53 protein-coding genes (1 of these 53 only partly in view) are annotated in these 57,012 nt (G+C 71.3%); 37 read left to right on the top strand and 16 right to left on the bottom strand.

Going from position 1 to position 57,012, the window contains the following annotated elements; genetic code table 11:
- The 3 genes from CF165_RS37635 to CF165_RS37625 form a co-directional block, all read left to right on the top strand.
- Positions 1–406 carry the 3' portion of an ArsR/SmtB family transcription factor gene (locus CF165_RS37635; protein WP_093952368.1) on the top strand. The gene continues 98 nt to the left of window position 1, outside the view, so 406 of the gene's 504 nt are visible here — the last part of the coding sequence; the start codon falls outside the window, past its left edge; its stop codon occupies positions 404–406.
- 43 nt (positions 407–449) lie between these two features.
- A complete protein-coding gene (gene hflX / locus CF165_RS37630) occupies positions 450–1,898 on the top strand; it encodes a GTPase HflX (RefSeq protein ID WP_093952367.1) in 1,449 nt (482 codons plus the stop codon).
- A gap of 72 nt (positions 1,899–1,970) precedes the next feature.
- Positions 1,971–2,987, top strand: a complete 1,017-nt coding sequence (locus tag CF165_RS37625) for an SdiA-regulated/phytase-like domain-containing protein (RefSeq protein ID WP_093952366.1) — start codon at positions 1,971–1,973, stop codon at positions 2,985–2,987.
- Positions 2,988–3,215: 228 nt separating this feature from the next.
- Here CF165_RS37625 and lexA read toward each other — a convergent pair whose 3' ends face one another.
- Positions 3,216–3,875, bottom strand: coding sequence for a transcriptional repressor LexA (gene lexA / locus CF165_RS37620; RefSeq protein ID WP_167441692.1), 660 nt, complete (start codon positions 3,873–3,875; stop codon positions 3,216–3,218).
- 360 nt (positions 3,876–4,235) lie between these two features.
- Between lexA and CF165_RS37615 the strand changes: the two genes are divergently transcribed.
- The 3 genes from CF165_RS37615 to CF165_RS37605 all read left to right on the top strand — a co-directional run bounded on the left by CF165_RS37615 (position 4,236) and on the right by CF165_RS37605 (position 9,532).
- Positions 4,236–4,709, top strand: a complete 474-nt coding sequence (locus tag CF165_RS37615) for a LysM peptidoglycan-binding domain-containing protein (protein ID WP_093952364.1) — start codon at positions 4,236–4,238, stop codon at positions 4,707–4,709.
- 291 nt (positions 4,710–5,000) lie between these two features.
- A complete protein-coding gene (gene nrdR, locus CF165_RS37610; RefSeq protein WP_093952363.1) occupies positions 5,001–5,495 on the top strand; it encodes a transcriptional regulator NrdR in 495 nt (164 codons plus the stop codon).
- Positions 5,496–5,527: 32 nt separating this feature from the next.
- Positions 5,528–9,532 carry a vitamin B12-dependent ribonucleotide reductase gene (locus CF165_RS37605; RefSeq protein ID WP_093952362.1) on the top strand — a complete coding sequence of 1,335 codons (4,005 nt, stop codon included), beginning with the start codon at positions 5,528–5,530 and terminating at the stop codon, positions 9,530–9,532.
- Positions 9,533–9,591: 59 nt separating this feature from the next.
- On the opposite strand, the gene CF165_RS37600 is transcribed toward CF165_RS37605, so the two are convergent.
- Positions 9,592–11,601: a prolyl oligopeptidase family serine peptidase gene (locus CF165_RS37600; protein WP_093952361.1), complete on the bottom strand. Its 2,010-nt coding sequence runs from the start codon at positions 11,599–11,601 to the stop codon at positions 9,592–9,594.
- Positions 11,602–11,715: 114 nt separating this feature from the next.
- Between CF165_RS37600 and CF165_RS37595 the strand changes: the two genes are divergently transcribed.
- Entirely contained in the window at positions 11,716–12,699 is a 984-nt protein-coding gene (locus CF165_RS37595; RefSeq protein WP_093952446.1) for a neutral zinc metallopeptidase, read from the top strand.
- Here CF165_RS37595 and CF165_RS37590 read toward each other — a convergent pair.
- A complete protein-coding gene (locus CF165_RS37590; protein WP_205661075.1) occupies positions 12,692–13,264 on the bottom strand; it encodes a TIGR03086 family metal-binding protein in 573 nt (190 codons plus the stop codon). The two genes, CF165_RS37595 and CF165_RS37590, sit on opposite strands and share 8 nt — an antisense overlap.
- Positions 13,265–13,346: 82 nt before the next feature.
- On the opposite strand from CF165_RS37590, the gene pdxR reads away from it, so the two are divergent.
- The 3 genes from pdxR to CF165_RS37575 all read left to right on the top strand — a co-directional run bounded on the left by pdxR (position 13,347) and on the right by CF165_RS37575 (position 15,739).
- The gene (pdxR, locus tag CF165_RS37585; RefSeq protein WP_093952359.1) at positions 13,347–14,762 is read left to right on the top strand and encodes a MocR-like pyridoxine biosynthesis transcription factor PdxR; all 1,416 of its coding nucleotides are present in this window, start codon (positions 13,347–13,349) and stop codon (positions 14,760–14,762) included.
- The gene (locus tag CF165_RS37580) at positions 14,759–15,205 is read left to right on the top strand and encodes a hypothetical protein (RefSeq protein ID WP_093952358.1); all 447 of its coding nucleotides are present in this window, start codon (positions 14,759–14,761) and stop codon (positions 15,203–15,205) included. The genes pdxR and CF165_RS37580 overlap by 4 nt, the downstream gene beginning before the upstream one ends.
- Positions 15,206–15,307: 102 nt before the next feature.
- Complete coding sequence (locus CF165_RS37575) at positions 15,308–15,739, top strand: CBS domain-containing protein (RefSeq protein ID WP_020644884.1); 432 nt, start codon at positions 15,308–15,310, stop codon at positions 15,737–15,739.
- 41 nt (positions 15,740–15,780) lie between these two features.
- Here the strand turns inward: CF165_RS37575 and CF165_RS37570 are convergent, their stop codons facing one another.
- A complete protein-coding gene (locus CF165_RS37570) occupies positions 15,781–17,349 on the bottom strand; it encodes a DUF4139 domain-containing protein (RefSeq protein ID WP_093952357.1) in 1,569 nt (522 codons plus the stop codon).
- A gap of 84 nt (positions 17,350–17,433) precedes the next feature.
- On the opposite strand from CF165_RS37570, the gene CF165_RS37565 reads away from it, so the two are divergent.
- Positions 17,434–19,239: a Xaa-Pro dipeptidyl-peptidase gene (locus tag CF165_RS37565; protein ID WP_093952356.1), complete on the top strand. Its 1,806-nt coding sequence runs from the start codon at positions 17,434–17,436 to the stop codon at positions 19,237–19,239.
- 47 nt (positions 19,240–19,286) lie between these two features.
- Positions 19,287–19,436, top strand: coding sequence for a BBE domain-containing protein (locus CF165_RS51825; protein WP_205661074.1), 150 nt, complete (start codon positions 19,287–19,289; stop codon positions 19,434–19,436).
- Between the two features lie 4 nt (positions 19,437–19,440).
- Here the strand turns inward: CF165_RS51825 and CF165_RS37555 are convergent, their stop codons facing one another.
- Both CF165_RS37555 and CF165_RS37550 read right to left on the bottom strand, forming a co-directional pair.
- The gene (locus tag CF165_RS37555) at positions 19,441–20,082 is read right to left on the bottom strand and encodes a response regulator (RefSeq protein ID WP_093952355.1); all 642 of its coding nucleotides are present in this window, start codon (positions 20,080–20,082) and stop codon (positions 19,441–19,443) included.
- Positions 20,079–21,191, bottom strand: a complete 1,113-nt coding sequence (locus CF165_RS37550) for a sensor histidine kinase (RefSeq protein ID WP_093952354.1) — start codon at positions 21,189–21,191, stop codon at positions 20,079–20,081. Before CF165_RS37550 ends, CF165_RS37555 begins: the two co-directional genes overlap by 4 nt.
- Positions 21,192–21,285: 94 nt before the next feature.
- Between CF165_RS37550 and CF165_RS37545 the strand changes: the two genes are divergently transcribed.
- Positions 21,286–22,140: a M23 family metallopeptidase gene (locus CF165_RS37545; RefSeq protein WP_093952353.1), complete on the top strand. Its 855-nt coding sequence runs from the start codon at positions 21,286–21,288 to the stop codon at positions 22,138–22,140.
- A gap of 158 nt (positions 22,141–22,298) precedes the next feature.
- Positions 22,299–23,372: a DUF4192 domain-containing protein gene (locus tag CF165_RS37540; RefSeq protein WP_093952352.1), complete on the top strand. Its 1,074-nt coding sequence runs from the start codon at positions 22,299–22,301 to the stop codon at positions 23,370–23,372.
- 114 nt (positions 23,373–23,486) lie between these two features.
- On the opposite strand, the gene galE is transcribed toward CF165_RS37540, so the two are convergent.
- From galE to CF165_RS37525, 3 genes are all read right to left on the bottom strand, one after another.
- On the bottom strand, positions 23,487–24,476 hold the full coding sequence (gene galE / locus CF165_RS37535) for a UDP-glucose 4-epimerase GalE (RefSeq protein WP_093952351.1): 990 nt from the start codon (positions 24,474–24,476) through the stop codon (positions 23,487–23,489).
- A gap of 99 nt (positions 24,477–24,575) precedes the next feature.
- Positions 24,576–25,760: a galactokinase gene (gene galK / locus CF165_RS37530; RefSeq protein WP_093952350.1), complete on the bottom strand. Its 1,185-nt coding sequence runs from the start codon at positions 25,758–25,760 to the stop codon at positions 24,576–24,578.
- On the bottom strand, positions 25,757–26,473 hold the full coding sequence (locus CF165_RS37525) for an iron-dependent transcriptional repressor DtxR (RefSeq protein WP_020644897.1): 717 nt from the start codon (positions 26,471–26,473) through the stop codon (positions 25,757–25,759). The genes galK and CF165_RS37525 overlap by 4 nt, the downstream gene beginning before the upstream one ends.
- Positions 26,474–26,687: 214 nt before the next feature.
- Here CF165_RS37525 and CF165_RS37520 point away from each other — a divergent pair, with 214 nt between their 5' ends.
- The 4 genes from CF165_RS37520 to CF165_RS37505 all read left to right on the top strand — a co-directional run bounded on the left by CF165_RS37520 (position 26,688) and on the right by CF165_RS37505 (position 32,995).
- Entirely contained in the window at positions 26,688–27,533 is an 846-nt protein-coding gene (locus CF165_RS37520) for a sulfurtransferase (protein WP_093952349.1), read from the top strand.
- Positions 27,534–28,002: 469 nt separating this feature from the next.
- Complete coding sequence (locus CF165_RS37515; protein WP_093952348.1) at positions 28,003–29,172, top strand: acetoin utilization protein AcuC; 1,170 nt, start codon at positions 28,003–28,005, stop codon at positions 29,170–29,172.
- A 2-nt stretch (positions 29,173–29,174) separates the two neighbouring features.
- The gene (locus CF165_RS37510) at positions 29,175–31,856 is read left to right on the top strand and encodes a bifunctional acetate--CoA ligase family protein/GNAT family N-acetyltransferase (RefSeq protein WP_093952347.1); all 2,682 of its coding nucleotides are present in this window, start codon (positions 29,175–29,177) and stop codon (positions 31,854–31,856) included.
- A gap of 2 nt (positions 31,857–31,858) precedes the next feature.
- A complete protein-coding gene (locus CF165_RS37505; RefSeq protein WP_093952346.1) occupies positions 31,859–32,995 on the top strand; it encodes a serine hydrolase domain-containing protein in 1,137 nt (378 codons plus the stop codon).
- Between the two features lie 48 nt (positions 32,996–33,043).
- Here CF165_RS37505 and CF165_RS37500 read toward each other — a convergent pair whose 3' ends face one another.
- The gene (locus tag CF165_RS37500; protein WP_093952345.1) at positions 33,044–34,186 is read right to left on the bottom strand and encodes an epoxide hydrolase family protein; all 1,143 of its coding nucleotides are present in this window, start codon (positions 34,184–34,186) and stop codon (positions 33,044–33,046) included.
- A gap of 64 nt (positions 34,187–34,250) precedes the next feature.
- On the opposite strand from CF165_RS37500, the gene CF165_RS37495 reads away from it, so the two are divergent.
- Positions 34,251–35,276 carry a helix-turn-helix transcriptional regulator gene (locus tag CF165_RS37495; protein WP_093952344.1) on the top strand — a complete coding sequence of 342 codons (1,026 nt, stop codon included), beginning with the start codon at positions 34,251–34,253 and terminating at the stop codon, positions 35,274–35,276.
- On the opposite strand, the gene CF165_RS37490 is transcribed toward CF165_RS37495, so the two are convergent.
- Entirely contained in the window at positions 35,182–36,210 is a 1,029-nt protein-coding gene (locus tag CF165_RS37490; RefSeq protein ID WP_093952343.1) for an acyl-CoA dehydrogenase family protein, read from the bottom strand. The two genes, CF165_RS37495 and CF165_RS37490, sit on opposite strands and share 95 nt — an antisense overlap.
- Before the next feature lie 8 nt (positions 36,211–36,218).
- A complete protein-coding gene (locus CF165_RS37485) occupies positions 36,219–37,382 on the bottom strand; it encodes an acyl-CoA dehydrogenase family protein (protein ID WP_093952342.1) in 1,164 nt (387 codons plus the stop codon).
- A gap of 70 nt (positions 37,383–37,452) precedes the next feature.
- Here CF165_RS37485 and CF165_RS37480 point away from each other — a divergent pair, with 70 nt between their 5' ends.
- From CF165_RS37480 to CF165_RS37420, 13 genes are all read left to right on the top strand, one after another.
- Positions 37,453–37,644: a ferredoxin gene (locus CF165_RS37480; protein WP_093952341.1), complete on the top strand. Its 192-nt coding sequence runs from the start codon at positions 37,453–37,455 to the stop codon at positions 37,642–37,644.
- 82 nt (positions 37,645–37,726) lie between these two features.
- The gene (locus CF165_RS37475; RefSeq protein WP_093952340.1) at positions 37,727–38,593 is read left to right on the top strand and encodes a 3-oxoacyl-ACP reductase; all 867 of its coding nucleotides are present in this window, start codon (positions 37,727–37,729) and stop codon (positions 38,591–38,593) included.
- Positions 38,590–39,351, top strand: a complete 762-nt coding sequence (locus CF165_RS37470) for a glucose 1-dehydrogenase (RefSeq protein ID WP_093952339.1) — start codon at positions 38,590–38,592, stop codon at positions 39,349–39,351. Before CF165_RS37475 ends, CF165_RS37470 begins: the two co-directional genes overlap by 4 nt.
- Before the next feature lie 86 nt (positions 39,352–39,437).
- Positions 39,438–40,226 (top strand): MlaE family ABC transporter permease, encoded by a 789-nt coding sequence (locus CF165_RS37465; RefSeq protein ID WP_093952444.1) that lies wholly within the window; start codon positions 39,438–39,440, stop codon positions 40,224–40,226.
- Positions 40,226–41,074, top strand: coding sequence for an MlaE family ABC transporter permease (locus CF165_RS37460; protein ID WP_167441687.1), 849 nt, complete (start codon positions 40,226–40,228; stop codon positions 41,072–41,074). The genes CF165_RS37465 and CF165_RS37460 overlap by 1 nt, the downstream gene beginning before the upstream one ends.
- On the top strand, positions 41,071–42,405 hold the full coding sequence (locus CF165_RS37455) for an MCE family protein (protein WP_093952337.1): 1,335 nt from the start codon (positions 41,071–41,073) through the stop codon (positions 42,403–42,405). Before CF165_RS37460 ends, CF165_RS37455 begins: the two co-directional genes overlap by 4 nt.
- Positions 42,402–43,439, top strand: coding sequence for an MCE family protein (locus tag CF165_RS37450; protein ID WP_093952336.1), 1,038 nt, complete (start codon positions 42,402–42,404; stop codon positions 43,437–43,439). Before CF165_RS37455 ends, CF165_RS37450 begins: the two co-directional genes overlap by 4 nt.
- Positions 43,436–44,467 (top strand): MlaD family protein, encoded by a 1,032-nt coding sequence (locus CF165_RS37445; protein ID WP_167441686.1) that lies wholly within the window; start codon positions 43,436–43,438, stop codon positions 44,465–44,467. Before CF165_RS37450 ends, CF165_RS37445 begins: the two co-directional genes overlap by 4 nt.
- Positions 44,464–45,657 carry an MCE family protein gene (locus CF165_RS37440; RefSeq protein WP_093952334.1) on the top strand — a complete coding sequence of 398 codons (1,194 nt, stop codon included), beginning with the start codon at positions 44,464–44,466 and terminating at the stop codon, positions 45,655–45,657. Before CF165_RS37445 ends, CF165_RS37440 begins: the two co-directional genes overlap by 4 nt.
- The gene (locus CF165_RS37435; RefSeq protein ID WP_093952333.1) at positions 45,654–46,817 is read left to right on the top strand and encodes an MCE family protein; all 1,164 of its coding nucleotides are present in this window, start codon (positions 45,654–45,656) and stop codon (positions 46,815–46,817) included. Before CF165_RS37440 ends, CF165_RS37435 begins: the two co-directional genes overlap by 4 nt.
- Positions 46,814–48,043 carry an MCE family protein gene (locus CF165_RS37430; RefSeq protein WP_093952332.1) on the top strand — a complete coding sequence of 410 codons (1,230 nt, stop codon included), beginning with the start codon at positions 46,814–46,816 and terminating at the stop codon, positions 48,041–48,043. The genes CF165_RS37435 and CF165_RS37430 overlap by 4 nt, the downstream gene beginning before the upstream one ends.
- Entirely contained in the window at positions 48,040–48,528 is a 489-nt protein-coding gene (locus CF165_RS37425) for an Rv1363c family protein (RefSeq protein WP_093952331.1), read from the top strand. The genes CF165_RS37430 and CF165_RS37425 overlap by 4 nt, the downstream gene beginning before the upstream one ends.
- A complete protein-coding gene (locus CF165_RS37420) occupies positions 48,525–49,007 on the top strand; it encodes a hypothetical protein (protein ID WP_093952330.1) in 483 nt (160 codons plus the stop codon). The genes CF165_RS37425 and CF165_RS37420 overlap by 4 nt, the downstream gene beginning before the upstream one ends.
- 25 nt (positions 49,008–49,032) lie before the next feature.
- Here CF165_RS37420 and CF165_RS37415 read toward each other — a convergent pair whose 3' ends face one another.
- The 3 genes from CF165_RS37415 to CF165_RS37405 are packed head-to-tail and all read right to left on the bottom strand — an operon-like array spanning position 49,033 to position 51,003.
- A complete protein-coding gene (locus CF165_RS37415; protein WP_093952329.1) occupies positions 49,033–50,127 on the bottom strand; it encodes an MAB_1171c family putative transporter in 1,095 nt (364 codons plus the stop codon).
- On the bottom strand, positions 50,120–50,590 hold the full coding sequence (locus tag CF165_RS37410) for a hypothetical protein (RefSeq protein ID WP_093952328.1): 471 nt from the start codon (positions 50,588–50,590) through the stop codon (positions 50,120–50,122). The genes CF165_RS37415 and CF165_RS37410 overlap by 8 nt, the downstream gene beginning before the upstream one ends.
- On the bottom strand, positions 50,587–51,003 hold the full coding sequence (locus CF165_RS37405; protein ID WP_093952327.1) for a helix-turn-helix domain-containing protein: 417 nt from the start codon (positions 51,001–51,003) through the stop codon (positions 50,587–50,589). The genes CF165_RS37410 and CF165_RS37405 overlap by 4 nt, the downstream gene beginning before the upstream one ends.
- Before the next feature lie 370 nt (positions 51,004–51,373).
- Here CF165_RS37405 and CF165_RS37400 point away from each other — a divergent pair, with 370 nt between their 5' ends.
- Together CF165_RS37400 and CF165_RS37395 are read left to right on the top strand one after the other, a co-directional pair.
- Positions 51,374–51,784 carry a peptidase inhibitor family I36 protein gene (locus tag CF165_RS37400; protein WP_093952326.1) on the top strand — a complete coding sequence of 137 codons (411 nt, stop codon included), beginning with the start codon at positions 51,374–51,376 and terminating at the stop codon, positions 51,782–51,784.
- A 22-nt stretch (positions 51,785–51,806) separates the two neighbouring features.
- Positions 51,807–52,679 (top strand): hypothetical protein, encoded by an 873-nt coding sequence (locus CF165_RS37395; RefSeq protein WP_093952325.1) that lies wholly within the window; start codon positions 51,807–51,809, stop codon positions 52,677–52,679.
- Positions 52,680–52,707: 28 nt separating this feature from the next.
- On the opposite strand, the gene CF165_RS37390 is transcribed toward CF165_RS37395, so the two are convergent.
- Positions 52,708–53,187: a hypothetical protein gene (locus CF165_RS37390; RefSeq protein WP_093952324.1), complete on the bottom strand. Its 480-nt coding sequence runs from the start codon at positions 53,185–53,187 to the stop codon at positions 52,708–52,710.
- Positions 53,188–53,250: 63 nt separating this feature from the next.
- Here CF165_RS37390 and CF165_RS37385 point away from each other — a divergent pair, with 63 nt between their 5' ends.
- The 3 genes from CF165_RS37385 (at position 53,251) to CF165_RS37375 (ending at position 56,759) form a co-directional block, all read left to right on the top strand.
- Positions 53,251–54,492 carry an aspartate aminotransferase type Ic gene (locus CF165_RS37385; RefSeq protein WP_093952323.1) on the top strand — a complete coding sequence of 414 codons (1,242 nt, stop codon included), beginning with the start codon at positions 53,251–53,253 and terminating at the stop codon, positions 54,490–54,492.
- A gap of 116 nt (positions 54,493–54,608) precedes the next feature.
- On the top strand, positions 54,609–55,586 hold the full coding sequence (locus CF165_RS37380) for a ferritin-like domain-containing protein (RefSeq protein WP_093952322.1): 978 nt from the start codon (positions 54,609–54,611) through the stop codon (positions 55,584–55,586).
- 66 nt (positions 55,587–55,652) lie between these two features.
- Positions 55,653–56,759 (top strand): FAD-dependent monooxygenase, encoded by a 1,107-nt coding sequence (locus tag CF165_RS37375; protein WP_093952321.1) that lies wholly within the window; start codon positions 55,653–55,655, stop codon positions 56,757–56,759.
- The last annotated feature ends 253 nt before the right edge of the window (positions 56,760–57,012 follow it).

The raw sequence follows: 57,012 nt of genomic DNA, 5'->3' as shown, positions 1-57,012 counted from the left end.
GCTCACGAACAAGGAACTCGCGCAGCGGCTGGGCCGGGACCCGGCGACCACGCTGCACCACGTGCGCAGGCTGGTCGACACGGGCTTCCTCGCCGCGCAGCCGCCACGCCGCGGCGCCCGGGGGGCCAAGGAAATCCCGTATCTTTCGACGGGGCTTTCGTGGACACTCGACTCATGCGGTGACAAGGGCGTGGAACAGGCGGTTCTCGAGGCCTATCTGGCCGAGATCGCCGAGACCGGATTCGACGGCGTGCACCAGTCACGCCTGGTCGTCCAGGTGGCCCCCGAGGAGCGGGCGGAGCTGGAAACCCGGCTGAACGCCCTGCTCGAGGAGTTCCGCGCGCGCCCGCGCCGTCCCGGCGCCGAACGCACCGCGGTCTACCTCGCCACCTATCCCAGCAGCTAATGAGTTCGGTTCCCGCGGCGAATCGTGGGACCATGGAGGCACGATGACAGAACTGACACACACCGAAGACCACGACGACGACCTGTACGACGGCGACCCGTCGACAGGCGAAATGGAGCTCGAGGACCGGGCGTCGCTGCGCCGGGTCAGGGGACTGTCCACGGAGCTGGACGACGTCACCGAGGTCGAGTACCGGCAACTGCGGCTCGAGCGCGTCGTGCTGGTCGGCGTGTGGACCGAGGGCACGGCCCTGCAGTCCGAGGCGTCGCTGGCCGAGCTGGCGCGCCTGGCCGAGACGGCGGGCTCGGAGGTCCTCGAAGGCCTCATCCAGCGGCGGACCAAGCCGGACCCGGCCACCTACATCGGCTCGGGCAAGGTGCGGGAGCTGCGCGACATCGTCGGTTCCACCGGCGCCGACACCGTGATCTGCGACGGCGAGCTCTCGCCGGGCCAGCTGCGGCAGCTCGAGGAGAAGGTCAAGGTCAAGGTCATCGACCGGACCGCCCTGATCCTCGACATCTTCGCCCAGCACGCCCGGTCGAAGGAGGGCAAGGCCCAGGTCGAGCTGGCCCAGCTGCAGTATCTGATCCCGCGCCTGCGCGGGTGGGGTACGTCGCTGTCCCGGCAGGCCGGTGGCCGCGCCGGCGGCGCGAACGGCGGCGTCGGCCTGCGCGGTCCCGGTGAGACCAAGCTCGAGACCGACCGGCGGCGGATCAACAAGCGCGTGGCGAAGCTGCGTCGCGAGATCGCCGCCATGGACACCATCCGCGAGACCAAGCGCGGGCGGCGGCTGGCCAACGAGGTGCCCAGCGTGGCGATCGTCGGCTACACCAACGCCGGCAAGTCGAGCCTGCTCAACGCGCTGACCGGGGCCGGGGTGCTGGTGGAGGACGCGCTGTTCGCCACCCTCGACCCGACCACGCGGCGCGCGCAGACCGCGGACGGGCGCGGCTACACGCTGACCGACACCGTCGGGTTCGTGCGGCACCTGCCGCACCAGCTGGTGGACGCGTTCCGCTCGACGCTGGAGGAGGCCGCCGACGCGGACCTGCTGCTGCACGTGGTGGACGGGGCCGACCCGGCGCCGGAGGAGCAGGTCAGCGCCGTGCGCGAGGTGCTCGGCGAGATCACGCGCAAGCGCAAGGAGCCGCTCCCGCCGGAGCTGCTGGTGATCAACAAGGTCGACGCGTCCGACGACGTCAGCCTCGCCCGGCTGCGGCACGCGCTGGCCGGCTCGGTCCAGGTCTCGGCCCGGACCGGAGCGGGCATCGCGGAGCTCGTCGAGGTGATCGCCGACCGCCTGCCGCGGCCGGAGGTCACGGTCGACGTCCTCGTGCCCTACGCGCGCGGCGAGCTGGTCGCGCGGGCGCACGCGGACGGCGAAGTCGTCGAAGAGGAGCACGTCGAGGACGGCACGCGCCTGCTGGTCCGGGTCCGCCCGGACCTCGCGGCGGCTTTGCGCGAGTACGAGACCAACTCGACCAGGGCCTGACACGTCTCCGAGTAAGTTTCCGGCGTGCGGTGCACGGGCATCGCACGCTGGGACTTACTCGGAGGTGGCTGGGTGCGCTGGGTGGTCGCTTTCGCGGCGGTGGTTCTCGCGGTTCTGACCGGGCCGGCGTCGGCATCGGCGGCTCCGGCGGTCGAGACGCTGTGCACGGTGAAGGATTCGCGGATCGGCGAGTTGTCCGGCCTGGTGTCCGACGGCGAGCACCTCTACGCGATGAACGACGGCGGCACCAAGATCCAGGTGTTCGTGCTGGGCCGGGACTGCAAGGTGCAGAAGGTCATCACCGACCGCACGGACCCGTTCGATCCCGAGGACCTGGCCCGGACCCCGGACGGAAGGCTCTGGCTGTCCGACACCGGTGACAACAACAAGGCCCGGCTGACGGTGGCGTTGGAGGAGCTGAGTCCCGACGGCAAGGTCACGATGCACCGGCTCACCTACCCCGACGGCCAGCACGACACCGAAGCGCTGATCATGGACAAGTCGGGGACGCCGTACCTGATCACCAAGGACATCCTCGGCGAGGCGAAGGTCTACCGGCCTTCGGGGCCGTTGGCGAGTCCCGGGCCGACCAACCTGGAGAAGGTCGGCTCGCTGAAGATCTCCGCCACGGACACCCAGGGCGGCCCGGTCGGGTCGATCGGCTCGGTGCTGGTCACCGGCGGCGCCTCGACGGCCGACGGCAGCGTCGTCGCGCTGCGCACCTACACCGACGCTTACCTCTACGCCGTGCCCGACGGCGATGTCATGGCCGCGCTGCAGCGCACCCCGGTCCGGATCCCGTTGCCGGGGGAGAAGCAGGGCGAGGCGATCGCGTTCGATCCCGACGGGACGCTGCTCTCCGGCAGCGAAGGGACGGGCCAGCCGCTCCGCGTGGTGCGGGGCGCGGCCGCGTTGGCCGCGCAGTCCGGCGCACCGGCGGAGGGCAAGTCCTCGGCAGGCACCGGCGCGTCGTCCGGTTCGGCGGGGGACGGGGCCGGGCTCCCCGTCCTCCCCGCCGCCGGGATCACGCTGGCGCTGGTCGGAATCGGCTGGTTCGGCTTCAGAAGGCTGCGCCGCCGAACCCACTAGCGGGTCATGGCTCCCCACAGCCAAGACCACCCGATCCAGTGAACTCAAACCAAACTCAAACACCCAACCTCAGCCGTGCGAACCCGGGCGTTCACGCCCAAGGTGACCGAGGCGGGGGTCCGGGGGCTTGCCCCCGGCGGGTTCTGGGGGTTGCACCCCCAGAAGACACTTGGAGCGAGCGGCCGTGGTCCACGCTTTCTGTGGACACACCTCGCCCCATCCGACTCGCTACAACCGCCTGAGGACTGCGACAACTTTGCCGAGCACCGTCGCGTCGTCGCCGGGGATCGGCTCGTACGCCTCGTTGTGCGGCATCAGCCAGATGTGGCCGCCCTTGCGCTTGAAGGTCTTGACCGTGGCCTCGCCGTCGATCATCGCCGCGACGATCTCGCCGTTGTCGGCGTCCGGCTGCTGCCGGACCACGACCCAGTCGCCGTCGGTGATGGCCGCGTCGATCATCGAGTCGCCGGTGACCTTCAGCAGGAACAGCTCGCCCTCGCCGACGATCTCCCGCGGCAGCGGGAAGACGTCCTCGATGGACTGCTCGGCCAGCACCGGGCCGCCGGCGGCGATCCGGCCGACCAGCGGCACGTACGCCGCCTTCGGCATGACCGGCTGCTGGTCCATCTCGATGCCCATGGGGTTGTCGTCGGTCGCCGAGAGCACGCCGACCGCGCGCGGCCGGTTCGCGTCGCGGCGCAGGTACCCCTTGCGCTGCAGGGCGCGCAGCTGGTGCGAGACGGACGACGTCGACGTCAGCCCGACCGCTTCGCCGATTTCCCGGACGCTGGGCGGGTAGCCGAACCGGCTGACCCAGGAGCGGATCACGTCGAGCACCTGCTGCTGGCGGACGGTGAGCGTCTCGTCCACGTCGTACACCTCGGGCATGGCGTGCACCTTGCCCGAGCCGCCGGGGGACCCACTGGTCCTGCCCGCCTTGTTCTCCTTCGCCACTGCGTCGCCTCCCAGACGTTCGCTGCACGTATCTGCGCGCCGGCCGCCGCCCGCGGGGTGCGGGCAGGCTCGCCGGCGGCATCTGCCCGGCAGATGCCCTGGTCACCGACGTTAGCCCCCGGGCACGGCGATTTCAAACATCTGTTCGATCGACACGCCGTGTCCGCTCGATTTTGTCGGTGGTAGGTGGTAGACCTTCGCACGGGCGTTCGATAGAACGCCTGTTCGACCTTGATCCACGGGCCGCCCCGGTCCGGGGAATCGGGCGGACACCAGGGTTTCGAGGAGGTTCGGATGTCCATTCTGGCCGAACGCGGGCAAGCCCGCCCGGCGACCCCGGTCCCGGCGCAACCCCGTCCCGTGCGCGTGCTGCGCGGGCGCCGCGGCGAGGTGCACCGCCCGCCGACGCGCGCGCGGGTCGTGGCGGGCCGCCGCCCGGCCGGCGCGCCGTGCGTGGCGCCCCGGCGCGTGCCGGTGCGGTGGCCGTGGCTCGCCGGGCTCGCCGTCGCGAGCTGCCTGGTGATCACCGGATTGGGTCTTTTCGGCGGCGGTTCCGCGAGTGCTCCGGTGCCGGAACGGACGGCCGCGGTGTCGGTCGAGCAGGGTGACACGCTCGGCTCCCTGGCCGCGCGATTCGCGCCAGGCAGTGACCCTGGCGCGGTTGTCGCCCGGATCAAGGAGCTGAATCGCCTGGACCAGGCCGTCCTGGTGCCCGGGCTGTCGCTCACGGTCCCGGTCGCCGACCCCGCCGTCGTCCCCGGGTCCTGACCCGTCGCGGACCGTCGGGGCAACCTTCTTCCGGGATGCGCGCCGGCTTGCGCGCGCCCTCCCCGAGTTCTACGCTCGCCCGCTATATGTAGTAGTTACACCGCTGTAGTTGGTCCACAGGTTGGGGTAGACTGGGCAGCAGTTGTCCACAGCTGGCCGGCCTTTACCCACCGGATGTCCACAAGTCGATCACCAGGTGCAGGGGTACCGGGTGGTCAGAACCCCGGCCACGCGTGGTGGCCGCGGGGACGTCGACCGGGGCGGCCGGCGCGGAGGGAAGGTGATCGGCGGATGAGGTGCCCGTTCTGCCGGCATGCGGACTCTCGGGTCGTCGACTCCCGAGAGGTGGATGAAGGCCAGGCGATCCGCAGGCGGCGCTCGTGCGCGTCGTGCGGACGGCGGTTCACGACGTCGGAGACGATGGTGCTCGCCGTCGTCAAGCGGTCCGGGGTCACCGAACAGTTCAGCCGGGACAAGGTGGTGAGCGGCGTCCGCCGCGCCTGCCAGGGCAGGCCGGTCGACGACGACGCGCTGCAGCAGCTCGCGCAGCGCGTGGAGGAGTCGATCCGCTCCGCCGGGCTGGCGGAGATCCCCAGTCATGAAGTCGGCCTGGCGATCCTGGGCCCGCTGCGTGAGCTCGACGGGGTCGCCTACCTCCGGTTCGCCAGTGTCTACCGGTCCTTCTCGTCGGTCGAAGACTTCGAGAAGGAGATCGCCGACCTTCGTGAGGCCATGGCGGGTTCTGCTGCCCCCCAGGAGAGCGATCAGCGCGAAGGCGGCGATTGAGCCGTCCCGCTGCGGGAGTGAGGGTTCGACCGATGACCGAAACCGTGGGTACGGGAACCGGCGCGGCCGCCGGCAAGAAAAGCAAGACAGCCGGCGGGCTCAGCGTGAAGCGCGTCTTCACGACCGAAGGGCAGCACCCGTACGACCAGGTGACCTGGGAGCAGCGGGACGTCGTGATGACGAACTGGCGCGACGGCACGGTCAACTTCGAGCAGCGCGGCGTGGAGTTCCCGGACTTCTGGTCGGTCAACGCCACCAACATCGTCACCAGCAAGTACTTCCGCGGCGCCGTCGGCAGCCCGCAGCGCGAGCGCAGCCTCAAGCAGCTGATCGACCGCGTCGTGAAGACCTACGTCCGGGCCGCGGGTGACCACGGCTACTTCGCCACGCCGCAGGACCTGGAGATCTTCGAGCACGAGCTCACCTGGATGCTGCTGCACCAGGTCTTCAGCTTCAACTCCCCGGTCTGGTTCAACGTCGGCACGCCGTCGAAACAGCAGGTCTCGGCGTGTTTCATCCTCGCGGTCGACGACACGATGGAGTCGATCCTCAACTGGTACCGCGAAGAGGGCCTCATCTTCAAGGGCGGCTCCGGCGCCGGGCTGAACCTCTCCCGCATCCGCTCCTCGAAGGAGCTGCTCACCTCCGGCGGCACCGCGTCCGGACCGGTCTCGTTCATGCGCGGCGCCGACGCGTCGGCCGGCACCATCAAGTCCGGCGGCGCGACGCGGCGCGCGGCGAAGATGGTCGTGCTCGACGTCGACCACCCGGACGTCGAGGAGTTCATCCAGACCAAGGCGCGCGAAGAGGAGAAGATCAAGGTCCTCCGCGACGCCGGGTTCGACATGGACCTCTCCGGCGCGGACATCTCCTCGGTGCAGTACCAGAACGCGAACAACTCGGTCCGCGTCTCCGACGAGTTCATGCAGGCGGTGGAAAACGGCACCGACTTCGGCCTGCGCGCCCGGCTCACCGGCGAGGTGATCGAGCGGACCGACGCGAAGAAGCTCTTCCGCAGCATGGCCCAGGCCGCGTGGGAGTGCGCCGACCCCGGCATCCAGTACGACGGCACGATCAACGACTGGCACACGTGTCCGGAGTCCGGGCGGATCACCGCGTCCAACCCTTGTTTCCCCGGTGATCAACGAGTGGTGACCGATGCCGGGCTCGTGCGGATCGGTGATTTGGTGCGCCGGGCGGCGCTCGGTGAGACCTTCGCCGTCTACACCAACGATGTGACCAACGCGGACGATCCGCGGCCGCGGATCCTCGCCACCTCGCCGACGCGGTACATGGTCACCGGCACCAACGAGATAGTCGAACTCAGGTTCAGTGACGGATCGCGGCTGCGGTGCACACCCAACCACCGCGTGTGGACGGCGAACCAGGGCTGGGTGCACGCCGACCGGCTGACCGAGGCCGATCAGGTCGTTCGATCCGTGGAGCACGCGCCGAGGCCATATGCTTCGGCCGCCTTGCCGCCGTTGGCTCTCCAGGTCGCGAACCAAGCGCGAGGCAAGGCGTTGCGGGCTGTGCCGGAGAAGTGGGATGCCGAGTTCGCGCATTACGTGGGCTGGCTCGTGGGTGACGGCTGCCTGACCGGCGCTGGGGCGGTCACCGTTTACGGGACGGAATGGGAACGCGAGACACTCCTGCCGAGGCACCGCGCACTGCTCGCCGCGATCACCGGATTCGAGAGCAAGCCCAGCGCGCAGGCGAACGGAACCGTCCAGCTCCGCGCCATGCGAAACCGGTTCGCGTACCTGCTGAGGGCGTTGGGTGTCTCGGACGGCCGTTCTTCGGAGAAGGTCGTGCCCGAGCCGATCTACGCGGCGCCGGAGGACATCGTCACGGCGTTCCTCCGCGGTCTTTTCGATGCCGACGGCTGTGTGGTGAACCAGCTGGCGAAGGGCACTCGCTACGTCGGGCTGGGGAGCCGTTCCGAGGAGCTGCTCATCGGTGTCCAGGAGCTGCTGGCCAGCCTCGGCATCCGTGGGCGCATTCACCGGGCCGGGACGAAGACCGCGTCGTTCCGGTACACGACGAAGGACGGCGACGATCGCACCTACGGCAACGATGGTTCGAGCTTCGACCTCCGGATCACCGGGCGGCACATGGCTGCCTTCGCCGAACTCGTCGGGTTCGACCACGCCGACAAGTCCGCGAAGCTGACCGAGGTCTTGGCGAACCACAAGAGCTACGACGTCGACGAGACCGTTCGCCTGGTTTCCCGGGTCTCCCAAGGTTACGAGACCACGTTCAACCTGACGGAACCGCGAAACCATTCCTACGTCGTCGGCGGCACCGTCGTCGCGAACTGCAGCGAATACATGCACCTGGACAATTCCAGCTGCAACCTCGCGTCGCTGAACCTGCTCAAGTTCATCACGCCCGAAGGCACGTTCGACGCGCCGCTGTTCGCCCGCGCCGTCGAATTCGTCATCACGGCGATGGACGTTTCCATCTGCTTCGCGGACTTCCCGACCGAGCCGATCGCCGACACCACGCGGAAGTTCCGCCAGCTCGGCATCGGATACGCGAACCTGGGCGCGCTGTTGATGGCGCTGGGCCACGCGTACGACTCCGACGGCGGCCGCGCGCTCGCGGCGGCGATCACGTCGCTGATGACGGGCGTGTCGTACCGGCGCTCGGCCGAGCTGGCCCGCGCTGTCGGCGCGTACGAGGGCTACGCCCGCAACGACGAGGCGCACCAGCGAGTCATGCGCAAGCACGCGGCGGCGAACGAGCTGGTCCGCACCTACCACTCGAACGACGCCGCCGTGCGCGCGCTGGCGACGGAGGAGTGGAAGAAGGGCATCGACATCGGGACGAAGCACGGCTGGCGCAACGCGCAGGCGTCGGTGCTCGCGCCCACGGGGACCATCGGCTTCATGATGGACTGCGACACCACCGGGATCGAGCCGGACTTCTCGCTGGTCAAGTTCAAGAAGCTGGTCGGCGGCGGTTCGATGCAGATCGTCAACCAGACGGTGCCGCGTGCGCTGACCGCGCTCGGCTACCAGGACGAGCAGGTCGAGGCGATCGTCGAGTACGTGGCGCAGCACGGCCACGTCGTCGACGCGCCGGGGCTGCGGCCGGAGCACTACGAGGTGTTCGACTGCGCGGTCGGTGCCCGCTCGATCGCGCCGATGGGGCACGTCCGGATGATGGCCGCGGTGCAGCCGTTCCTCTCCGGCGCGATCTCCAAGACCGTCAACATGCCGGAGACGGCGACGGTCGAAGAGGTCGAGGAGATCTACTTCCAGGGCTGGAAGCTCGGCCTCAAGGCGCTGGCCATCTATCGCGACAACTGCAAGGTCGGCCAGCCGCTGTCGACGGCGAAGAAGGATACGGCGGCCGCCGAGCCGGAGAAGGTCGTCGAGTACCGGCCGGTGCGCAAGCGGCTGCCGAAGAAGCGCCCGAGCCAGACGGTGTCGTTCACCGTCGGCGGCGCGGAGGGGTACCTGACCGCGGGCTCGTACCCCGACGACGGCCTCGGCGAGATCTTCGTCAAGCTGGGCAAGCAGGGCTCGACGCTGGCCGGCGTGATGGACGCGTTCTCGATGTCGATCTCGGTGGGCCTGCAACACGGCATCCCGCTCGAGTTCTACGTCTCGAAGTTCTGCAACCTGCGCTTCGAGCCGGCGGGCATGACCGACGACCCGGACATCCGCATCGCGACGAGCGTGATGGACTACCTGTTCCGCCGCCTGGCGCTGGACTACCTGCCCTACGACAAGCGTTCGCAGCTGGGCATCCTGTCCGCGGACGAGCGGTCGGCGGAGGTCGAGGCGACCTACGGCAACCCGGGCGTCGACCTCGAAGCCTTGCAGTCCACAGTGGATTCTTCGCCGGAGCCGCACGCCGAGGAAACCGAGCACCCGCACCGCGAAGCCCAGACGACGACGGAGCTGATGGAGCTCCGCCTCGGCAAGGCGGCGGACGCCCCGCTCTGCATGACGTGCGGCACGAAGATGCGACCGGCCGGCTCGTGCTACGCCTGCGAAGGCTGCGGAGCGACGTCGGGCTGTAGCTGACGAAGAGGGGATGGGGTGCCGGCCGGCACCCCATCCCCCTCTCGCGAAATGCCCCGTCGCTACCCGAGCTGCTCCCACAGGAACTCGAACACCAGCGCCCACTTGAACGCCAGCTGCTCGTTGTCCGCGGCAGCGCCGTGGCCGCCTTCGATGTTCTCGTGGTAGCGGACGTCGTGGCCCTGCTCGCGCATCCGCGCCACCATCTTGCGGGCGTGCGCCGGGTGCACGCGGTCGTCCCGCGTCGACGTCACGAACAGCGACGGCGGGTAGTTTCGTCCACTGTGGACGTTCTGGTACGGCGAATACGCCCCGATGTACGCCCACTCCGCGGCGTCGTCCGGGTCGCCGTACTCCGCCATCCACGACGCGCCGGCCAGCAGCAGGTGGTAGCGGCGCATGTCCAGCAGCGGGACCTGGCTGACGATCGCCCCGAACCGGTCCGGGTAGCGCGTCAGCATCACGCCCATCAGCAGCCCGCCGTTGCTGCCGCCCTGGATTCCCAGCTTCGCCGGCGTCGTGATGCCCCGCGAAACCAGGTCCGCGGCCACCGCGGCGAAGTCCTCGTACACGCGGTGCCGCTCGGCCTTGATGGCCTGCGTGTGCCAGCCGGGCCCGTACTCGCCGCCGCCGCGGATGTTCGCCACGACGTACGTGCCGCCGCGCGCGAGCCAGCCGCGGCCGATCATCCCGCTGTACGACGGCGTCAGCGAAACCTCGAAACCGCCGTAACCGGTGAGCAGCGTCGGGCCGCCCTCGGCGCCGGACGGCCGGACGACGAAGTACGGGATCTTCGTGCCGTCCTCCGACGTCGCGAAGTACTGCGCGACGCTCATGTCCGAAGCGTCGAAGAACGCCGGAGCCTGCTTCAGCACTTCGACCTCTTCGCCGACGTGGCCGTAGCTCAGCGTCGACGGCTGGAGGAAGCCGCTGGAGTCGATCAGGTACTCGTCGCTGACGTCGGGGTCGGTGTCGAAGATGTCCGCGCTGCCGAACTCCGGCCCGCCCGCCAAGGGCTCGTCGGTCCAGCCGTCCGGGCCCGGCGTCAGGGTCCGCAGCTCGCTGCGGACGTCGCGCAGCGTGCCGAGGAGCAGGTGGTTGCGCGTCCAGGCCCAGTATTCGAGCGAGGTGTGCTCGTCGGGCGTGAAAAGCGTGGTGAAGGACCGGTCGCCGGCCATGAAGGCGTCGAAGCGGATGGCGATGAGCGAGCCCGCCGGGTGTTCCGTGCCGCCGACGGTCCACGCCGTCCGCGGCCGCACCAGCAGCCACTCGCGGCGCACGGACGCGCTCGCGTCGTCCGGGACGTCGATCTTGACCAGCCCGCCGGACGTCCGCAGGTGCAGCTCCGAGCGGTAGAAGTCGATCGCGCGGCTGACGAAGTCGCGTTCGAAGCCCTCGGTCGGGTCGTGGGAGGCGCCGATCGAGACGTCGTCCGGCTTGCCCTCGAAGACCGTGACGGCTTCGGCGAGCGGGGTGCCGCGCCGCCACTCCTTCGCCAGCCTCGGGTAGCCGGAGCTGGTCAGCGAGCCCGGGCCGAAGTCGGTGCCGATGTAGACGCGGTCGGCGTCGATCCAGCCGATCCGCGTCTTCGCCTCCGGCACCGTGAACCCGTCTTCGACGAACTCGTGCGCGTCGAGGTCGAACTCGCGGACCACCGTGGCGTCCGCGCCGCCGCGGGACAGCTCGACCAGGCCGCGCCGGTAGCCCGGCCGCAGCACGGTGGCGCCCTGCCAGACCCAGTTCTCGCCCTCGGCCTCGGCCAGCGCGTCGACGTCGAGCAGCAGCTCCCACTCGGGCTCGGCCTGCCGGTAGGACTCCAGCGTCGTCCGCCGCCACAGGCCGCGCGGGTGGCTCGCGTCCTGCCAGAAGTTGTAGAGGAACTCGCCGCGGCGGCGCACGTACGGGATCCGGTCGTCGGCGTCGAGCACCTCGCGCAGCTCGTCACGCAGCTCGGCGAACCGCGCGCCGGTGGTCAGCTCGGCCAGCGTCTCGTCGTTGCGGGTGCGTACCCAGTCCAGCGCTTCTTCGCCGGTCACTTCTTCGAGCCACAGGTGGGGATCCTCGACACTCATGACAGACAGTCTCGCCTGGTCCGAGGCCCGGTGGCCACCCGGTGGCGTTTTCGTTTCGTGATCCCTGCCTCCCGGGGTGTCCGTATGCTGGTGCGACAGCAGCAGGGGGAGAACGTGAACGACGCCGAACCGCCATGGCCGGGGACGGCCAGGCCGCCGGAGCCCGCGTGGGTGCCGGAGCCGAACCCGTGGGCTCCGAACTGGGCCGCCGCCCCGCCCGTCCCGATCGCCCCGCCGCGCAGCCGGCTCTGGGGCGCCGTCGGCGGAGTGATGATCGTCGTGGTCGCCTTTTCCCTGATCGCCGCGACCATCCCGCGCCGGGTCGACGGGCACGCCGTCGTCGCGCAGGGTGCCGACACCGGCCGCGCCTACGGTGGCGGCTCGGACAAGAAGCCCCCGAAGGCCGTGCCGGAGCTGGCCCGCAACCCGCTGCTCGGCGACGGCATCACCCCCGGGCCCGCCACCTGCTCCCTGCCCGACCTCGGCCGGGCGCCCGAGCAGCTCAAGGCCTACTACGGCGCGCTCGCCGACTGCCTGGAGCAGTCGTGGCGCCCGGCGCTGGAGAAGGCGAACGAGCCGACGCTGGCGGTGACCGTCTCGGTGACGCTGCCCGGCCACAGCGCCTGTGGCGAAGCGCCGACGGAGAACGAAGCCGTCGCCTACTACTGCGGCGGTGACACCACGATCTACGCCCCGACCGAGTGGATGCTGTCGGACGCCGGGCTCAACAAGGCGCGGCATATCGCGACGATCGCCCACGAGTTCGGCCACCACGTGCAGCGGGAGAGCGGCATCCTGTCCGCGGCGGCGGACAAGATGACGTCGCCGGACGAGCACAGCCCGGCCGACAAGGAGGTCGTCCGCCGGATCGAGCTGCAGGCGAACTGCTTCGGCGCGCTGTTCCTGGCGGCCGTCGCCGGCTCGGGCTCGATCAGCCGGTCGCTGGCGAACGCCGCCGTCGCCGACTACGGCCGCGCGAACGACAGTGACACGCACGGTTCCCGCGAGCACCAGCTGTCCTGGGCGAAGGCGGGCTACGACGGCAAGGCCACGAAGGCGTGCGACACGTGGAGCGCCGAGGCCGGCGAGATCAGCTGACGCTCCAGGCCGGGTCGCGGCCGAGAAGGGCGAGGAACCGGTCGAGCTCGCTCGCGCCCGCCGGCACCTCGACACTGGGCGCGAAGGAGCCGTTGACCTCGCGGCCCTCGTCCGGGATGCGCTCGGCCAGCTTCAAGGCGACGCGGACGGCTTCGGCGTCCGGCTCGTAGGACAGGCCCAGCGTGCGGGCCAGGTCCCAGCCGTGCGCGACGGTGTCGACCAGGTGCATGTGCGCCGCGAACGTGCCGGGGAACGTGCCGAAGTGGTTGACGGCCAGCTGCCGGCCGAGCACGGCGTCGTCGGCGAAGGCGTCGAGGAAGTCGTCGACGGACGCCTGGTACGCGGCGTAGGCGTCGTCACCGAGGTCGCCGGCGTCCCAGTCCGGAGCCGTGCCTTCGCGGGCGGCGGTCGCGAAGGCGTGGTTCTCGCTGACCTGGTGGCGGAGCAGGTCGGCCAGGGTCCAGCCGGCGCACGGCGTGGGACGGCCGAGGTCGGCGGGGGTCGCGGCGGCGACGAGCTTGTCGAGGACGAGCAGGGTGCGGCGGTCGAGTTCGCGGAGATCCATGCTTCGCACGCTAGGCAGGCGAGCGGACCACGAGAAGTGCCAACTCCCGCCCAACCTTCGTGGGCCAATCTAGAGTGGAGCGGTGGAGATCCACATCGACCTGACCGGGACGCGCGGCCACCGCGACGCGATCTACCGGCAGCTCCGTACCGCGATCCTGGACGGCCGCGTCCGGCCCGGCGAGGCACTGCCGCCGACCCGTGAGCTCGCGCAGCGGCTGGCGGTCTCGCGGACGACGGTCAGCGCGGCCTACGACCGGCTCACCGCCGAGGGCTTCCTGGCCGGGCGCGTCGGCGCGGGCACGTTCGTCACGGCGTCCCCGGCCGGGCGCCCCGAGCCGTCGCCCGTCTCCGGCCTCCGGCCGCTCCCGGAATGGGACGCCGTCCCGCCGCCACCCGCGCCCTTCGCCCCGGCACCGGAGTTCGACTTCCGGCCCGGCGTCCCCGATCTCGCGCTGTTCCCCTTCGACACCTGGCGCCGCCTCGTCACGCAGCGGCTGCGGGCAGGCCAGGCCGGCCTGATGACCTACGGCGACCCGCAGGGCCACGCGCCGCTGCGGGCGGAGATCGCCCGGCACGCCGGGGTGTCGCGCGACGTGCGGGCGAGCGCGGCGCAGGTCGTCGTCACCGCCGGCGCCCAGCAGACGACCGACCTGGTGGCGCGGGTGCTGCTGCGAGCCGGTGACCTGGCCGCCGTCGAGAACCCGGGGTACCCGCCACCGCGGCTGGTGCTCGGCGCGCGTGGCGTCCGCGTCGCGCCGGTGCCGGTGGACGCCGAAGGGATCGTCGTCGGCGCCATCCCGGCGGGGACGCGGCTGGTCTACGTCACGCCGTCGCATCAGTACCCGCTGGGCTTGCCGATGTCGCTGGAGCGCCGGCTGGAGCTGCTCGACTGGGCGGAGCGGAACGACGCGGTGCTCGTCGAGGACGACTACGACAGCGAGTTCCGCTACACCGGCAGGCCGCTGGAACCGTTGCACAGCTTGGATTCCCGGGGCCGCGTGGTGTACGTCGGCTCGTTCTCGAAGGTGCTCTCGCCCGCGTTGCGGCTCGGGTTTCTCGTCGCGCCGCTCTCGCTGGTGCCCGCGTTGGTCAAAGCCCGCTACCTGACCGACTGGCACGCGCCGAACGTCGAGCAGGCGGCCCTGGCGGCGTTCATGGCCGAAGGCGGCTTCGCGCGGCACGTCCGGCGGATGCGGAAGATCTACCGCGAGCGGCACGAAATCCTGTCCGCGGCGCTCGCCCGGGACTTCGCGGACTTCCTGACGCCGCTGCCGTCGACCGCGGGCCTGCACCTGAGCGCGGTCTCGCCGGCCGACTGCGGCGGCCTGGTCCGCGCCGCGCGACGTCGCGGCGTGCGGCTGTACTCGCTGGGCGACTTCGGGGTGGGGGAGCAGCGGCGGCACGGGCTCGTCTTCGGCTACGGTTCGGTCACGGCCGAGCGGATCGAGCCGGGGCTGGCCCGGCTGCGCGCGCTGGCGGACGAAGGAGCGGCATGACCGACGACGTGATGGTGGCGATCGACGCCGGTCTGCGGCAGCACATCGGCGGCGACCGGGCGGGCGCGTACGCGACCTTCGCGACGTTGTGGGCCTCGATCGGCCCGGACGGCGACCCGCTGCACCGCGTCGCGCTGGCGCACCACATGGCCGACGTCTGCGACGACCCGGCCGAGGAACTCGAGTGGGACCTGCGGGCCTTGGCGGCGGCCGACTCGCTGACCGACTCGCGGGCGCAGGAGTACCACTCGTCGCTGGCGGTGCGCGGGTTCTACCCGTCGCTGCACCTCAACCTGGGCGAGGACTACCGCAAGCTCGGCGACCTGGCCGCGGCCCGCGACCAGCTCGCGCTGGCGCGTGCCCGCCTCGACGCCCTGGGCGACGACGACTACGCCGCCGGGATCCGGCTCGCGGTCGAGGACCTGGCCGGCCGCCTCGCCTGAATCGGTTTGAATACCACGAAGACGCCCCGTTTGCCGGACTTTCGCACTGGCCCGGGTGGCCCTAACCTGTGGTGATCCAGCTCACCGACGGGAAGGATCGCCATGCGGATTGCGGATCTGCTGCGCAAGAAGGGGTCGGCGGTCGCGACGGTCACCCCGGAGACCACGGTGACCACGCTGCTGGCCGGACTGGCCGAACACAACGTCGGCGCGATGGTGGTCGTCGCCCCGGACGGTTCGATCGCGGGAATCGTCTCGGAACGCGACGTGGTCCGCCGGCTGAACGAGCACGGCCCCGGCCTGCTCGACGGGCCGGTGTCGGAGATCATGACGAAACTGGTGGCCAGCTGCGGCCCGGACGACTCGGTGGACCAGCTGTCGGTCCTGATGACGGAACGCCGCATCCGCCACGTCCCCGTCCTCGTCGACGGCCGGCTGGCCGGGATCATCTCCATCGGGGACGTCGTGAAGAACCGGATGGAACAGCTGGAGCAGAGCCAGGAACAGCTCCAGGCTTACATCTCGCAGGGTTAGTGGTCCGGCCGGCTCGCCCATCTCCGGGCGAGCCGGCTCGCCTACTCCCGCCAGCCGGACAGTTCCACGCCTTTCGCGACATCCACCCGGTACGAAAGTGTCACCACGCCCGTCTCGCCCGGCCCCAGCGTCAGCTTCCACGTCAACTCGCCCAGCTCCGAAGTCTCGACCGGGTCAGGTGACGATCGAACGTCCTTCACCGTGATCGTGTCGTCGCGGGACACCGGCGCCTGGTCCAGCACCGTCACTTCAGCGGGACGCGGCCCGTGGTTCCCCACCGAGATCCGGTACTCCGCCTCCCGCCGCTTCTGCCCGGACAGCGTCGCCTTCGAAGCCGTGCGCCGGACCAGCCCCCGCTCGACCCGGATCCTGTCGTCGACGCCCAGCGCCAGTTCCAGATCCTCACCGGGTGCCCACGGCTCCAGCACAGTCGTCCCGACGAACTCCGCGTCGTGGAACACCGAAGCGCGTCCGGGGCGCAAGGCGTGCTCCGAGGTGTTCACGACCGTCGCCCGCAGGTAAGCCTCTTCGGCCAGCACCGGCGCCGTGACGTGCCCCAGCGACGCCGTGAGATCCAGCTGCGCCAACGTCGTCCGGTGTCCCTGCGCCCCCGAAGGAACCGCCACCGGGCGCGACGGCCGGTACGTGACCGCAGTCGTTCCTTGCTCGACCGCCGCGAACTTCGGTGCCATGGCCGGAGCCGACGCCAACGCCGCGAAACGCCCCCGCGCGCCTTCGGGAATGCCGCCGCCCGATCCGCCGTACGCCGCCGCGGGGGCCGCGGGCGCCACTGGGACCGGGCGCACGCGGTCGAGATACCACGGCTGAAGTTCCGGGACCACCACGGACACCGCCGGCCGGGCTGTCGAGAGGGCCAGTTCGCATTCCGGCCAGTCCTCGCCCGTGTGCTGGCTGACCAGCCCGTACGACATCACCGTGACGTCAGTTCCGCGAACCCGGACGTCGTATCCCGGCTCCCAGCTCGCCCCGGGGACCACGTAGGACAGTTCCAGCTCGGCCGTTCCCGAGGGATCCGAGATCTCCAGCTCCACGACGACGGACGTACTGTCCTGTTCGGACCGTGCGCTGTGCGCCTCGATCCGGCGGTCGAGCGCCGCAAGGTCCTCCTGCAGCCGGGCGATCCGCTCGCTCAAGACGCGACGGGCCTTCAACGCCGCGGCCAGCCGCTCGCTCAGCGCGTCGGTCACCTCGGCCACTCGTGACGGCTCAGCGGTCCCGGCGGCCAGCGCCTTCGCGAAGCTGCCGCCACTGCGCTTCGCGAGTGAAGTCAGCAGATCCACCTTCATCGCTTCGGCCGCTTCGTCGTCCACGACGCCGTCAAGCGTGGCTTGGTCCGAACGCCGTTGCTCGACGAGCGCCCGCAACGCCGCGTCGGCCGGTGCGGCGTGCCGCTCGGTGCGGACGTCGACGCCGGTGATCAGCGCCGCCCCGGTGCCCGTGACGCGCACCGAGCCCGGGTCGAGCGCCAGGGGCAGCCCGGTGAACGTCTGGCGCGATCCACCGTCGAGCGGCACGCGGCCCCGGCGGGTGATCCGGGCCTGCTGCGGGTAGACGGTCACGGCGGCGATCGGCGCTTCCACGGTCGGCATGCCTCCGACGTTAGTCTCTTGACACTCCCGAGGCCGGGACGGAAGTCTCGAAATCCGTCCGCTTCGCCCGGCTTGGGGGTTTGAGTGAAAGCCGCACGAACCGCAGTCCTGCTCCTCGCACTGGCGACCCTGCCGCTGACCGCGGCGACCGCCGAAGCCGCGCCGCCCGCCCCGGTGTTCACCGGCGGCCAGGCGCAGCCGGTGTTCGACCCGGCCGACGTCGTGCGCGAGGACGTCTGGGTCACCGCGCCGGTCGACAGCGACCACGACGGCGCCGACGACCTCGTGCACGCCCAGGTCGTGCGCCCGCGCGCGACCCAGCAGGGCCTCAAGGTGCCGGTCGTCTACCAGGCCAGCCCGTACTACGCCGGCGGCAACGACATCGCCAACCACGATGTCGACGTCGAGCTTTACGCGCCCGGCCACGCCCGCGGCCCGGACGGCCCGCGCGTCGCCGCGCACGGCGTCGGCCCGGCCACCCCGATCACCTGGCGGTACCAGGACTACTTCACCGCGCGCGGGTTCGCCGTCGTCTACGGCGAATCGCTCGGCACCGGCCTTTCGACCGGCTGCCCGACCACCGGTGACGTCAACGAGACGATCGGCGCCCGTTCGGTCGTCGACTGGCTCAACGGCCGCACGACGGCGCGGGACGCCGCGGGTGCGGCGGCGAAGGCGGACTGGAGCACCGGCAAGACCGGCATGATGGGCGTGTCCTACAACGGGACGCTGCCCAACGCTGTCGCGAGCACCGGCGTCGAAGGGCTCGAGACGATCGTGCCGATCGCCGCCATCTCCAGCTGGTACCAGTACTACCGCAACGACGGCGCGGTCGTCGCGGCCGGCGGGTTCCAGGGTGAGGACGCCGACGTGCTCGCCGAGTACGTCTACACCCGCGCCGACCGGCAGGTCTGCCGCCCGGTGATCGACGGGCTGACGCGCGACCAGGACCGGGTGACCGGCGACTACACGCCGTTCTGGGACGTCCGGAACTATCGCAACGACGTCGCGAAGGTGCACGCCTCGGTGCTCGCGGTGCACGGCCTCAACGACTGGAACGTCAAGACCGACCAGGTCGCCGAGTGGTACGAAGCGCTGAAGGCCCACGGCGTCGAGCACAAGATCTGGCTGCACCAGGCAGCCCACGCCGACCCGTACAACCTGCGGCGCGACGTCTGGCTCGCGACGCTGAACAAGTGGATGTCGCATTACCTCTACGGCATCGACAACGGCATCCAGAACGAGCCGAAGGCGACGATCCAGCGCGAGGACAAGTCGTGGACCGACGAGGCCGACTGGCCGGCGCCGGGCACCTCCGACGTCCGCGTGTACCCGTGGCCGGGCGGCCGGTCGAAGGGCACCCTCGACACCCGCAACCCGGTTCCGGGCACGGCGGCCGTCGAAACCCTCGCCGACGACTCCTCGAAGACGATCGAGCAGCTGGCCGGGCTCGCGTCGTCCGGCAACCGCATGCTCTACGCGACGCCGCCGGCGAAGCAGCCCGTCCGCCTCTCCGGCACGGCCCGTGCCGACCTGGCGCTGGCGTTCGACCGGCCCGCGGCGAACGTCTCGGCGATCCTGCTCGACCGCGCGCCCGACGGCACGTCCCACGTGATCAGCCGCGGCTGGACCGACCCGCAGAACCGCACCTCGCCGGCGCGCACGGAACCGATCACGCCGGGGCAGACCTACCGGATCGGCGTCGAACTGATGCCGAAGGACTACGTCCTCGCAGCCGGGCACCGGCTGGAGTTCCTGCTCGCGTCCAGCGACCACGACTACACGCTGCGGCCGAAGCCGGGCGCCGGGCTGGCCCTCGACCTCACGAAGACGTCGGTGACGCTCCCGGTCACGGGCGGCAAGCCGGCCCTGCGAGCCGCCTTCGGCTGACGGCGGCGGCCGAACCGACCCTGGAGAGCGCCCGGCTGTCCGGCACGGTGCTCACCGACGGTAGCCCCGGCTACGACGTCGCCCGGGCGGTCTGGAACGGGGAGATCGACCGCCACCCCGCGCTCGCCCGGATCAAGGCCGCGTACGACCCGCGGAACGTCTTCCACCACAACGCGAACATCCCGCCCGCGCCGTGAGGGGTCAGCCGGCGAGGCCCGCCCGGTAGGCGAACGCGACCGCTTGCGCGCGATCGCGCAGCCCGGCCTTGGTGAACAGGTGGTTCACGTGGGTCTTCACGGTCGCTTCGCTGACCACCAGGGTGCGGGCGATCTCGGTGTTGGACAGCCCGGCCGCGATCAGCCGCAGCACCTCGATCTCGCGGGCGGTCAGGCCTTCGATCTCCTTGACGCGCTGGGGAGTACCGCGGGTGGCGGCTTCGACGAGCCGCCGCTGCAGCTCGCCGTCCACTGTGGACTGGCCGGCGGCGGCCGAGCGCAGCGCCCGCGCGATGGCCTCGGCGTCGGCGTCCTTGGTGAGGAACCCGCGGGCCCCGGCGCGCAGCGCGGCCAGCAGCGATTCGTCGTCGGCGTAGGTGGTGAGCACGACGACCTCGGTGTCCGGGTGCCCGGCGCGGATGCGCTCGGTGGTCTCGACGCCGTCGCAGCGCGGCATCCGCAGGTCCACCAGTACGACGTCGGGGTGGTGCTCGGCGACGAGGTCGAGCGCGGCCAGCCCGTCGGCCGCGGCGCCGACCACCTCGATCCCGGGCAGCAGCCCGAGCAGCGTCACCAGGCCTTCCCGGACCACCGCCTGGTCGTCGGCCAGCACGACGCGCAGTGTCACGCCGGCACCGTCAGGTGAATCCGCCATCCGTCCTCCCCCGGCCCGCTCTCGAACTGTCCGTCGAGCAGCGCGACCCGTTCGCTCATCCCGCGCAAACCGTAGCCTGCCGCCGGCGCGTCGGCGGGGCGCCTGCCCTGCCGGTCGGCCACGGTCAGCGCGACTTCCGCGGTCCGGTAGCCGAGGGTGACGTCGACGTCGGCCCGTGCCGCGTGCTTGCGCGTGTTGGCCAGCGCCTCCTGCACCGCGCGGACCAGCGCGGTACCGACCGCCGGGTCGAGCTCGCGCGGCTCACCCTCGACCGCCAGGTCCGCCCGGGCCCCGCTGTCGAGCCGGTAGGCGGCCAGGAGGTCGGCGATCGTGCGTTCGACCGGAACGGCGTCCTCGCGCAACGCGGCCACGGCTTTGCGGGCCTCGGCGAGGCCTTCCGACGCCAGCTTCTGGGCCCGTTCGATCTGCGCGACGGCGTCCGGGCTCGCCCCGTCGCGCACCAGCATCAGCCGGGCGCCTTGCAGGTTCAGCGACAGCCCGGCCAGCGAGTGCGCCAGGACGTCGTGCAGTTCGCGGGCGATGTGGGCGCGTTCGGCGAGGGCGGCGGCGCGCGCGTGCTCCTCGGTGGCCGTCTGGGCGCGGGCCAGCGCCAGTTCGGTCTGTTCGATCCGGGCCAGTCGCGTCCGCCGGTTGAGGCCGAGCAGCACGACGATGGCGAGGATCGTGCACGTCGGCAGGGCGCCTTCCCAGACGTCGTGGTAACCCGCCCAGAACGCGATCGCGCCCAGGTCCAGCGCCACCGCGAGGACGATCGGGACGATCGCCTGCCGCAGGACGACGAAGAAGGTGCAGCTGAACATCGTCACCGACGCCCAGCTGTTCGGCACCAGCGCCCAGAGCACCCCGGCGCAGAGGAGCACGGCGAGCAGCAGCGCCGGCGGCAGGGTGCGCTCGCGGATGTCGTAGAGCCACAGCAGCGGGACCGACAGGACGAGGGTGATCCCGATCAGGATCCACGCGAGCGTGTTCGCCCGGGGCATCGCGGCGAACATCGGCACCGCGACGAACGCCCACCGCAACCAGGCCTGGGCCTGGGGGAGCCGGGCTCGTCGAGTGGTCATTTCGAGGTCCTCCCCGGGTGCTTGTACGGAAAATGTACCGGCGCGGACTTCGCTGGGTGACGTCAAGATGTCCCGTTTGTCAGGAGGTTTCCCCATGTCCAGGTTGCGACGGCTCGCCCTGCTCGCCGCCGCCGCGGCGCTTCCCGCGCTCGGCCTCACCCTCGCCGGCCAGGCGACCGCCTCGGCCGCGCCGAACTTCCAGGTGCCGTTCAAGTGCGGGGTCACCGTGACCGCGGCGACTTTCGACGACCACAGGCCGCAGAACGCCGTGGACTTCCAGAAGTCGGGCATCACGGGGATGCCCGTGCTCGCGTCGGCGTCCGGCACCGTGACGCGGGTGGAGAACCGGGGGAGCGAGAGCTACGGCCGGTTTATCGAGATCGACCACGGCAGCGGCTGGCGCACCCTCTACGCGCACCTGTCGACCCAGACGGTTTCGGTCGGCCAAGCGGTCACCGGCGGCAAGCAGATCGGCACGGCCGGCGCGACCGGCAACGTCAGCGGTCCGCACCTGCACTTCGAAGAAAACCTCAACGGCATCACGCAGCGCGCCGTCCTGAACGGGGTTTCCGTGCCGTACTACGCGCACACCAGCTTCACCAGCAAGAACGACTGCGGTGGCAACCCGTACTCCGCCGAAGAGGTGTGCGGCGACGGCTTCTCCGTCGTCGACCAGCAGGCGCTGGCGAACTCGTCGGGCACGGCCTACCTGCTGTACAACGCTTCCACCAAGGCGAACTGCGTGACCACGCTCAAGGCCACCTCGCTCGGCACGGCCAGCGCGGTTTCGGCGTTCCTCGAGGTCCAGGGCGCGACCCGGGTGACCGACTCCGGCAGCTTCACCTACTACGCCGGGCCGGTGAAGAAGACCGCCGATTCGACCTGCGTGAAGTGGGGCGGTTCGGTGGGCGGCAACACCTACGAAAGCGGTTTCGAGCACTGTGACTGAGCCGGGCCGGTCGGTGGGGCCGGGCAGGATAGGCCGCCCCACCGACAAAACCGCGCCGCCCGGCGGCCGCCGGGCGGGATCCGTCCACATCGGCCCCACTTGTCCACAGATTTGCCGCCACCGCCCCATCCGGGCTCGTCTTGCCCCACGGTGGAGGCATGACCACTGCCACCCCGGCCGGCCGTTCGCCGGTCGACCTCCGAAGCCCCGCGCAGCTGCTGGCCGCGCTTCCTTACCTGATCGGGTTCCGGCCCGAGAAGTCCGTCCTCGTGATCGGCCACCGGGCGCCCGCGGGCAACCGGCTCGGCCTGGTGCTGCGCGGTGATCTGCCGCGCCGCGAGGACAGGGCCCGCCAAGCGCGGGCGCTCGCCCCGAAGTTCGCCGCGGAACCGCACACGGGCGTGACGCTGGTGATCGTCGGCGGACGGCGAAGATCCGGCGGCCCGCCGCCCCACGCGGGCTTCGTCGAAAAGCTTTCGGCGGCGCTGGCCGAGTTCGGCCTCCCGGTGCTGCACGCGATGTGGGTGGCCGACATCGCGGCGGGCGCGCCGTGGGGGTGTTACGCCGACGCGGACTGCGGCGGCGAGCTGCCGGACCCCCGCGCGACGGTGGCGGCCGCGGCCGCCACCGAAGGCGGCGCGGTGCTCTTCGGCAGCCGTGACGAACTGGCGGCGCTGCTCGCCCCGCGCTCACCGGAAGCACTCGCCCGCCGCGCGGATCTGTTGGTGCGGCAGCCCGAACTCCCGTGGCCCGAAGCGACCCGTTTCGCCGACGCGGCTTCGGAAATCCGGGCCGCCTTCGACCGCCGGCGCCGCGACGAGGGTCCGCCGACCGACGAGGAAGCCGTCCTCCTGGCGAAGGCCCTGACGCTTCCCGAGATCCGCGACGAGTGCCTCGGAATGGCCGTCCCACCCTGTACCCCGGTGGCGCGTGCGGCCGAGCACCTCTGGCTCACGCTGGTCCGCGAGCTGCCGGCCCCCGCACGCGCGGAAGCGGCGGCGCTCCTGGGGTACACGGCCTACATGCGCGGGGACGGCACGTTCGCGGGCATGGCGCTGGACAACGCGCTGGACGCGAATCCGGACCACGTCCTGGCCGGGCTCTTGAGGACGGTGCTGCGCCTGGGCTTCCCGCCGGAGCGGCTCCTCGGCCTGGCCATGGCCGCCGACCCGGCGGGCGTGGCCGGATTCGGCCTGGCGCCCCCCGACGTCGGCCTGGAGCGAGCGGGATGAGGGGGTTCCCTTGGTGGCGGCGGATTTCCCCGGGGCGTGTCAGCCGTGCGGTGTCGCGAAGGACGGTCCGTCGTGAGCACGGGCAGGCCGCGAAGCCCGCCCGTGCTGTCCGGCTCAGCCCTGGGCCGTGCGCCGTGCCTGGGTGAATTCCCAGGCGTCGCGCACGATTCCCGTCAGTTCGGTGCGTTCCGGCTTCCAGCCCAGTTCCTCGCGGGCCCGGTCGCTGGCCGCCACGAGCACCGACGGGTCGCCCGCGCGGCGCGGGGCCACCGCGGCCGGTACCGGGTGGCCGGTGACCTCGCGGCAGGCCTCGATCACCTGGAGAACGGAGAACCCGGTGCCGTTGCCCAGGTTGTAGATGCGGTGCGCGCCGGCGGTGGCGTGCTTGAGCGCCAGCAGGTGCGCGTCCGCGAGGTCCACGACGTGGATGTAGTCGCGGACCGCGGTGTGGTCCGGCGTCGGGTAGTCGTCGCCGAAGATCTGGATGCGCTCACGGTCGCCCGAGGCGACCTGGAGGACGAGAGGGATGACATGGGTTTCCGTGGCGTGGCGTTCGCCGAAGGTGCCGTAGGCGCCGGCGACGTTGAAGTAGCGCAGGCTGACCGCGGCCAGGCCGTGGGCGCCGGCGAAGCTGGTGATCGCGTGGTCGATGGCGAGCTTCGTGGCGCCGTAGGTGTTGGTCGGCCGGGTCGGCGCCGACTCCGGGATCGGCGACTGCTCCGGCTCGCCGTAGGTCGCCGCGGTCGAGGAGAACACCAGCCGTGGCGTGCCGTGCTCCCGCATCGCTTCCAGCAGGCGCAACGACGTGACGACGTTGCCTTCCCAGTACTTCGCCGGATCCGTCATCGACTCGCCGACCAGCGACTTGGCCGCGAAGTGCAGCACGCCGTCGAAGCCCTCGCGCAGCAGGCTGCCCGCCACCTCGGCGGCGTCGCCCTCGATGAACCGCGCGTCCGGGTGGACGGCGTCGGCGTGCCCGGTGGACAGGTCGTCGACCACCGTGACCTGGTGCCCGGCTTCGACCAGCCGGGCGGCGCAGACACTGCCGACGTACCCGGCTCCGCCCGTGACGACCAGCTTCAGGGCGTTGCTCTGCTCCGACACATCCAGGCCTTTCTGCCGAGGGTGACTGTGCACCACAGTCTTCCCCCTTGGCGACGCGCGGGTCCGCGCGGGGGTTGCCCCGAGCGGACCCGCGCGGCGTCAGAGCTCGTCGCGGCCGGCGCCGCGGGAGGGCACCGCCGTGAACATCCGCGGCCGCCGGTAGCCGGCCTTTTCGTACGCCGCCTCGACGGCCGCCTTGACCCCGTCCAGATCGGCGTCGCGGACCAGCGCGATCGCCGAGCCGCCGAAGCCGCCGCCGGTCATCCGCGAACCCAGGGCGCCGGCCTGCCGCGCCGAGTCGACCGCGAGGTCCAGCTCGGCCGTGGAGATCCGGTAGTCGTCGCGCATGCTGACGTGCGACGCGTCCAGGTACGGCCCGATGTCGGCCAGCCGGCCGGCGCGCAGGAGCTCGACCGTCTCGAGCACTCGCTGGTTTTCGGTGACGACGTGCCGCACCAGCGGCACCAGGTCCTCCGGCAGCCGGTCGAGGGCTTCGGCGAGGCCGTCGACGGTGATGTCGCGCAGCGCCTTCACCCCGAGCAGCTCGGCGGCCCGCTCGGTGCCGCGGCGGCGCTCGCCGTACCCGCCCTCGGCGTGGGAGTGCTTGGTGCGGGTGTCCATGATCAGCACCTGCAGCCCGGCGTCGGCCAGGCCGAACGGCACCTGCTCCTGCTCGCCCGACCGCACGTCGAGGAACAGGACGTGGGACTCGGTGCAGCAGAGGGACGCGGTCTGGTCGAGCAGGCCGGTCGGCGCGCCGACGAAGTCGTTCTCCGAACGCTGCACCCACCGCGCCACCTGGGGCCGCGTCGGGACGCGGTCGCCGGTGCCGTCCAGCTCCAGGCCGGCCAGGCCGAGCAACGCCAGCGACACCGCGCACTCGAGGGCGTGGGAGGAGGACAGGCCCGCTCCCGATGGCACGTCCCCGGCCACGACCACGTCGGCACCGTCGGTGAAGCCCTGGTCGCGCAGCACCCAGGCGACGCCGGCCGGGTACGCGGCCCACCCGTCGACCGAGCCCGGCGCCAGGTCGGCGATCTTGAGCTCGCCGGAGCGCTGGATCTGGCCGTCGTCACCCAGGGTGGCCACGGACAGGATGCCGTCCTCGCGGGGCGACGCCGCCGCGGCCAGGCGGTGCGGCAGAGCGAAGGGCAGCACGAAGCCGTCGTTGTAGTCGGTGTGCTCGCCGATGAGGTTGACCCGGCCCGGTGCCGACCAGACCCCGGCCGGCGCGGCGCCGTGGACCGTGCGGAACGCCGCCACGGCCTCCGAAGCGGGGCTCATCGGGCCTGCGCCAGGACGGCGTGCAGCGCGGAGCTGGCGACCTGGGCGGTGGTGTCCCCGCCGGTGACCTCGATGGTGCCGCCGTTGGCCTTGCCGACGGTGACCGTGCCGCCCGGCACGATGCCGACCGACTTGAGCTCGGTCATCAGCGACTCGTCCAGCTGGACGTGCTCGGCGATGCGCCGGATCTCGACCCGGCCGCCGCCGGTGCGGGCGAACTCGTCGAGCCGGACGAGGTCGGCTTCCGCGGGCGGGGCGGGATCGCCGTCGCCCAGCTTGTCGAGGCCGGGGATCGGGTTGCCGTAGGGGGAGGTGGTCGGGTGGTCGAGCAGCTTGACGAGCTTGCGCTCGACGGCCTCGCTCATCACGTGCTCCCACCGGCACGCCTCGTTGTGCACGTGCTCCCACTCGAGCCCGATCACGTCGACGAGGAGGCGTTCGGCCAGGCGGTGCTTGCGCATCACCGCGATGGCCAGTTCGCGGCCGTGGTCGGTCAGCTGGAGGTGCCGGTCGTCGGCGACCACGACCAGCCCGTCGCGCTCCATCCGGGCGACGGTCTGGCTCACCGTCGGGCCGCTCTGCTGCAGGCGCTCGGCGATACGGGCGCGTAGCGGAACGACACCCTCTTCTTCGAGCTCGTAGATCGTACGCAAGTACATCTCGGTGGTGTCGATGAGATCGTTCACGCTGTCCCCTTCGTCCGCGTTGCTCATCGTAGTCGTTGGCCCTGGCTGCGGCGGCGGGCGCCGGGGATACGGCGCCGATGGTTACCGATCCGACCACAGCCACGGCCGAAGACTTCGTGGCGACGGTTACGTGCCGAGCGGGGGACGGCCTGCTTTTGGCCGGATCGGTAACAACTCGCCGGTGGGGGATATGTCCGCACCCCGGCGCGGCCGGGTGTGCGGCCGCTGGAAGATGGGAGGCATGCGTCCGCTGATCAGCACCACCGACCTCGCCGCCGCGCTGGCCGGCCCGGCCGGGGACCGGCCCGTCGTCCTCGACGTCCGCTGGCGGCTCGCCGGCCCGCCCGGCGCCGAGTCCTACCGGGCGGGCCACGTGCCCGGCGCCGTGTTCGCCGACCTCGACCGGGTGCTCGCCGGCGAGTCGGGCGAGGGCGGCAGGCACCCGCTGCCCGACCCGGCCGACCTGCAGCGCGACCTCCGCGCGGCCGGAGTGCGGGCGGGTGCCCCGGTGGTGGCCTACGACGACGCCGACGGCTCGGTGGCGGCGCGGGCGTGGTGGCTGCTGCGCTGGGCCGGCCACGAAGAGGTGGCGGTGCTCGACGGCGGTTACGCGGCGTGGACGGCCGGCGGTCACCCGGTGAGCACAGACGAAGTGCACCCGGAGCCGGGCGACATCACGGTCCGGCCGGGCGCGATGCCGGTCCTCGACGCGGACGAGGCGGCCGCGCTGGCCCGCGACGGCCTGCTGCTCGACGCCCGGGCGAACCCGCGCTACACGGGCGAGACCGAGCCGGTCGACCCGCGCGCGGGGCACATCCCGGGCGCGGTGAACGCCCCGTTCGCGGGGCACACCGACGACGACGGCCGCTGGCGCACGCCGGAGCAGCTGGCGGCGAGGTTCGCGGACCTGGGCCTGCGCCCGGGCGAGCCGGTCGGCGCGTACTGCGGTTCGGGGGTCACGGCCAGTTCGGTCGTGCTGGCCCTGGAGCTGGCGGGTCACCCGGGCGCGGGGCTGTACGCGGGCTCGTGGTCCCACTGGTCCCGCAACCCGGACCGCCCGGCGGCGACGGGCACCCTTCCGGGCTGACCCGCGGAGCTGCCCGAGCCACCTCGGAACCGGGACAATTCCAGCGCGCGCCTGGCGGCGGCTGGACCGGGGAAGGTTCCGGCCGGGCGACTCGCATCGGCGAGCCGCCGGGGTCGGGCGCTGCTGGTGGGGCCGCGCGTCACCGACCCGGCCGGGCACTGCCGGTGGGGTCGCGCGCTGCCGATCGGGCTGCGCGCTGCTGGTGGGGCTGCGCGCGGCCCGATCGAGCCGCGCACTGCCGACCCGGCCGCGCGCCACCGACCTGGCCGGGCACTGCCGGTGGGGCCGGGCACCGCCGACCCGGCCGCGCACTGCCGACTTGGCCGCGTACTGCCGATCGGCCGCCGCCGTGGAGCAGGACCACCCGGGGTGCCGTCGCCGCCATGATCGCGCGGGTGCACCGGGCCGGGAACCAGGATCCGGCTCTTCGAGTCCACGCATTTGCGCGATCGGCACTAGAGTCGGGCGTATGTCGCCGGCCGTCGTTTGGGACCGCGCCCTGCTGGGTTACGACCTGGGCGGGGAGCACCCGTTCAACCCCGTCCGGCTGGAGCTCACCGTCCGGCTGGCCACCGAGCTCGGCGTGCTCGACGGCGTCGAACTGCTCGTCCCGACGTCTGCCGGGGACGAGGAGCTCCTCCGGATCCACGCCCCCGAATACCTCGCCGCCGTGCGGGAGGCGCCGCTCGTCGGGTGGGATGTCGGGCACGGGCTCGGGACCGCCGACAACCCCGTCTTCTCCGACATGCACGACGCCTCCGCTCTCGTCGTCGGGTCGACGCTGCTCGCCGCCCGGAAGATCGCCGAGGGTGAGGCCACCCGGGCGGTCAACATCGCCGGGGGACTGCACCACGCCATGCGCGACCAGGCGTCCGGCTTCTGCGTCTACAACGACTGCGCCGTCGCCATCTCGTGGCTGCTCGACCACGGCTTCGAGCGCATCGCCTACATCGACACCGACGTCCACCACGGCGACGGCGTCCAGGCCGCCTTCTACGACGACCCGCGCGTCCTCACCATCTCCCTGCACCAGCACCCCTTCACGCTCTGGCCGGGCACCGGCTACTCCGCCGAGACCGGCCGCGGGAAGGCCGACGGCACCGCCGTCAACCTGCCGCTGCCGCCGCGCACCCGGGATCCCGGGTGGCTGCGGGCCTTCAACGCCGTCGTGCCCTCCCTGCTCGCCGACTTCGAACCGCAACTCCTCTTCACCCAGTGCGGTGTCGACTCGCACGAAGAAGACCCCTTGGCCGACCTCTCGCTGAGCGTCGACGGGCACCGCACCATCTACGCCACCCTGCGCGACCTCGCCGAGACCTATGCGGGCGGCAAGTGGATCGCCGTCGGGGGCGGGGGCTACCAGCTGATCCGGGTCGTTCCCCGATCCTGGACGCACCTGATCGCCACCGTCCTCGACCGGGATGTCGACCCGGCGACGCCGCTGCCGCCCGGTTGGATCTCCGCGGTGAGCCAGGCCGCCCCGCACGCCGAGCTGCCGCACGCGATGACCGACGACCGCGACACGGAGTTCAAGCCGTGGGGCGACGGCGAGGACGACCCGGTCGACGTCGCCGTCCGGGACACGCGCCGCGCCGTCTTCCCCCTGCACGGCCTCGACCCGGACGATCCCAGGGACTGACCATGGCCGGACGGGACCCCTTCGACTACCCCCGCGACTGGGAGGCCGACGTCGTGCTGTCCGACGGCGGCACCGTCCACCTGCGCCCGATCGTGCCCACCGACGCCGACGGCCTGGTCGCCTTCCACGCGAAGCTTTCCGAGCGCACGCGCTACTTCCGCTACTTCGGTGCCTACCCGCGGATCCCGGAGAAGGACCTGAAGCGGTTCTCCACGGTCGACCACCACGACCGGGTCGCGTTCGCCGCGTTCCTGGGTGACGACATCGTCGCGGTGGGCCGGTACGAACGCCTCGACGACGGGCCGTCGGCGGAGGTCGCGTTCGTCGTGAGCGACGCGCACCAGGGCCGCGGGCTCGGCTCGATCCTCCTGGAACACCTCGCCGCGGCCGCGTCGGAGTGCGGGCTGCGCCGGTTCGTCGCCGAGGTACTGGCCGAGAACGCCGCCATGGTGCGGGTCTTCCGCGACGCCGGGTACCAGGTCAGCCGGGCGATCGAAGAAGGCGTGCTGCACCTGGAGTTCGACATCGACCCGACCGAGGAGTCCCTCGCCGTCGCGCGCTCGCGGGAGCAGGCGGCCGAGGCGCGCAGCGTGCACAACCTGCTGCACCCGTCCTCGGTCGCGGTGATCGGGGCCTCCACCGAGCCGGGCAAGGTCGGCCACGTGGCCTTCGTGAACCTGCTGGCCGCCGCGTTCACCGGCACCGTCTACCCGGTCAACGCGGAGCACCGCTCGGTCCGCGGGGTCCGCGCGTACCCGTCGGTGCTCGACATCCCGGACCCGGTCGACCTGGCCGTCGTCGCGGTGCCCGCCGAGGCCGTCGAGTCCGTTTTGGACGCTTGCCTGGCGAAGGGCGTGAAGACCCTGCTGATCGTCTCGGGCGGGTTCGCCGAGGCGGGCGCGCACGGCCTGCACGCCGAGCTGCGGCTGGTCGGGGAGGCGCGGGCGCACGGCATGCGCGTGGTCGGCCCGAACGCGCTCGGCGTGCTGAACACCGCGCCCGGCATCCGGCTGAACGCCACGCTCGCGCCGCGGCTGCCCGGCCGCGGCCGCACCGGGTTCTTCTGCCAGTCCGGCGCGCTGGGCACGGCGATCCTCGCCGACGCCGAAGCACGCGGGCTCGGCCTGTCGACGTTCGTCTCGGCGGGCAACCGCGCCGACGTCTCCGGCAACGACCTCCTCCAGTACTGGGAGACCGACCCGGACACCGACCTCGTGCTGCTGTACCTGGAGTCCTTCGGCAACCCGCGCAAGTTCGCGCGGCTGGCCCGCCGGCTCGCGCGGACGAAGCCGATCGTCGCGGTGAAGTCGGGGCGGCACGCGGTCCGCCCGCAGCTGGCGGCGACGTCGACCGAGATCGACGAAGCCAGCGTCCAGGCGCTGTTCGAGCACGCCGGCGTCGTGCGGGTGGAGTCGCTGGCGCAGCTGTTCGACACCGCGCTCGTCTTCGCGCACCAGCCGCTGCCCGCCGGGCCGCGGGTCGCCATCGTCGGCAACTCCAGTGCGATCGGGCTGCTGGCCGCCGACACCGCGCGGATGCAGGGGCTGCGGCTGGCGTCGGACCCGGTGGACGTCGGCCCGCAGGCACCGCCGGAGGAGTTCGCCAAGGCGGTCCGCGAGGCCCTCACCTCGCCGGAGACCGACGCACTGGTCGTCGTGTTCGCGCCGCCGGTGGCGATTCCCGGCACCGCGTACGCGCGCGCCCTGCGGGAGACCGTCGTGGAACTGGGGCAGCGCAAGCCGATCGTCTCGACGTTCCTCGCCGCCGAAGGCGTTCCGGACGAACTGGCCGTCCTGTCCGGTGACGGCGTGCCGACGCGCGGATCGATCCCGTCGTACCCCAGCCCGGAACGCGCGGTGAACGCCCTCGCCCGGGTCATCCGGTACGCGGCTTGGCGGCAGCGCCCGCAGGGCACGCTGGTGCGGCCGGCCGGGATCCACACCGAGCAGGCGCAGGGGCTCGTGCGCGAGCTGCTGGAGAGCGAGAGCGGCAAGACGACGCTGCTGTCGGACGCCGACGTCGTGCGGTTGCTGGGCTGCTACGGCATCGACGTCGTCCCGTTCCGCATCGTGTCCACTGTGGACGACGCGGTCGCGGCGGCGGGCGAGCTGGGCTACCCGGTGACGCTCAAGGCGGTCGACGAACGGCTGCGCGGCCGTCCCGACCTGGCGGGCGTGCGGCTCGACCTGGCGTCCGAGGATGCCGTGCGCACCGCGTACGAGACGTTGCGCGAGGTCTCCGGCGACGACGACGTCTACGTCCAGCGGATGGCCCCGAAGGGCCTGTCGTGCGTGATCGGGCTGCAGGACGACCCGTCGTTCGGCACGCTCGTGTCGTTCGGGCTGTCCGGGCTGGTCAGCACACTGCTGGGCGACCGCGCCTACCGCGCGGTGCCGCTCACCGACGTCGACGCCGCGACCCTGCTGCGCGAGCCGCGGACGGCGCCGCTGCTCACCGGCTACCGCGGCGACGAGCCCGCCGACCTCGCCGCGCTGCAGGACACCGTGCTGCGCGTGGCCACGCTCGCGGAGGACAACCCGGAGGTGCGCTCGCTCGTGCTGGACCCGATCCTGGCGTCGCCGGACGGCGCCTTCGTCGCCAACGCGCGCCTGGTGCTGGGGGCACCGCCGTCGCGGCCCGACACCGGCCCGCGACGGCTGCGCGCGATCAACCCCCTGGACTGAGCGTGACCGCGTTGAACGAAGTGCTGGCAAGGCACATCGGCGACGTGCCGGGGGCGGTGGCCCTGGTCGCGCACGGCGAGCAGGTCGAAGCCGCGGCCGTCGGCTCGGCCGACGCCGGGGGGACCGTGCCGATGGCGCGGGATTCGCTGTTCCGCATCGCGTCGCTCACCAAGCCGATCACCGCCGCGGCGGTCCTGCTGCTCGTCGACGAAGGCGAACTGGCCCTGGACGACCCGGTCGCGCGGTGGCTGCCGGAGCTGGCCTCGCCGCTGGTCGTCCGGACGCCGTCCGGGCCGGTCGACGACGTGGTGCCGGCGCTCCGCCCGATCACGGTCGAAGACCTGCTGACCTTCCGCTGCGGGTACGGCCTCGCGGCGGACATGACGCTGCCCGCGGTCGACCTGCTGCTCCAGGTCCTGGGGCACCCGGCCGCGTCACCCCGGGCGATGGCGCCGGACGAGTGGCTCGCGGCCCTGGCGCAGGTGCCGCTGCTGCACCAGCCGGGCGAGGCGTGGCTCTACGACACCGGCTCGGACCTCCAGGGCGTGCTGGTCGCGCGGGTGTCGGGCCGTCCGTTGCCGGAGTTCCTGGCGGAGCAGCTGTTCGAGCCGCTCGGCATGGCGGACACCGGGTTCGCCGTGCCCACCGCCGCGCTGGGCCGGTTCACCAGCGCGTACCGCCGCGGCGAGGAGGGGCTCCGGCTGATCGACTCGCCGGAGGGCCGGTGGAGCGGCCCGCCGCCGTTCCCGTCCGGGGGCGGCGGGCTCGTTTCGACGGCGGGCGACCTGCTCGCGTTCGCCCGGTTCCTGCGGGACGAAGGCACCGCGGGCGGCCACCGCCTGCTGACGCCGGAGTCGGTGCACCGGATGACCACCGACCACCTGACGCCGGCCCAGCGCGAAGCTGGGCGGCCGTTCCTGCACGGCCAGGGCTGGGGGTTCGGCGGCTCGGTCGACATCGACGCGAAGGAACCCTGGGAGGTGCCCGGCCGCTACGGCTGGATCGGCGGCGCGGGAACGGCCTGGCACCTGGTCCCGTCGACGGGCACGGTCACGGTCCTGCTCACCCAGGTCGAGCTGACCGGCCCGGAGCCGACCCCGCTGATGCGCGAGTTCTGGACCTACGCGGCAAAGCCGTGAAGGGCACATCGAGTCCCTCGACGTGCCCTTCACGGACTACGGAACGGTTCAGCGCAGCTTGGTGAAGAACTCGCGGACATCGCCGACGAGCAGGTCGGGGGCTTCCATCGCGGCGAAGTGACCACCGCGCCCGAACTCGGACCAGTGCACGATCGTGTGCTCGCGGTCGAGGGTGCCGCGGATCGACACGTCCCCGGGGAACACCGCGACACCGGTCGGCACCGGCGACCGCTCGCTCGCGCCCCAGGCTCCGGCGTGCGCGGTCTCGTAGTAGCAGTTGGCCGACGAGCCGGCCGTGCCGGTCAGCCAGTACAGCATCACGTTGGTGAGCAACAGGTCCCGGTCCACCGCGTCCTCCGGCAGCTCGGCCGCGGGGTCGGTCCACTCCTTGAACTTCTCCGCGATCCAGGCCAGCTGGCCGACGGGGGAGTCGTGCAGGCCGTGCGCCAGGGTCTGCGGCCGGGTGGTCTGCATCGCCACGTAGCCCGACTGCTCGGTCCGCAGGTACTGGAACTGCTTCAGCCGGGCCTGCTCGGCTTCGGTCAGTTCGCCGTCCGGCTCGGTGAACGCGGCGAGCCCGTTCGCGTGCACGCCGACGACCTTGTCCGAGTTCAGCCGGCCGAGCCCCGGGCCGACGACCGCGCCGGTGTCGCCGCCCTGGGTGCCGTAGCGGTCGTAGCCGAGCCGGCTCATGAGCTCGGCGTACGCCCGGGTGATCCGGTCGGTGTCCCAGCCTGCTTCGCGGGTCGGTCCGGAGAAGCCGCTGCCCGGGTTCGACGGGATCACGAGGTGGAACGCGTCCGCCGGATCACCCCCGTACGCCCGCGGGTCGGCCAGCGGGCCGATGACGTTCAGGAACTCCACGACCGACCCGGGCCAGCCGTGGATCAGGATCAGCGGCAGGGCGTCCGGCTCGGGGGAGCGGACGTGCAGGAAGTGGATGTCCTGCCCGTCGATCTCGGTGACGAACTGCGGGAACTTGTTCAGCTCCCGCTCGTGGACGCGCCAGTCGTAGCCGTCGCGCCAGTACTCGGCCAGCTCCTTGAGGTAGCTCGCGGGCACGCCGCGGCTCCAGCCGGCGCCGGGCAGGTCGGTCGTCCACCGGGTGCGGGCGAGCCGGTCGCGCAGGTCGTCCAGCTCCTGCTGGGGGACGTCGATGGTGAAGGGCCGGATCGCGGTGTTGTTCTCCATGCCGACCACGTTAGGACGCGGTTAGGTCAACTTCGGTCCTAGGCGGATGGCAGACTGCGAAACCATGTGGGAAACCTCCGCGCGGCTGCTGCGCCTGCTCTCCTTGTTGCAGACCCGGCGCGACTGGTCCGGGGCCGAACTGGCCGAACGGCTGGAGATCACGCCGCGGACGGTGCGCCGCGACGTCGAGCGGCTGCGCGCCCTCGGCTACCCCGTGCTGGCGACGGCCGGCACCGCCGGCTACCGCCTGGGCGCCGGCGCGGACCTGCCGCCGCTGCTGCTGGACGACGACGAGGCCGTCGCGGTCGCGATGGGCCTGCGCACCGCGGCAGGCGGCTCGATCACCGGCATCGAGGAGACGTCGGTGCGGGCACTGGCGAAGCTCGAACAGGTGCTGCCGTCGCGGCTGCGCCACCGGGTCAACGCCCTGCAGTCGGCGGTGGTGCCGCTGGCCAACACCGGCCCGACCGCCGACCCGGACACGCTCACCGCGATCGCCGCCGCCTGCCGCGACGCGCTGCGCCTGCGCTTCGACTACCGCAGCCACGACGGAACCGCGAGCGTCCGCACGACCGAACCGCACCGGCTGGTGCACACCGGGCGGCGCTGGTACCTCATCGGCTGGGACGTCGACCGCGGCGACTGGCGCACCTACCGCGTGGACCGCCTCGAGCCGCGCACGCCCACCGGCCCGCGGTTCACCCCGCGCACACCGCCCGACCCGGATCTCGGCGGCTACACCTCACGCGCGATCTCGACCTCGGCCTACCGCTACCAGGCCCGGATCACCCTGCACGTCAGCGCGGAGACCGCGGCGGAGCGCATCGCGCCGACGACCGGAGCGCTGGAGCCGGTCGACGAGCACCGCTGCACACTTCGCGCCGGCTCCGACTCGCTGGACGAGCTGGCCATCTACGTGGCAGGCAAGGGCTTCGACTTCGAGGTGCACGAGCCGCCGGAGCTCGTCGAGCACGTCAAGACACTGGCCGCCCGGTTCACCCGCGCGGCGGCCCGGCGAGCAGCTCCCCCAGGGCCAGCAGCTGCGGGGTCGCCGGGCCCAGCAGGAACTCCAGGCGTTTCGCCGCCGTGAAGTACCGGTGCACCACGTGGTCGACGTCGATGCCGACGCCGCCGTGGACGTGGACCGTCGTGTGGGCCACCCGGTGGCCCGCCTCGGCCGCCCAGAACTTGGCCGTCGCGGCGGCTTCCGCGGCCGGGAGGCCCGACGCCAGCCGCCACGCGGCCTGGAGCGTCGTCAGGCGGATCGCTTCGACGTCGAGGTAGGCGTCCGCGAGGCGCTGGCGGACCGCCTGGAACCCGCCGATGACGTGGTCGAACTGCTTCCGCTCGGCCGCGTAGGCCGCCGTCAGCTCCAGCGACCGCTCGACCACGCCGAGCTGCTGCGCGCAGACGCCGACGGTTCCGCGCAGGCGCAGCCACTCGCCGATGTCGCCCAGCGAAATCCCGGGGACGTCGGACAGTTCCAGCAGGCAGGCGTCCGCGTGATCGGTCGTCTGCTGCGGCCGCACCGTGACTCCGGACGCGGCCGCGTCGACCAGGAACACCTCGCCGGGGGTGGCCACCAGGAAGCCGTGCGCGAACGCGCCGAAGGCCACCGCGGGCTCGCTGCCCGACACCCGGCCGTCCGCGGCGGTGAACCCCGACAGGGCGACGGCGAGAACGCGTTCTCCCCGCAGGACGGGCAGCACCCAGCGGTCCACCAGCTGCGGGGTGCCGAACTCGGCCAGCGCCGACGCCGCCATCGTGATCGACGGGAGATAGGGGACCGCCGCCACCGCGCGGCCGATCTCGGTGAGCACCGCGCACTGTTCCAGCAGCCCGAACCCGCCGCCGCCCAGCGACGACGGCAGGCCCGCGTCGAGCACGCCCGCCTGGCCGAGTGCCGTCCACAAGGGAGCGTCGAAGCCGCCGGTGCCGTGCGGGGTGTGGGTGACCTTGTCGGCGAGGATCCGCCGGGTCAGCGCGGCGAGGTCGGCCGACGCCTCGGAAGGGGTGAAGTCCATGGACGCTCCTAGCGCGTGACGGGCAGGCCGAGGGCGGTGGCGGCGATCATGTCGCGCTGGATCTCGTTGGTGCCGCCGCCGAAGGTGAGGATCAGCGCCGAGCGGTGCAGCCGTTCGATGCGCCCGGCCAGCACCGCGCCCGGCGAGCCTTCGCGGACGACGGCGGCCGCGCCGAGCACCTCCATCAGCAGCCGGTAGGCCTCGATCGCGAACTCCGTGCCGAACACCTTCGTCGCCGACGCCTCCGCCGGGCCGAGCTCGCTCGCCGCCGCGGCCCAGGCGATCCGCCAGTTCCGCAGCTTCAGGTACTCCGCGCCCGCGTGCACCCGCGCGAGGTGCAGCCGCACCCATTCGTGGTCGATGGCGCCGGTCTCCTTCGCCCACTCCAGCACGTCGGCGAGGGCCTTGCGGACCGGCGCCGACGACGTCAGCGCGACGCGCTCGTGGTTGAGCTGGTTGGTGATCAGCGGCCAGCCCGCGTTCTCCTCGGCGACGCGTGCGGACATCGGCACGCGCACGCCGTCGTAGTACGTCGCGCTCGTCCCGGCGCCCGCGACCGTGTGCACCTTGGTCCACGAAAACCCGGGAGCCGACGTCGGCACGATGAGGATCGACAGCCCGCGGTGCTTCTTCGCGTCCGGATCCGTCCGGACAGCGAGCCAGACGTAGTCGGCGTACTCGATCAGGCTGGTCCACATCTTCTGCCCGGTGACGACGTACTCGTCGCCGTCGCGCTCGGCGCGCGTCCGCAGCGACGCCAGGTCGGTGCCGGCCTCGGGCTCGGAGTAGCCGATCGAGAAGTGCAGCTCGCCGGCGGCGATCTTCGGCAGGTAGAACGCCTTCTGCTCGTCGGTGCCGTAGCGCATGATGGTCGGCCCGACCGTGTTCACCGTGAGGAAGGGGACCGGCACCCCGGCGACGGCCGCTTCGTCGGTGAAGATGAGCTGGTCGAGCATCGACCGGGCCTGCCCGCCGTACTCGCGGGGCCAGCCCAGCGCGAGCCAGCCGTCCTTGCCCAGCTGCCGGACGATCTCCTTGTACGCCAGGCCGTCGCCGTACTCACCGCCGCCCGAGCGGAGACCGTCACGGCGTTCGGGCGTCATCAGTTCGGCGAAGTACTCCCGAAGCTCGGCCGCCAGCGCCTGCTGCTCCGGCGTGTAGTCGATCCGCACCCGTCACCCCGATCCGGCGTTACACTAGAACCTGTTCTAGTTGTACCAGGACTCTCACGGCGGAGGAAGCATGGAGATCGGAGTCGATCGTTCGCTCTGCGAGGCGAACGCGGTGTGCGTGGGGTTCGCGCCCGACGTCTTCGACCTGGACGACGACGAAGAACTCGTCATCCGGCCCGGCGCGGTGCCTGTCGACCAGGTAGAACGTGTTTCTGACGCGATCAAGGGCTGTCCGAAGAACGCCCTGTTCACGATTGGTTAGCGCCGTTCACTCAAAGGGTTGCTCTGAACGAGAACAGATTCTACTGTAGGCCAGATCCAGGACTCGACGAGGAGGACCCGCGGTGAGCCTGACCGGCAGGACAGCGATCGTAACGGGGGCGGCCGCAGGGCTGGGGCGGGCCGAAGCGCTCGCGCTCGCCGCGCGCGGCGCCACCGTCGTCGTCAACGACATCAGCGAGCCGAAAGACGTCGTCGACGAGATCGAGACGGCGGGTGGCAAGGCGGTCGCGGTCGCCGGTGACGTCGGGGAGCGGGCCACGGCCGACGCCCTCGTCCAGGCCGCGCTCGACCTCGGCGGGCTCGACATCGTGGTCAACAACGCCGGCGTGGTCCGCGACCGCATGCTGTTCTCGATGTCCGACGACGATTGGGACACCGTGCTCCGCGTCCACCTGCGCGGGCACTTCCTGTTGTCCCGCAACGCCGCGAAGCACTGGCGCGACAAGTCCAAAGCGGACGGGAAGCCGGTGTACGGGCGGCTCGTCAACACCGCGTCGGAGGCGTTCCTCTTCGGCTCCCCGGGCCAGCCCAACTACGCGGCGGCGAAGGCGGGGATCGCCGCGCTCACCGTGTCGGCCGCCCGCGGCCTGGCCAAGTACGGCGTCCGCGCCAACGCGATCTGCCCGCGCGCGCGGACGGCGATGACCGAGGGCGTGTTCGGCGCCGCTCCTGAGAACACTACAGCCGGCGCCGATCCCCTTTCGGTCGACCACGTCACCCCGTTCGTCGCCTACCTCGCTTCCCCCGCGGCCGAGCACGTCAACGGCCAGGTGTTCGTGGTGCACGGCGGAACGGTCGCCTTGGTCGAACCTCCGCGGATCGAGCGGCGCTGGGGGCTCGACGAGCTCGAAACCACCGTGAGCGCGTTCTTCGCCGAACGCGATCCCGCACGGATGTTCGCCGTCACCGAGATCCTGGAGGAGTCGTGAGGCTGGACGGGAAGATCGCCCTGATCACCGGGGCCGCCCGCGGGCAGGGCGAGGCCGCCGCCCGCGCGTTCGTCGCCGAGGGCGCGAAGGTGGTCATCGCCGACATCCTCGACGACGAGGGCAAGCAGCTGGCCGCCGAGCTCGGCGAGCAGGCCGTCTACCAGCACCTCGACGTCGGCGACGAGGACGGCTGGACGGCCGCGGTCGAGCGCGCCACCACCGAGTTCGGCGCCCCGAACGTGCTGGTCAACAACGCGGGGATCCTCCATTTCTCCGAGCTCGGCAAGACGACGCTGGCCGATTACGAGCGCGTCATCCGGGTCAACCAGATCGGGGCGTTTCTCGGCATGCGTTCGGTCGTTGAACCGATGACCGCCGCCGGCGGTGGCTCCATCGTCAACGTGTCCTCTGTGGAGGGACTGGCCGGGATGCCCTACCTCGTCGCCTACACCGCGAGCAAGTTCGCCATCCGCGGCATGACCAAGGTCGCGGCCATGGAGCTCGGCAAGAAGCACATCCGCGTCAACTCCGTGCACCCCGGCGCGATCGACACCAAGATGGTCGAGACCGCGGCGGGCGGCCAGAAAGTCGACATGTCGTACGTCGGGAAGAAGGTCGCGCTGCGGCGGGTCGGGCAGCCCGAGGACGTCGCCAAGCTGGTGTTGTTCCTGGCCAGCGACGAGAGCGCGTACTGCACGGGAGCGGAGTTCGTGGTGGACGGCGGGTCCACGGCGACACACGCGCTCAATTTGCAGTAAACATCGCTAGTAAACACCGCTAACGAAAATCGGGCACCGGGTGTGGAGAAGACTCGGAGGTCAGCGAAGACCTACTGGGAGGTGTGGTGAGCGACAGCACTGGCACGCTCCCGGGAACTGCGGCCCTGACCCAGGTCGGCCGCTTGGCGACGCTTTCCTGGGAAGTCCTGCGCGCGATCTTCAAACGGCCCTTCCAGGCGCGCGAGTGGATCCAGCAGTGCTGGTTCTTCGCGAGCGTCACGATTCTCCCGACGGCACTGGTGGCCATCCCGTTCGGCGCGGTGATCGCGCTGCAGCTCGGTTCGCTGACCGCGCAGATCGGCGCGCAGTCGTTCACCGGCGCGGCCAGCGCGCTGGCCATCGTGCAGCAGGCCAGCCCGCTGATCACCGCGCTGCTCGTCGCGGGCGCGGGCGGCAGCGCGGTCTGCGCGGACATCGGAGCGCGCAAGATCCGCGAAGAGATCGACGCCATGGAAGTCCTCGGCGTCAACCCGATCCAGCGTCTCATCGTGCCGCGCGTGCTCGCCGCGATGGTGGTTTCGGTGCTGCTCAACGGCTTGGTCAGCGTCGTCGGCGTGCTCGGCGGCTACTTCTTCAACGTCGTCCTGCAGGGCGGCACACCCGGGGCGTACCTGGCCAGCTTCAACGCCCTCGCGCAGGTGCCGGACCTCTGGGTCAGCGAGATCAAGGCGCTGCTGTACGGCTTCGTCGCCGGGGTCGTCGCCGCCTTCCGCGGGCTGAACCCGGCGGGCGGGCCGAAGGGCGTCGGCGACGCCGTCAACCAGGCCGTGGTCATCACGTTCCTGCTGCTGTTCCTCATCAACGTCGTGCTCACCGCGATCTACCTGCGGATCGTCCCGCCGAAGGCCATGTGATGACGGCGGAACCCCTGGACGCCGACCGGACGCTCGAGTACCTCGCGCGGCCGGGCCAGAGCCTGGAAGGGCTCGGCAAGCAGCTGGCGTTCGCCGCGAAAGCGCTCGCCTGGTCGCCGCGCACGATCCGTCGCTACAGCCGGGAAACCCTGCGGCTGCTGACGGAGGTCTGCTTCGGCACCGGCGGCCTCGCGGTCATCGGCGGCACGCTCGGCGTGATGGTCGGGATGACGTTCTTCACCGGCCTGATCGTCGGCCTGCAGGGCTATTCCGCGCTCAACCAGCTCGGTACGGCCGCGTTGACCGGGTTCATCTCCGCCTACTTCAACACCCGCGAAGTCGCACCGCTGTCCGCGGGACTCGCCTTGAGCGCCACCGTCGGCTGCGGCTTCACCGCCCAGCTCGGCGCGATGCGGATCTCCGAGGAGATCGACGCCCTGGAAGTCATGGGCGTGCCGAGCATGCCCTACCTGGTGACGACGCGGGTGCTCGCCGGCGTCGCCGCGGTGATCCCGCTGTACGCGGTCGGCCTGCTGTCGAGCTATCTGGCCTCGCGGCAGATCACCATCTGGCTCTACGGCCAGTCCGCGGGCACCTACGACCACTACTTCACGCTCTTCTTGCCACCCGGCGACGTCCTCTGGTCGTTCGGGAAGGTGATCGTGTTCAGCGTGCTCGTGATCCTGTCCCATTGTTACTACGGCTTCAACGCGAGCGGCGGCCCGGCCGGGGTCGGCGTGGCGGTGGGCCGCGCGGTGCGGACGTCGATCGTGCTGATCTCGGTGCTGGACTTCTTCCTGTCCCTCGCGATCTGGGGCGCGAACACCACGGTGAGGATCTCGGGATGAGGCGCGAGCTCTGGCAGCGGCTCCGGTACCAGGTGCTGGGGCTGGCCTTCCTGCTCGTCGCCGCCTTGTTCATCGCGTCCACGCTCGCCGTCTACAACAAGGCCTTCACGCCCGTGACGATGGTGAAGCTGGAAACCGACCGCGTCGGCAGCCAGCTGCGCACCGGCGGCGACGTCAAGGTCCGCGGCATGCTCGTCGGCGAAGTCCGGTCGGTGCTCGCGAAGGGCGACCACGCCGAGCTGGAGCTGGCCCTCGACCCGGACAAGACGGCCGTCATCCCGGCGAACGTGTCCGCGCGGCTGCTCCCGAAGACGCTCTTCGGCGAGCGCTATGTCGCCCTCCAGCTGCCGGAACGCAAGGATCGGCCGATCAAGGCGGGCGACGTCATCCCGCAGGACCGCAGCAGCGCCGCGATCGAGCTGCAGAAGGTCCTCGACGACGTCATGCCGCTGCTGCAGGCGGTCCAGCCGGAGAAGCTGTCGAGCACGCTGACGGCGGTGGCGACCGCGCTCGACGGCCGCGGCAAGCAGCTCGGCCACACCCTCGCGGGCCTGTCCGACTACCTCGGCAAGCTCAACCCGTCGCTCCCGGACATCAAGGCCGACATCACCGGCCTGGCGAACGTCGCGAACACCTACGACAAGGCGGCGCCGGATCTCCTGCAGGCGCTGTCCGACCTGACGACGACGAGCCGGACGATCGTCGACCAGCGCGACCGGCTGAGCGACCTCTACGCCACGGTCACCGCCGCTTCGGTGGACCTCACGAACTTCCTGCAGGTCAACGAGGACAACTTGATCCGGCTCACCACGGCGATCCAGCCGACGCTGGACGTCCTCGCCAAGTACGCGCCCGAGTACCCGTGCCTGCTTCGGCAGCTCGCCGAGTCCGTGCCACGGGCGGAGCTGGCGTTCGGCAAGGGCACCGCGCACCCCGAGGTCAGCCGGGTCACCATCGAGTTCGCCGCCAGCCGGGGCAAGTACCTGCCCGGCGTCGACGAGCCGAAGTACGAGGACAAGCGCGGCCCGCGCTGCTACCCGAGCGTTCCGAAGCCCGGGGTGTGGCCGCAGTACCCGCCGGACGGCGCCATCAAGGACGGCTCCAGCAAGCCGGCGCCGCCGAAGAACCCGCCCGAGACGCTGCCCGGCCCGATCACGGCGGGCGGTGGGGCCGTCGGTGGCGGCGGCACGATCGTCGGCTCGGCCTACGAAGAGGACCTGATCGACCTGCTCGCTTCGCCCGCGCTCGGCACCTCGCCCGGCGACGTGCCCGGCTGGGCCGGCCTGCTCGTCGGGCCGCTCTACCGCGGGGCGGAGGTGGAGCTGAAGTGAGGAGCTTCGTCCCGTCGCTGGTGAAGCTGGGGATCTTCGCGGTGGTCACCGTGCTGTTCACCGGGATCCTCGCGGCCACCATCGCGAACACCAACTTCGGCGAGACGTCGGGTTACCTGGCCAAGTTCACCGACGCGTCCGGTCTCAAGGAAGGCGACGACGTCCGCATCGCCGGCGTCAAGGTCGGGCAGGTCGACACCATCGAGGTCGTCGAGGGGGAGCGGAACCTCGCCCAGGTCCGGTTCGACGTCGAACACGCCTACCGGCTGCCCGAGACGGTGACCGCGACGATCAAGTACCGCAACCTCGTCGGCCAGCGCTACCTCGCGCTCGGCACCGACGTCCCGGGCGGCAAGACGCTGCCGGACGGCGGCACGATCCCGCCGGAGCGCACGAAACCCGCGTTGAACCTCACCGTGTTGTTCAACGGGTTCAAGCCGCTGTTCAAGGCGTTGAGCCCGAAGGACGTCAACCAGCTGTCGGCCGAGATCATCAGTGTCTTCCAGGGCGAGGGCGGCACGATCACCAGCCTGCTGCAGCACACCGCGTCGCTCACCACCGCGATCGCGAGCAAGGACCAGGTGATCGGCCAGGTCATCGCCAACCTCAACACCGTCCTCGGCACGGTCAACGCCCACGGCCCGCAGCTCGGCGACCTCATCGAGCAGACCCAGAAGCTGGTCAGCGGGCTGGCCGAGCAGCGCAAGCCGATCGGGGACGCGGTCAGCGCGCTCGGCGACCTCGCCGTGTCCACCATGGGCCTGCTCGCCGACGCGCGCCCGGCGTTGAAGGACGACGTCGCGAAGCTCGGCACGCTCTCGCAGAACCTCGGCGACTCCGGCGTGCTGCTCAACCACCTCCTCGAGGTGCTGCCCGGCAACCTGCAGAAGTTCACCCGGACCCTGAGCTACGGCAGCTGGTTCAACTACTACCTGTGCGGGATCACCGGCACCATCGGCATTTCCTCGCTCGACATCACCCTGCCGATCATCCCCATTCCCGGCACGCAGCGCGCGGAGAGGTGTGGTCCGTGAAGCCGCTGAAGGAACGCCACCAGGCGGGAGTCGGCGCGGTCGCGCTCGTGCTGATCGTGCTCGTCACGGCCACGACGTACTTCTCCGACCAGCTCCCGTTCTTCGGCAACGGCACGACGTATTCGGCGTACTTCGGCGAGTCCGCCGGGCTGGCGCCGGACAACGAGGTCGAGGTCGCCGGCGTCAAGGTCGGCACGGTGTCGTCGGTGAAGCTGGCGGGCAAGCAGGTCCTCGTGAAGTTCCGGGTGAAGGACGTCCGGGTCGGCGACGCGACGACGGCGTCCATCGAGATCAAGACGCTGCTGGGGGAGAAGTACCTCGCGCTCGACCCGAAGGGCAGCGGCGCGCAGGAGCCGAACCAGACGATCCCGCAGGCCCGCACCCGCACGCCGTTCCAGCTGCAGGACGCCTTCGAGCAGCTGTCGACGACGGTCGGCGACATCGACACGAAACAGCTCGCCGACAGCTTCAACGCGTTGTCCGACAGCCTCAAGGACAGCCCGCAGTACCTGAAGGACACGTTGAACGGGCTTTCCTCGCTGGCGAAGACGGTGTCGTCCCGCGACGCCGACCTGCACACGCTGCTGGCCAACACCAGCCAGGTCTCGAAGACGCTGTCCGACCGCAACGCCCAGCTGCAGCGCGTGATCAGCGACGGCAACCTGCTGCTCACCGAGCTGCAGAACCGCAGGGCCGCGATCAACGCCCTGCTCACCGGCACCCAGCAGCTGTCGCAGCAGCTGACCGGGCTGGTCCAGGACAACCGCGAACAGCTGAAGCCGACGCTGGAGAAGCTCGGGAAGGTGACCGACATCCTGCAGCGCAACCAGGGCAACCTCGACAAGAGCCTGCAGCTGATGGCGCCGTTCGCCCGCGTCGGCGCCAACGCCACCGGCAACGGCCGCTGGTTCGAAGGCTACCTGTGCGGGCTGCTTCCGCCGACGATCACCGTCGGCGGGCTGCACATCAACCCCGAAGGCTGCACCCCGCCGATCGCGGCGCCGAACCAGGGGGTGGGCCGCCGATGACCATCCGCACCTATCGCGGCCGGAGCCTCGTGACGTGGCTGGCGTTCGCGTGCGTCCTCGCGCTGATCGTCACCGCCGGGTTGTACCTGGTGTTCCGGTCGTCGGCCGGCACCAGGCTTTCCGCGTACTTCGGCAAGACCGTCGGCCTGTACGCGGGTTCGTCGGTGCGGGTGCTCGGCGTGCCGGTCGGCCAGGTCACCGACGTCACGCCCGAAGGCGACGCGGTCCGCGTCGACATGCGGGTCGACGACGTCCCGCTGCCGGCCGACGTCGGCGCCGTCGTCGTCGCGCCGAGCCTGGTCAGCGACCGGTACGTCCAGCTCACCCCGGCCTACGACGCGGGGCCGGCCCTGGCGACGGGCACGGTCCTGCCGCGTGAGCGCACGGCGACGCCCGTGGAGCTGGACGACCTCTACTCCAGCCTGGACAAGCTCTCGACGGCGCTGGGCCCGAACGGCGCCAACAAGAACGGCGCGTTGTCCGGTGTGCTCGACACCGCCGCGAACACGTTGAAGGGCAACGGGGCTTCGCTGAACTCGACGGTCGGTCAGCTCGCCCAGCTCGCGAAGACCCTCGACGGCTCGAAGGACGACCTGTTCTCGACCGTGCAGAACCTGAACTCCTTCACCGGCGCCCTGGCCCAGAGCGACCAGCAGCTCAACGAGTTCTACGGCCGCGTCGCCGACGTCAGCCGGTTCCTGGCCGCCGACTCCGCCGACGTCGGGGCCGCGCTGCAGTCCCTCGGCGGTGCGCTCGGCGACGTCCAGCAGTTCGTCAACGACAACAAGGCCGCGTTGGAGTCCAATGTGGACAAACTGGCGTCGCTGTCGAAGGTCCTGGTCGACCAGCGCGCCGCGCTCGCCGAGGTGCTCGACATCGCCCCGACTGGCGCCACGAACTTCATCAACTCCTACGACGCGGCGTCGGGCACCATCGCCGTCCGCGACAACCTCAACGAACTCACCAACCCGCCGATCCTCACCGTGTGCCGGCTGATCAGCGCGGCCACCCCGAAGGAAGTCCCCGACGCACTCGGGAACATCTGCAAGCAGCTCGCGCCGATCCTGGACGGGGCGTTGAAACTCCCGACCATCCCGCAGGTGCTCAACTCCCTGCAGAACGGGACACTTCCGCCGTTGCCGCTCCCGCTGGTCGACGTGATGGAACAGCTTTCCGGCGGTGCGAAGTGAACCGGCGGCAGCGGGTCGCCGGCGCGCTGGCCGGGGTGCTCGTGCTGGCCGGCTGCAGCGACGGGGGGTTCAACGGCCTCTACGGCATGCCGCTGCCGGGCGGCGCCGACGTCGGCGACCACCCGTACCACGTCACCGCGCTGTTCACCGACGTGCTGGACCTGGTGCCGCAGTCGAGCGTCAAGGTCAACGACGTCGCGGTCGGCCGCGTCGACAAGATCACCCTGACCCCCGACACGCGGTCGGCGCTGGTGGCGATGACCGTCAACGGCGACATCGCGCTGCCCGCGAACGCCCGCGCCGAGCTGAAGCAGTCCAGCCTGCTGGGGGAGAAGTTCGTCGAGCTGAGCGTGCCCACGGCCGAACCGGCCGCCGGGAAACTGGCCGACGGCGCGCAGATCCCGCTCGGGCGCACCAACCGCAACCCCGAGGTCGAGGAGGTGCTCGGCGCGCTTTCCCTGCTGCTCAACGGCGGCGGCGTCGAGCAGATCCAGAAGATCAGCCACGAACTCAACGACGCCCTTTCGGGCAACGAGCCGGAGATCCGGGCGCTGCTGTCGCGGGTGGACGAGCTGGCCACCCAGCTGGACGGGCACAAGACGGAGATCCTCCGCGCGATCGACGGGCTCGGAAAGCTCTCGAAGACCTTGACCGGGCAGACGCAGAACCTGACGAACGCGCTGGACAACCTCGCGCCAGGCCTGAAGATCGTCACCGACCAGCGCGACCAGCTCGTGGGCATGCTGAACGCGCTGAACACGTTGTCCGGCGTCGCGGTCGACACCGTGACGAAGAGCCGGGACCAGCTCGTCGCGAACCTCAAGGCGCTGCAGCCGACGTTGACGAAGCTCGGCGAGGCGGGCCAGAACCTGCCGAACGCGTTGCAGATCCTGCTGACCTACCCGTTCCCGGACTACGCGGGCAACGTGATCAAGGGCGACTACGCGAACGTCGAGGCGAACGTGAACCTCGACCTCGACACGCTGATCCAGAACTTCACGAACTCGTCGCAGCCGCCGATCGCGCTGCCGTCCGGGATCGGCGGTCAGCAGACCCCGGTAGCGCCGCCGCTGCCCCTGCCCGACCTCGGCTCGGTCCCGCAGGCCGCCGGCCCCGACCTGCTGGGCGGCCTGCTCGGCCTGATCGGGGGTGGCCGGTGACCCGCAAGATCCGCGTCCAGCTGTTCGCGTTCGTCGTCATCGCGGTGGTGTCCGTCGTCTACGCCGGCGGCCACTACGCCGGGCTGGACCGGCTCTTCGGCAACCGCGGCTACGTCGTCACCGCCCAGCTGACCGACTCCGGCGGCATCTTCGTCAACTCCGAGGTCGCCTACCGCGGGGTCACGGTCGGCCGGGTGACGTCGATGACGCTCACCGAGCACGGCGTCGACGTCGCCCTCGACATCGACGCGGGCGCTCCGGACATCCCGGCCGACGCGCACGCGCAGGTGGCGAACCGCTCGGCGGTGGGGGAGCAGTTCGTCGACCTCCTGCCCCAGCACAACGGCGGCCCGTTCCTGAAGGACGGCTCGGTGATCACCGCGGACCGGACGTCGCTGCCGCCGTCGCCGGACACGGTGCTCAGCCACCTCGACGACCTCGTCGCGAGCGTGCACCCGGACTCGCTGCGGACGGTCGTCGACGAGACGTACGACGCGTTCGCGGGCGCGGGACCGGAACTGCAGCAGCTGCTCGACAGCACGGGTTCGCTGACCGCGGTGGCCGCGCAGTACGTGCCGCAGACGCAGGGGCTGCTGGCGAACTCGCGGATCGTGCTCGGCACCCAGGAACGGCAGGCGGCGAACATCACCGACTTTGCCAGCGGCCTTCGCACGATCGCGGGGCAGCTCAAGAAGTCGGATCCGGACCTGCGGCGGGTGATCGCGCAGGCACCGCAGCTGAGCAGGCAGATCAGCGACGTGCTGGCCGCGTCCGGCACCGACCTGGGCGTGCTGTTCGCCAACCTGCTGACCACGGCGCAGATCACGACGTCCCGCACGGACTCCATCGAGGAACTGCTGGTGGCGTACCCGATCATCTCGGCGTTCTCGCCGTCGACGTCCCCGGACGGCACGGGCCACCTCGGCGTGGTGTTCAACTTCTTCGACCCGGCTTCGTGCACGAAGGGCTACGAAGGCACGAAGGAGCGTCCGGCGAACGACACCACCGAAGCGCCGGTGAACATGAACGCCTACTGCGCCGAGCCGCCCGGCAGCCCGACCGGGGTGCGCGGGGCGCAGAACGCGCCTTACGCGGGGAAGCCGCCCGCCATTCCCGCGGCGCCGCAGCAGCAAGCCGCGTCGGCTCCTCAGCAGCTGCCGGGAATGCTGAGCCTGCTCACGGGGCCGTCGGCGGGTGGGCTGGCCAAGCTGCTGGGCGCGCCGTGAAGCTGAGGTTCCTGGTGGCGGCGGCGGTGCTTTCCGTGCTGGCGGCGGCTTTCTCGGGCTGGTCGTGGTGGCGCGCGGCCACCGACGACGCTTCGGCCCGGGGCCGCGAGCGGGACGCGGTGCTGGCGGCGGCGGGTCCGTCACTCGTCACGTTGAACACGATCGACTACCGCACGGCGGCGGCGGACGTGGACCGCTGGATAGCGGCGACGACGGGACAGTACGGGAAGGACCTCGCGGGCGACCGCCAGCTGCAGATCGACCGTGCCTCGACGGCGCGCACGGTTTCCTCCGCCTCGCTGGTCCAGGCGGCGGTGACGGAAATCGACGTCTCCTCGGGCTCGGCCCGGCTGCTGGCGGTGCTCGACGTCCGGGTCTCGACGGGAGGCGGAGCGGTCACCCCGAAGATGAACCGGCTGACGGTGGACGTGGCCCGGTCCGACGCGGGGTGGAAGATCTCCGGCGTCCAGGCGGCGGGCTCATGACCCGCATCCTGGCGGCGGTGGTGGTGCTGGCCCTGGGCTGCGCGGTGTGGTTCGGCATCGAGACGGCGTCCCTGTCCCCGGGCGACAACCAGGCCCTGGTGGACCCGGCGGCGACTGCCGACGTGACGTCGGAGGTGAGCGACGCGGTGAAGGCCGTGTTTTCGTACGACTACGCGAACCTGGCCCGTACCGAGCGGGCGGCCGCGGAGGTCCTGACCGGCGACGCGGTCCGCCAGTACCAGGCCCAGTTCGCCTCGGCCCGGACCCGGGCGGTCACGGAGAAGCTGGTCCGCACGACGACGGTCCGGGCGGCGGGGGTGCGTTCACTGAAGGGTGACGAGGCATCGCTGCTGTTGTTCCTGGACCAGCAGACGGTGACCCAAGGCGGCGGCGCGCCGTCGTCGTCGGTCGCTCAGCTGTCGGTGACGGCGAAGCGGGTCGACGGCCGCTGGAAACTGGCCACCCTGACGGCGCTTTAGTGCCGAGCCGGCCATTCCCAACGTCCTAGCCACATTTACCGCCGGGCATCTTGCGGCGGTAGGCATCGGCGACGTCGCTCAGGTAGGTCGTGTCGCTGACGAGGTCGCCCCCGCCGGACACGACGGCCTCCTGCTCCCTCGGTGCCGTCCCGCGGGCCCGGGCACGCAGGGCCTCGGCGACGACCGCGGCCTCCACCTCCGCTTCCAAGCTCCGGCCGGCCAGCCCCGCTCGCCGCGCCTCCTTTCTCGCCGTGACGGCCACCGTGGGGTCACGGTACGGCTGGAGCGCCAGCAGGCCGTCCCGGATCTCGATCACCCGCCGGTACAGGCGCAGCTTCAGGTTCCCGAGCGCCACCGCGCCGGGCGGGGCGAGGGCGATCTCCGGGGCGGCCCGGTACAGGTCCGTCCACAACGGACTCAGGCGGCGGTAGAGGTGGTAGCGCGACAGCCAGCCGGCCACGGCGGGCAGTGCGGCGCCGAGCAGGACCAGCACGTGGGCCGCCGTCGGGAGCACCTTGCCGACCAGGAACTCCCGGCCCAGCGGATAGTCGAAGCCCCATCGCGGCGACGCGGCCAGGATCGTCTTGTTCACCAGGTACAGCACCGCCGCCGCGGTGCCCGCGACGATGAGCCACAGACCGATCCGCAACACCGGGTCACCGGCGATCCGGGCGTAGCGCAGGCACAGCACGATCACCGCGGCGAACGCCGGGATCTGCGCGGCGGCGTAGGCGATGCAGTACTCCATCACCCACGGCGACTGCGGCATCAGGTCCGGGGTGAGCGCGAAGAACACGCACATCACCACGAACGTCCCGGCGATCCACCAGCTCTGCCACCGAAATCCGGTCGGCGCCCCGCTCAGGTGCGCCAGGAACCGCTGCGCCGCCCACACCGCGAACAGCATGCCCGCGTGCCCCACCAGCCGCGGCAGGTCCTCGGCGCCGGTCAGCTCCTTGATCGCCGCGTGCCCGGCCGGGGTCAACGCGGTCAGCGAGACGGCGAGGCCGCCGAACACCCACCGCACCGACCGGCGGCCGCGGTCCTGCCCACCCCGCCGGACCGCGAACAGGGTCCAAGCCAGGATCGGGGGCCCGTACCGGATCAGCCATTCACCCATCGCCGTCCCCCAGCGCGTCGCGGAGCCGGTCGAGGGGGCCCGTGCCCCCGCGTGCCCGCTGCTGGATCAGCGTGGCGAGCATCTCGGCCTCGCGCTCCTCCGCCGTCGAGTAGCCGGACCGGCCGAGCACCCGGCGCACCATCTCGGGATCCAGGCTGGGAAGCAGGGCCTGGGCGGGCAGTGACTCCGGGTAGTGGTCGCACAGCACGTGGCTCAGTTCGTGCAGGATGATGTGCTCCTGGTGCGGCGGCGTGGTCACCTCTTCGTAGAAGATCAGGTCCGTGGTGGCGGTAGCCACCCAGAGCCCGCAGACCCCGGTCAGACCGGCCATCGGGAACAGCCGGATCGGCCTCCCGCGCTCACGGGCGACCTGTTCGCACAGGGTCCGGGCGTCGAAGGGAATCGGCATCGGCAGGTCGCGCAGGCGTGCTTCGCAGCGCTTGCGCAGTCGCCGGTCGCTCACCGCCGCGCGTCCGGGTCGGGCAGTCCTTCCAGTTCGCGCACGCGGTCGACCATTTCCGCGATGGCCTCCAGGCTCTTCGGCGACAACCCGTTGGCGCGCAGGGCGATCTGCCGGACCGGCGCGTCGCGCAGCACGCTGAGCAGCGCCAGTTCGGCATTGATGCGCTCCGCTTCGGCGTCGTCGAAGAAATAGGCGGCCGGGACGCCGAAGAAGCCCGCCAGCGCCTCCAGGTGCCGCTTGGTCGGATTGTCACGCAGGCCCTTGCGCAGCTGCCAGAGGTAGGTCGCCGAGATGGTGGGGCCGCCCTTGGCGCGGATGGCCTCGGCGACCTCTTCGAAGGAGTACTCGTTGCCCGTGCGCGGCCGCACGGTGCTGAACAGGTGGTCCACCTTCGCGGCGAGCGTCTCCGGCATGGGCCCACTTTACCGGCCACCAGCTGATGTGAAGGCGGTAAGCCGCACAAGTCGTACCGTAGTTGACGGTTCTCTCAGGCCAGTTTATGCTCGGTCCGGTATTCATCAGCTGAAATGAAGTGACCGCGGCGACGAGGGGGCCTCGTGGAACTCGGAGTTCAGCTTGAGCCGGTCATGGGCGCTGGAGGCGCGCCCGTCGTCTGAAGCGGTCTGGGCGGTCGTTTCACCACGAGACGTCGCCCGGGAGCCGGCCGCGTCATTCCTTGCGTCTTCCCCGTGCGCCCGGCGTTTTCCGCCGGGCGTGGCTGGGACGTGCGCGGAAATTCCGGGGAATGGCCGGATTTGTCATTCATCAGAGGGAGGAACAACCATGTCCGCACATCTCTTGCGCAAAGCCGTCGCGACGGGGGCCGCAGTGGCCGCCGTCGCGACCGGAATGGTCGCCACCGCCGGGACCGCCGGCGCGACCACGACCGTCGAAAACACCTGTCCGAACTTGTACTTCTGCCTGTACTACAACTCGAACCGCGGTGGCGCGATCGCGACCTTCTTCAGCCGGGACGCCAACTTCGCCGATGACCACTTCGCCGGGAGCGGCGCCGGGCGCGGGCAGGTCGTGAAGAACAACGCGGCCTCGGCGCAGAACAACCAGACCGGCCTCGAGGCGTGGGTGTGGTTCAACAGCAACTTCGGCGGTGCGCACGACGTCGTGCTCCGCAGCAGCTGGCGCAACCTGACCGCGACCTACAACGAAAATGCCTCGTTCGACTGGCACAGCTGACCGGCCGGGCCCGCGGAGGCACGTGGCCTCCGCGGGCCTGCTGGTCCTCCTGACCGCCTGTTCCGCCACGCCGCCCGCGGCCGACCCGCTCGAGGTGCCTTCGCTGGAGTCGATCGTGGTCGACGGGATCCGGCCGATCGGCGACAGCACGAGCCTGCCGCTGCCGATCGATCCCTACCAGTGGAGCGACAGCGACACCCGGACGATGGGCCGGGCCTTGGACCGGGCGGCCGGGCGCTGCCTCTCCGGGTTCGGGCTGGCCATGCCGGTCACGCCGGCGATGCCCGACGTCGGGCCGGCGTCGGTGACCGCGCGCCGGTACGGCCTGACCTCCGGTTCCGAGGCCGCGACGAGCGGCTACCGGCTGAAGGCGGCGATGGACGCCGGTCCCCGGCCGGCGCCGTCACCGCCCGATCCCGAAGTCGCCGCGGTCCTCCGGGGCACGACCGGCCGGGTCGGGGGACGCGTGGTCCCGGCCGGTGGCTGTGCGGGACAGGCCGCCGCCGAACTCGGCGCGGGAGCCAGGCCCGGGGCGGCCGACCTGGTCCAGGACATCAACACCCGGTCGTGGGAGCTGTCCCGGACGCATCCGGTGGTGACCGCCGCGTTCCGGGCGTGGTCCGCCTGCATGAAGAAGGCCGGCGCCGACTATCCGGACCCGATGGCCGCGATGAACGACCGGCGGTTCACCGGGGTGCCGTCACCGCGGGAAATCGCCGTGGCCCGAGCGGACGTGGCGTGCAAGACGGCCACGAACACCACCGGGATCTGGTACGCGGCCGAAGTCGCCGTGCAGCGGAAGATGATCGAACGAAACCAGAGCGCGTTGGACGTCGCGAAGCGCGTGAAGAACGATCAGCTCGCGCTCGCACGGAAAACCCTGGCGGCGCCATGAGGTCGGGTGCAGCGGTCCGGGCGCGGGGCTAGCCGTCCCAGACCGTGGCACCCTGGCGGAGAACCTCCACATCGGACCGCTCCTCGACCGGCCACAGCTCCACCACGTACCGGTAGTGCTCGCCGAACTCGTGCTCGTTCCAGGTGACCGCGGGCGGACCGGCGGGCACGTAGGAAACCCGCGCCCGGTACAACCCCGGCAGCACCGAGAAGAACCTTTCCTGCGACGGGTAGTCCGCGGGCCCGGAAATGACCAGCCGGCCGCTCGGAACCGGAAGATCCGCTTCCACCACGTGCTCGGCGTCGGCGGCCAGGACCGGCGCCGAGGGCAGCAGCGTCACCGACGACTCCACCACGTCCGAGCGCGCCGTCGCGATGGCGAGGCCGCCGGGCTCCGCCCCGATCCGGTGGGATTCCACCGCTTCCGGCGTCCACCCGGTGCCGGTCAGCCGCGCACCGGAATCCCGCACGGTGAACTGCCGCTGGTCGGCGTGGACGACGAGATGCACACGAACCACCCTAGCCAGGACCCGCCCCGAAATGGTATCGACACCAGGGTTAGCGTTGAGGCCATGACCACTGCTTCCGTCGACGTCGACACGGCCCGCAGCGACTACGCGGCCCTGGTCGGCCGAGGCCTCTCCCTGGACATCACCCGCGGCAAGCCGTCCCCCGAGCAGCTCGGCCTTTCGAACGGGCTGCTGAGCCTCCCCGGCGACGGCACCTTCAAGGCCGAGGACGGCACCGACGTCCGCAACTACGGCGGCCTCCAGGGCCTGCCGGAGCTGCGCCGCATCTTCGCCGGCGCGCTGCAGGTGCCCGCCGGGCAGCTGCTCGCCGCGGGCAACTCCAGCCTCGAGCTGATGCACGACGCCGTCGTCCAGGCCCTGCTGAGCAAGCTCCCCGGCGCCGAGCGCCGCTGGGCCGACGAGCCGCAGGTGAAGTTCCTCGCCCCCGTCCCGGGCTACGACCGCCACTTCGCGCTCACCGAGCGCTTCGGCATCGAGCTGGTCCCGGTCGCGATGACCGACGAGGGCCCCGACATGGACGCCGTCGAGACGCTGGTCGCCGAGGACCCGGCCGTCAAGGGCATCTGGTGCGTGCCGAAGTACAGCAACCCCACCGGTGTCACGTTCAGTGACGACGTCGTCCAGCGGCTCGCCACCATGCGCACCGCGGCGCCCGACTTCCGGATCTTCTGGGACAACGCCTACGCCGTGCACCACCTCACCGACGACGAGCCGGAGCTGGCCGACCTCCTCGCCCTGGCGACCGAGGCGGGGAACGCCGACCGCGTGTTCGTGTTCGGCTCGACGTCGAAGATCACCCTCGCCGGCGCCGGCGTCGGCTTCTTCGGCGCGTCCGAAGCCAACCTCGCCTGGTGGACCGGCAACATCGGCAAGCGCACGATCGGCCCGGACAAGGTCAACCAGCTGCGGCACGCGCACTTCCTCTCCGACGAAGACGGCGTCCGCGCCCACATGCGCAAGCACGCGGCGATCATCGGCCCGAAGTTCGCGGCCGTCGACCGCATCCTCACCGAGGAGCTGGCGGACCTGGCGTCCTGGACCAAGCCGACCGGCGGGTACTTCATCACGCTGACCGTCCCGCAGGGCACCGCGAAGGAGGTCGTGCGGCTGGCGAGGGAGGCCGGTGTCGCGCTGACCCCCGCCGGGGCGACCCACCCGCACGGCGACGACCCGGCCGACGCCGTCATCCGCATCGCGCCGACCTTCCCGAAGCTCGAAGAGGTCGAGGAGGCCGTTCGCGCGCTGGCGGTCTGCGTCCGGCTCGCGGTCGCGCAGCGCGGCTGAGCTGGGCAAACCGAACTCGATCAAAAATTTTCCCGTTTTGACCGAGCCGGGGGCCGTCCGGGTACGTATGACCGGTGGGTGAGGTGGACGAACTCGTCACGAGAGGACGTCCCCCGGTGTTCGGAAAACGCTACACAGAGCAGCTGATCGAGCGCAGCGCGGAGAACGCGACCGACCGCCGCCGCTTCCTCAAGGCTGCGGGAGCGGCGGGGCTCGGCGTCGCGGGTGCCGGCGCGCTCGGCACAGCGCTGTCGCTCGGCCTCGGCTCTGCCGGTGCCACGCAGCAGTACGGTGCGCAGGGAGGTGACAAGGCGAAGGAGGCGGCGAGCGATGCCGCGGTCCTGAACTTCGCGCTGAACCTGGAGTACCTCGAGGCGAACCTGTACTCGTTCGCCGTCTACGGCTACGGGCTGAACGAGAAGTACGTCAACGGCGTCGGCAACCTGGGCAAGGTCTCCGGTGGGCACGCGGTGAAGTTCAAGAGCGAGCACACCAAGCAGATCGTCCAGGAGATCGCCGGCGACGAGGTCGCCCACGTCAACTTCCTGCGCAAGGCGCTGGACAAGGCCGCCGTCGCGCAGCCGGAGATCGACTTCCAGAACAGCTTCACCGCGGCCATGCAGGCGGCCGGGGTGATCCAGAAGGGTCAGACGTTCGACCCCTTCGGGAGCGAGAACAACTTCCTGCTCGCCGCCTACCTGTTCGAGGACGTCGGCGTGTCGGCCTACAAGGGCGCGGCGCCGCTGGTGAACAACAAGACGTTCCTCGACGCGGCGGCCGGCATCCTCGCGGTCGAGGCGTACCACGCGGGTATCGTGCGCAGCCAGCTGTTCGAGCGCGGCCTCGGCGACATCACGAACAAGATGTCCGACGCCCGCGACAGCCTCGACGGCAAGGCCGACGACGACGAAGGCGTGATCAAGGACGGCAAGGCGAACCTCGTCCCGGCCGACGCCAACGGCATCGCGTTCGGGCGGTCCGCGGACCGCGTGCTCAACATCGCCTACCTCAACCCGGACAAGGTGTCCTCGGGCGGGTTCTACCCGCGCGGCCTCAACGGTGAAATCGCCACCAGCGGTGCGAAGGAGAAGTAGGCACCGCGTGCCGCCGCCACGGTAACGTCACAGGCGGCGGCACGCGGAGTCGACGGGGGGCGCGAGGTGCGGGTACTGGTCGCGGGTGGCGGGATCTCCGGCACGGTCACGGCGATGGCGCTGAAGCTCGCCGGGCACGAGCCCGTCGTGTACGAGGCCTATCCCGCCGGCGGGGACGACATCGGCGCGTTCCTCACGATCATGCACAACGGCATGGACGCGTTACGCGCGATCGGCGCCCACCAGCCGGTGATCGACGCGTCCTTCGCCCCTTACGGCGTCGAGCTCGTCGCCCCGACCGGGGAAACCGTGGGGCGGCGGGAATTCGACACCGAAGGCCTCGACGGGCCGCGCACCCTGACCCGCGCGACGCTCTACCGCGTCCTGCAGGACGAGGCGGTGCGCCGAGGTGTCCCGCTGGAGCGCGGCAAACGGCTGGTGAGCGCGGCCGCGGGGGCCGGCGGCATCACGGCGGAGTTCGCCGACGGAACCGCCGCGACCGGCGACGTCCTCGTCGGCGCCGACGGCCTGCGCTCGGCCGTCCGGCGGCTGATCGACCCGGCCGCGGCCGAACCGCGCTACACGGGATTGACCGTCGTCTACGGCTACACGCGGGCCGGCGGGCTGCCCGCCGCGCCCGGGATCTACCGGATGATCCGCGGCGGCAAGGCGGCCTTCGGCTTCACCACCGACCCGGACGGCGCGACGTTCTGGTTCGCCCGCATCCCGGACGCCGAGCGGCCGCGCGAGGCCGTCGCCGCGGTGACCGCGGAGGGCTGGCGCGAGTTCGCCGGCGCGGCGTTCGCCGAGGACCCGTTGCCCTGCAAGGACATCATCGCGGCGACGGACGGCGAGGTCTTCGGCGGCCACTCCTACGACGTCCCGGAGACCCGGGTCTGGTCGACACCGGAAATGGTCCTCGTCGGCGACGCCGCCCACGCCGCGTCCCCGGCCGCCGGTCAGGGTGCCTCGATGGCTCTCGAAGACAGCGTGATCCTCGCGCAGTGCCTGCGCGACCTGCCGGACCCGGCCTCGGCTTTCGCGGCGTACGAAGGACTTCGCCGCGAGCGCGTCGAGAAGCTGGTGAAGGCGAGCGCGGGCGGGGACGTCGGCGACGAGCGCGGCTGGCTGTATTCGCACCACATCGACTGGGCCGCGAAGATCACCGCTTAGCGCTCGGCCGCGCGGGTGGTCGTGAGTGAGAAACAGTGTTCTAACGCTGTGCTTGAGTTCAGGACATCGTGAACAGTTGATGTTTCAGGACATCGTGAACACTGACCGGCCTGTCAGCATGGTGACCAGCGGTGTTGTGGTGATCATGCGGCGATGGGCAGAGCAGGGTTTTCGATGGATCCTGAGTTCGTCGCCGCGGTCGCCCGCGCCGCCTCCGGCGAAGACATCAACATCGCGCGGTTCTGCCGCAAGC

The sequence above is a fragment of the Amycolatopsis vastitatis genome, assembly GCF_002234595.1.
GTDB classification, from domain to species: Bacteria; Actinomycetota; Actinomycetes; order Mycobacteriales; family Pseudonocardiaceae; genus Amycolatopsis; species Amycolatopsis vastitatis.
The sequence above is the reverse complement of the archived record's forward strand: the minus strand, read 5'-3'. Positions and strand labels throughout refer to the sequence as shown.

Excerpts from the sequence above, each read along its gene's own strand:
- hflX (WP_093952367.1), top strand. The coding sequence starts at position 450 with ATGACAGAACTGACACACACCGAAGACCACGACGACGACCTGTACGAC.
- lexA (WP_167441692.1), bottom strand. The coding sequence starts at position 3,875 with ATGCCCGAGGTGTACGACGTGGACGAGACGCTCACCGTCCGCCAGCAG.
- CF165_RS37615 (WP_093952364.1), top strand. The coding sequence starts at position 4,236 with ATGTCCATTCTGGCCGAACGCGGGCAAGCCCGCCCGGCGACCCCGGTC.
- nrdR (WP_093952363.1), top strand. The coding sequence starts at position 5,001 with ATGAGGTGCCCGTTCTGCCGGCATGCGGACTCTCGGGTCGTCGACTCC.
- CF165_RS37605 (WP_093952362.1), top strand. The coding sequence starts at position 5,528 with ATGACCGAAACCGTGGGTACGGGAACCGGCGCGGCCGCCGGCAAGAAA.
- CF165_RS37600 (WP_093952361.1), bottom strand. The coding sequence starts at position 11,601 with ATGAGTGTCGAGGATCCCCACCTGTGGCTCGAAGAAGTGACCGGCGAA.
- CF165_RS37590 (WP_205661075.1), bottom strand. The coding sequence starts at position 13,264 with ATGGATCTCCGCGAACTCGACCGCCGCACCCTGCTCGTCCTCGACAAG.
- CF165_RS37580 (WP_093952358.1), top strand. The coding sequence starts at position 14,759 with ATGACCGACGACGTGATGGTGGCGATCGACGCCGGTCTGCGGCAGCAC.
- CF165_RS37575 (WP_020644884.1), top strand. The coding sequence starts at position 15,308 with ATGCGGATTGCGGATCTGCTGCGCAAGAAGGGGTCGGCGGTCGCGACG.
- CF165_RS37570 (WP_093952357.1), bottom strand. The coding sequence starts at position 17,349 with ATGCCGACCGTGGAAGCGCCGATCGCCGCCGTGACCGTCTACCCGCAG.
- CF165_RS37550 (WP_093952354.1), bottom strand. The coding sequence starts at position 21,191 with ATGACCACTCGACGAGCCCGGCTCCCCCAGGCCCAGGCCTGGTTGCGG.
- CF165_RS37545 (WP_093952353.1), top strand. The coding sequence starts at position 21,286 with ATGTCCAGGTTGCGACGGCTCGCCCTGCTCGCCGCCGCCGCGGCGCTT.
- CF165_RS37540 (WP_093952352.1), top strand. The coding sequence starts at position 22,299 with ATGACCACTGCCACCCCGGCCGGCCGTTCGCCGGTCGACCTCCGAAGC.
- galK (WP_093952350.1), bottom strand. The coding sequence starts at position 25,760 with ATGAGCCCCGCTTCGGAGGCCGTGGCGGCGTTCCGCACGGTCCACGGC.
- CF165_RS37525 (WP_020644897.1), bottom strand. The coding sequence starts at position 26,473 with ATGAGCAACGCGGACGAAGGGGACAGCGTGAACGATCTCATCGACACC.
- CF165_RS37520 (WP_093952349.1), top strand. The coding sequence starts at position 26,688 with ATGCGTCCGCTGATCAGCACCACCGACCTCGCCGCCGCGCTGGCCGGC.
- CF165_RS37515 (WP_093952348.1), top strand. The coding sequence starts at position 28,003 with ATGTCGCCGGCCGTCGTTTGGGACCGCGCCCTGCTGGGTTACGACCTG.
- CF165_RS37510 (WP_093952347.1), top strand. The coding sequence starts at position 29,175 with ATGGCCGGACGGGACCCCTTCGACTACCCCCGCGACTGGGAGGCCGAC.
- CF165_RS37500 (WP_093952345.1), bottom strand. The coding sequence starts at position 34,186 with ATGGAGAACAACACCGCGATCCGGCCCTTCACCATCGACGTCCCCCAG.
- CF165_RS37495 (WP_093952344.1), top strand. The coding sequence starts at position 34,251 with ATGTGGGAAACCTCCGCGCGGCTGCTGCGCCTGCTCTCCTTGTTGCAG.
- CF165_RS37490 (WP_093952343.1), bottom strand. The coding sequence starts at position 36,210 with ATGGACTTCACCCCTTCCGAGGCGTCGGCCGACCTCGCCGCGCTGACC.
- CF165_RS37480 (WP_093952341.1), top strand. The coding sequence starts at position 37,453 with ATGGAGATCGGAGTCGATCGTTCGCTCTGCGAGGCGAACGCGGTGTGC.
- CF165_RS37460 (WP_167441687.1), top strand. The coding sequence starts at position 40,226 with ATGACGGCGGAACCCCTGGACGCCGACCGGACGCTCGAGTACCTCGCG.
- CF165_RS37455 (WP_093952337.1), top strand. The coding sequence starts at position 41,071 with ATGAGGCGCGAGCTCTGGCAGCGGCTCCGGTACCAGGTGCTGGGGCTG.
- CF165_RS37440 (WP_093952334.1), top strand. The coding sequence starts at position 44,464 with ATGACCATCCGCACCTATCGCGGCCGGAGCCTCGTGACGTGGCTGGCG.
- CF165_RS37420 (WP_093952330.1), top strand. The coding sequence starts at position 48,525 with ATGACCCGCATCCTGGCGGCGGTGGTGGTGCTGGCCCTGGGCTGCGCG.
- CF165_RS37415 (WP_093952329.1), bottom strand. The coding sequence starts at position 50,127 with ATGGGTGAATGGCTGATCCGGTACGGGCCCCCGATCCTGGCTTGGACC.
- CF165_RS37405 (WP_093952327.1), bottom strand. The coding sequence starts at position 51,003 with ATGCCGGAGACGCTCGCCGCGAAGGTGGACCACCTGTTCAGCACCGTG.
- CF165_RS37400 (WP_093952326.1), top strand. The coding sequence starts at position 51,374 with ATGTCCGCACATCTCTTGCGCAAAGCCGTCGCGACGGGGGCCGCAGTG.
- CF165_RS37385 (WP_093952323.1), top strand. The coding sequence starts at position 53,251 with ATGACCACTGCTTCCGTCGACGTCGACACGGCCCGCAGCGACTACGCG.